60 protein-coding genes and 4 pseudogenes (2 of these 64 running past the window's edge) are annotated in these 56,409 nt (G+C 47.4%); 43 read left to right on the forward strand and 21 right to left on the reverse strand.

Annotated elements, in window-relative coordinates; translation table 11 throughout:
* Together J4617_RS09875 and J4617_RS09880 are read left to right on the forward strand one after the other, a co-directional pair.
* A protein-coding gene (locus tag J4617_RS09875) for an MFS transporter (RefSeq protein WP_017465870.1) crosses the window boundary here: on the forward strand, window positions 1-233 show its end. It extends 976 nt beyond the left edge of the window; 233 of the gene's 1,209 nt are visible here — the last part of the coding sequence; its start codon lies beyond the left edge, outside the window; the stop codon is at window positions 231-233.
* Window positions 230-610: a DUF4440 domain-containing protein gene (locus J4617_RS09880; RefSeq protein ID WP_017465871.1), complete on the forward strand. Its 381-nt coding sequence runs from the start codon at window positions 230-232 to the stop codon at window positions 608-610. The genes J4617_RS09875 and J4617_RS09880 overlap by 4 nt, the downstream gene beginning before the upstream one ends.
* 55 nt (window positions 611-665) lie before the next feature.
* On the opposite strand, the gene mutS is transcribed toward J4617_RS09880, so the two are convergent.
* On the reverse strand, window positions 666-3,233 hold the full coding sequence (gene mutS / locus J4617_RS09885; RefSeq protein WP_001005807.1) for a DNA mismatch repair protein MutS: 2,568 nt from the start codon (window positions 3,231-3,233) through the stop codon (window positions 666-668).
* 158 nt (window positions 3,234-3,391) lie between these two features.
* Here mutS and J4617_RS09890 point away from each other — a divergent pair.
* The 4 genes and pseudogenes from J4617_RS09890 to J4617_RS09905 all read left to right on the forward strand — a co-directional run.
* Window positions 3,392-3,790, forward strand: a pseudogene (locus tag J4617_RS09890) (cytoplasmic protein); the annotation flags it as partial.
* A gap of 190 nt (window positions 3,791-3,980) precedes the next feature.
* Window positions 3,981-4,220 (forward strand): annotated as a pseudogene (locus tag J4617_RS09895) (hypothetical protein); the annotation flags it as partial.
* A gap of 156 nt (window positions 4,221-4,376) precedes the next feature.
* On the forward strand, window positions 4,377-5,045 hold the full coding sequence (locus J4617_RS09900; RefSeq protein WP_000445914.1) for a hypothetical protein: 669 nt from the start codon (window positions 4,377-4,379) through the stop codon (window positions 5,043-5,045).
* 26 nt (window positions 5,046-5,071) lie between these two features.
* Window positions 5,072-5,566, forward strand: a complete 495-nt coding sequence (locus J4617_RS09905) for a hypothetical protein (protein ID WP_000424947.1) — start codon at window positions 5,072-5,074, stop codon at window positions 5,564-5,566.
* Between the two features lie 244 nt (window positions 5,567-5,810).
* Here the strand turns inward: J4617_RS09905 and pphB are convergent, their stop codons facing one another.
* Entirely contained in the window at window positions 5,811-6,467 is a 657-nt protein-coding gene (gene pphB / locus J4617_RS09910; protein WP_208290684.1) for a protein-serine/threonine phosphatase, read from the reverse strand.
* Between the two features lie 232 nt (window positions 6,468-6,699).
* Here pphB and J4617_RS09915 point away from each other — a divergent pair.
* Window positions 6,700-7,109 (forward strand): annotated as a pseudogene (locus J4617_RS09915) (transposase); the annotation flags it as partial.
* Window positions 7,110-7,181: 72 nt separating this feature from the next.
* Here the strand turns inward: J4617_RS09915 and J4617_RS09920 are convergent.
* The 3 genes and pseudogenes from J4617_RS09920 to J4617_RS09930 all read right to left on the reverse strand — a co-directional run.
* Entirely contained in the window at window positions 7,182-7,709 is a 528-nt protein-coding gene (locus J4617_RS09920; protein ID WP_000971655.1) for a GNAT family N-acetyltransferase, read from the reverse strand.
* Window positions 7,706-7,996, reverse strand: coding sequence for a DUF1778 domain-containing protein (locus tag J4617_RS09925; protein WP_000855694.1), 291 nt, complete (start codon window positions 7,994-7,996; stop codon window positions 7,706-7,708). Before J4617_RS09925 ends, J4617_RS09920 begins: the two co-directional genes overlap by 4 nt.
* 269 nt (window positions 7,997-8,265) lie before the next feature.
* Window positions 8,266-8,444: pseudogene (locus J4617_RS09930) on the reverse strand (IS3 family transposase); the annotation flags it as partial.
* A gap of 240 nt (window positions 8,445-8,684) precedes the next feature.
* On the opposite strand from J4617_RS09930, the gene J4617_RS09935 reads away from it, so the two are divergent.
* Window positions 8,685-9,011, forward strand: coding sequence for a hypothetical protein (locus J4617_RS09935; RefSeq protein ID WP_000393302.1), 327 nt, complete (start codon window positions 8,685-8,687; stop codon window positions 9,009-9,011).
* Window positions 9,012-9,283: 272 nt separating this feature from the next.
* Here the strand turns inward: J4617_RS09935 and J4617_RS09940 are convergent, their stop codons facing one another.
* From J4617_RS09940 to invH, 3 genes are all read right to left on the reverse strand, one after another.
* Complete coding sequence (locus J4617_RS09940) at window positions 9,284-9,631, reverse strand: DUF1493 family protein (protein ID WP_023198553.1); 348 nt, start codon at window positions 9,629-9,631, stop codon at window positions 9,284-9,286.
* Entirely contained in the window at window positions 9,616-10,065 is a 450-nt protein-coding gene (locus tag J4617_RS09945; protein ID WP_000381612.1) for an STM2901 family protein, read from the reverse strand. The genes J4617_RS09940 and J4617_RS09945 overlap by 16 nt, the downstream gene beginning before the upstream one ends.
* A gap of 430 nt (window positions 10,066-10,495) precedes the next feature.
* On the reverse strand, window positions 10,496-10,939 hold the full coding sequence (invH, locus tag J4617_RS09950) for an SPI-1 type III secretion system invasion lipoprotein InvH (RefSeq protein ID WP_000715096.1): 444 nt from the start codon (window positions 10,937-10,939) through the stop codon (window positions 10,496-10,498).
* Between the two features lie 455 nt (window positions 10,940-11,394).
* Between invH and invF the strand changes: the two genes are divergently transcribed.
* From invF to sptP, 22 genes are all read left to right on the forward strand, one after another.
* Window positions 11,395-12,045, forward strand: coding sequence for a type III secretion system transcriptional activator InvF (invF, locus tag J4617_RS09955; RefSeq protein WP_001674874.1), 651 nt, complete (start codon window positions 11,395-11,397; stop codon window positions 12,043-12,045).
* Window positions 12,042-13,730: a type III secretion system outer membrane ring protein InvG gene (gene invG, locus J4617_RS09960; RefSeq protein WP_000848102.1), complete on the forward strand. Its 1,689-nt coding sequence runs from the start codon at window positions 12,042-12,044 to the stop codon at window positions 13,728-13,730. The genes invF and invG overlap by 4 nt, the downstream gene beginning before the upstream one ends.
* Window positions 13,727-14,845: a type III secretion system gatekeeper InvE gene (invE, locus tag J4617_RS09965; RefSeq protein WP_000612171.1), complete on the forward strand. Its 1,119-nt coding sequence runs from the start codon at window positions 13,727-13,729 to the stop codon at window positions 14,843-14,845. Before invG ends, invE begins: the two co-directional genes overlap by 4 nt.
* A gap of 24 nt (window positions 14,846-14,869) precedes the next feature.
* Window positions 14,870-16,927, forward strand: a complete 2,058-nt coding sequence (gene invA, locus J4617_RS09970) for a type III secretion system export apparatus protein InvA (RefSeq protein ID WP_000927219.1) — start codon at window positions 14,870-14,872, stop codon at window positions 16,925-16,927.
* 23 nt (window positions 16,928-16,950) lie between these two features.
* Window positions 16,951-17,358, forward strand: a complete 408-nt coding sequence (gene spaK / locus J4617_RS09975) for an SPI-1 type III secretion system chaperone SpaK (protein ID WP_001164066.1) — start codon at window positions 16,951-16,953, stop codon at window positions 17,356-17,358.
* Window positions 17,355-18,650 carry a SctN family type III secretion system ATPase InvC gene (gene invC / locus J4617_RS09980; RefSeq protein WP_000856766.1) on the forward strand — a complete coding sequence of 432 codons (1,296 nt, stop codon included), beginning with the start codon at window positions 17,355-17,357 and terminating at the stop codon, window positions 18,648-18,650. Before spaK ends, invC begins: the two co-directional genes overlap by 4 nt.
* Entirely contained in the window at window positions 18,628-19,071 is a 444-nt protein-coding gene (spaM, locus tag J4617_RS09985; RefSeq protein ID WP_001520714.1) for an SPI-1 type III secretion system protein SpaM, read from the forward strand. Before invC ends, spaM begins: the two co-directional genes overlap by 23 nt.
* Entirely contained in the window at window positions 19,071-20,081 is a 1,011-nt protein-coding gene (spaN, locus tag J4617_RS09990; RefSeq protein WP_000503107.1) for an SPI-1 type III secretion system protein SpaN, read from the forward strand. The genes spaM and spaN overlap by 1 nt, the downstream gene beginning before the upstream one ends.
* Window positions 20,081-20,992, forward strand: a complete 912-nt coding sequence (gene spaO / locus J4617_RS09995; protein ID WP_000058739.1) for an SPI-1 type III secretion system protein SpaO — start codon at window positions 20,081-20,083, stop codon at window positions 20,990-20,992. The genes spaN and spaO overlap by 1 nt, the downstream gene beginning before the upstream one ends.
* Window positions 20,982-21,656 carry an SPI-1 type III secretion system export apparatus protein SpaP gene (gene spaP / locus J4617_RS10000; RefSeq protein WP_000526016.1) on the forward strand — a complete coding sequence of 225 codons (675 nt, stop codon included), beginning with the start codon at window positions 20,982-20,984 and terminating at the stop codon, window positions 21,654-21,656. The genes spaO and spaP overlap by 11 nt, the downstream gene beginning before the upstream one ends.
* Window positions 21,657-21,681: 25 nt before the next feature.
* A complete protein-coding gene (gene spaQ, locus J4617_RS10005; RefSeq protein WP_000342503.1) occupies window positions 21,682-21,942 on the forward strand; it encodes an SPI-1 type III secretion system export apparatus protein SpaQ in 261 nt (86 codons plus the stop codon).
* Window positions 21,943-21,945: 3 nt separating this feature from the next.
* Window positions 21,946-22,737 carry an SPI-1 type III secretion system export apparatus protein SpaR gene (gene spaR / locus J4617_RS10010; RefSeq protein ID WP_000964940.1) on the forward strand — a complete coding sequence of 264 codons (792 nt, stop codon included), beginning with the start codon at window positions 21,946-21,948 and terminating at the stop codon, window positions 22,735-22,737.
* Window positions 22,724-23,794, forward strand: coding sequence for an SPI-1 type III secretion system export apparatus protein SpaS (gene spaS / locus J4617_RS10015; protein ID WP_000097719.1), 1,071 nt, complete (start codon window positions 22,724-22,726; stop codon window positions 23,792-23,794). The genes spaR and spaS overlap by 14 nt, the downstream gene beginning before the upstream one ends.
* A gap of 137 nt (window positions 23,795-23,931) precedes the next feature.
* On the forward strand, window positions 23,932-24,429 hold the full coding sequence (sicA, locus tag J4617_RS10020; RefSeq protein WP_000386309.1) for a SycD/LcrH family type III secretion system chaperone SicA: 498 nt from the start codon (window positions 23,932-23,934) through the stop codon (window positions 24,427-24,429).
* A gap of 2 nt (window positions 24,430-24,431) precedes the next feature.
* On the forward strand, window positions 24,432-26,213 hold the full coding sequence (sipB, locus tag J4617_RS10025) for an SPI-1 type III secretion system needle tip complex protein SipB (RefSeq protein ID WP_000245788.1): 1,782 nt from the start codon (window positions 24,432-24,434) through the stop codon (window positions 26,211-26,213).
* 27 nt (window positions 26,214-26,240) lie between these two features.
* Window positions 26,241-27,470: an SPI-1 type III secretion system needle tip complex protein SipC gene (sipC, locus tag J4617_RS10030; protein WP_000909019.1), complete on the forward strand. Its 1,230-nt coding sequence runs from the start codon at window positions 26,241-26,243 to the stop codon at window positions 27,468-27,470.
* Window positions 27,471-27,540: 70 nt separating this feature from the next.
* Window positions 27,541-28,572: an SPI-1 type III secretion system needle tip complex protein SipD gene (gene sipD / locus J4617_RS10035; protein WP_000932249.1), complete on the forward strand. Its 1,032-nt coding sequence runs from the start codon at window positions 27,541-27,543 to the stop codon at window positions 28,570-28,572.
* An 18-nt stretch (window positions 28,573-28,590) separates the two neighbouring features.
* Window positions 28,591-30,648 carry an SPI-1 type III secretion system effector SipA gene (sipA, locus tag J4617_RS10040; RefSeq protein WP_000258819.1) on the forward strand — a complete coding sequence of 686 codons (2,058 nt, stop codon included), beginning with the start codon at window positions 28,591-28,593 and terminating at the stop codon, window positions 30,646-30,648.
* Between the two features lie 18 nt (window positions 30,649-30,666).
* Window positions 30,667-30,915, forward strand: coding sequence for an acyl carrier protein (locus J4617_RS10045; protein WP_001055579.1), 249 nt, complete (start codon window positions 30,667-30,669; stop codon window positions 30,913-30,915).
* Window positions 30,916-30,958: 43 nt separating this feature from the next.
* The gene (locus J4617_RS10050; protein ID WP_000692250.1) at window positions 30,959-31,219 is read left to right on the forward strand and encodes a hypothetical protein; all 261 of its coding nucleotides are present in this window, start codon (window positions 30,959-30,961) and stop codon (window positions 31,217-31,219) included.
* A gap of 26 nt (window positions 31,220-31,245) precedes the next feature.
* Window positions 31,246-31,638, forward strand: a complete 393-nt coding sequence (gene sicP / locus J4617_RS10055; protein WP_001147851.1) for a chaperone SicP — start codon at window positions 31,246-31,248, stop codon at window positions 31,636-31,638.
* Window positions 31,625-33,256 (forward strand): SPI-1 type III secretion system effector GTPase-activating protein SptP, encoded by a 1,632-nt coding sequence (sptP, locus tag J4617_RS10060; RefSeq protein WP_000922300.1) that lies wholly within the window; start codon window positions 31,625-31,627, stop codon window positions 33,254-33,256. Before sicP ends, sptP begins: the two co-directional genes overlap by 14 nt.
* Before the next feature lie 53 nt (window positions 33,257-33,309).
* Here the strand turns inward: sptP and iagB are convergent, their stop codons facing one another.
* The 3 genes from iagB to hilD all read right to left on the reverse strand — a co-directional run bounded on the left by iagB (window position 33,310) and on the right by hilD (window position 37,491).
* Window positions 33,310-33,792, reverse strand: a complete 483-nt coding sequence (iagB, locus tag J4617_RS10065) for an SPI-1 type III secretion system invasion protein IagB (protein WP_000558928.1) — start codon at window positions 33,790-33,792, stop codon at window positions 33,310-33,312.
* Between the two features lie 17 nt (window positions 33,793-33,809).
* Window positions 33,810-35,471 (reverse strand): transcriptional regulator HilA, encoded by a 1,662-nt coding sequence (hilA, locus tag J4617_RS10070; RefSeq protein WP_001120085.1) that lies wholly within the window; start codon window positions 35,469-35,471, stop codon window positions 33,810-33,812.
* A gap of 1,090 nt (window positions 35,472-36,561) precedes the next feature.
* Window positions 36,562-37,491 (reverse strand): transcriptional regulator HilD, encoded by a 930-nt coding sequence (hilD, locus tag J4617_RS10075; protein WP_000432699.1) that lies wholly within the window; start codon window positions 37,489-37,491, stop codon window positions 36,562-36,564.
* A gap of 315 nt (window positions 37,492-37,806) precedes the next feature.
* Between hilD and prgH the strand changes: the two genes are divergently transcribed.
* From prgH to avrA, 10 genes are all read left to right on the forward strand, one after another.
* The gene (gene prgH, locus J4617_RS10080; RefSeq protein ID WP_017465873.1) at window positions 37,807-38,985 is read left to right on the forward strand and encodes a type III secretion system inner membrane ring protein PrgH; all 1,179 of its coding nucleotides are present in this window, start codon (window positions 37,807-37,809) and stop codon (window positions 38,983-38,985) included.
* 24 nt (window positions 38,986-39,009) lie between these two features.
* Window positions 39,010-39,252 (forward strand): type III secretion system needle filament protein PrgI, encoded by a 243-nt coding sequence (gene prgI / locus J4617_RS10085; protein ID WP_000235228.1) that lies wholly within the window; start codon window positions 39,010-39,012, stop codon window positions 39,250-39,252.
* A gap of 18 nt (window positions 39,253-39,270) precedes the next feature.
* The gene (gene prgJ, locus J4617_RS10090) at window positions 39,271-39,576 is read left to right on the forward strand and encodes a type III secretion system inner rod protein PrgJ (protein WP_000020431.1); all 306 of its coding nucleotides are present in this window, start codon (window positions 39,271-39,273) and stop codon (window positions 39,574-39,576) included.
* Window positions 39,573-40,331, forward strand: coding sequence for a type III secretion system inner membrane ring lipoprotein PrgK (prgK, locus tag J4617_RS10095; protein ID WP_000621238.1), 759 nt, complete (start codon window positions 39,573-39,575; stop codon window positions 40,329-40,331). The genes prgJ and prgK overlap by 4 nt, the downstream gene beginning before the upstream one ends.
* Complete coding sequence (orgA, locus tag J4617_RS10100) at window positions 40,303-40,902, forward strand: oxygen-regulated invasion protein OrgA (RefSeq protein ID WP_001574876.1); 600 nt, start codon at window positions 40,303-40,305, stop codon at window positions 40,900-40,902. Before prgK ends, orgA begins: the two co-directional genes overlap by 29 nt.
* On the forward strand, window positions 40,859-41,539 hold the full coding sequence (gene orgB / locus J4617_RS10105; protein WP_000916654.1) for a type III secretion system linker protein OrgB: 681 nt from the start codon (window positions 40,859-40,861) through the stop codon (window positions 41,537-41,539). Before orgA ends, orgB begins: the two co-directional genes overlap by 44 nt.
* Window positions 41,536-41,988, forward strand: coding sequence for a type III secretion system effector protein OrgC (locus J4617_RS10110; RefSeq protein WP_000612179.1), 453 nt, complete (start codon window positions 41,536-41,538; stop codon window positions 41,986-41,988). The genes orgB and J4617_RS10110 overlap by 4 nt, the downstream gene beginning before the upstream one ends.
* A gap of 344 nt (window positions 41,989-42,332) precedes the next feature.
* Complete coding sequence (gene hilC, locus J4617_RS10115; protein WP_000243998.1) at window positions 42,333-43,220, forward strand: invasion transcriptional regulator HilC; 888 nt, start codon at window positions 42,333-42,335, stop codon at window positions 43,218-43,220.
* Between the two features lie 384 nt (window positions 43,221-43,604).
* Entirely contained in the window at window positions 43,605-44,360 is a 756-nt protein-coding gene (sprB, locus tag J4617_RS10120) for a transcriptional regulator SprB (protein ID WP_001246659.1), read from the forward strand.
* 160 nt (window positions 44,361-44,520) lie between these two features.
* Complete coding sequence (gene avrA, locus J4617_RS10125) at window positions 44,521-45,429, forward strand: type III secretion system YopJ family effector AvrA (protein WP_077905364.1); 909 nt, start codon at window positions 44,521-44,523, stop codon at window positions 45,427-45,429.
* Window positions 45,430-45,527: 98 nt separating this feature from the next.
* On the opposite strand, the gene sitD is transcribed toward avrA, so the two are convergent.
* Genes sitD through sitA form a run of 4 tightly spaced genes read right to left on the reverse strand, consistent with a single transcriptional unit; the run spans window position 45,528 to window position 48,959 of the window.
* Window positions 45,528-46,376 (reverse strand): iron/manganese ABC transporter permease subunit SitD, encoded by an 849-nt coding sequence (gene sitD / locus J4617_RS10130; RefSeq protein ID WP_000480209.1) that lies wholly within the window; start codon window positions 46,374-46,376, stop codon window positions 45,528-45,530.
* The gene (sitC, locus tag J4617_RS10135) at window positions 46,367-47,227 is read right to left on the reverse strand and encodes an iron/manganese ABC transporter permease subunit SitC (protein ID WP_001104336.1); all 861 of its coding nucleotides are present in this window, start codon (window positions 47,225-47,227) and stop codon (window positions 46,367-46,369) included. The genes sitD and sitC overlap by 10 nt, the downstream gene beginning before the upstream one ends.
* A complete protein-coding gene (sitB, locus tag J4617_RS10140; protein ID WP_000083164.1) occupies window positions 47,224-48,045 on the reverse strand; it encodes an iron/manganese ABC transporter ATP-binding protein SitB in 822 nt (273 codons plus the stop codon). Before sitB ends, sitC begins: the two co-directional genes overlap by 4 nt.
* Window positions 48,042-48,959 (reverse strand): iron/manganese ABC transporter substrate-binding protein SitA, encoded by a 918-nt coding sequence (sitA, locus tag J4617_RS10145; protein ID WP_000182930.1) that lies wholly within the window; start codon window positions 48,957-48,959, stop codon window positions 48,042-48,044. The genes sitB and sitA overlap by 4 nt, the downstream gene beginning before the upstream one ends.
* A 181-nt stretch (window positions 48,960-49,140) precedes the next feature.
* On the opposite strand from sitA, the gene J4617_RS10150 reads away from it, so the two are divergent.
* Window positions 49,141-49,485: a nitrous oxide-stimulated promoter family protein gene (locus tag J4617_RS10150; RefSeq protein ID WP_001117938.1), complete on the forward strand. Its 345-nt coding sequence runs from the start codon at window positions 49,141-49,143 to the stop codon at window positions 49,483-49,485.
* 61 nt (window positions 49,486-49,546) lie between these two features.
* Here the strand turns inward: J4617_RS10150 and flhA are convergent, their stop codons facing one another.
* From flhA to hypA, 6 genes are all read right to left on the reverse strand, one after another.
* Window positions 49,547-51,625: a formate hydrogenlyase transcriptional activator FlhA gene (gene flhA, locus J4617_RS10155; protein WP_000122692.1), complete on the reverse strand. Its 2,079-nt coding sequence runs from the start codon at window positions 51,623-51,625 to the stop codon at window positions 49,547-49,549.
* Between the two features lie 218 nt (window positions 51,626-51,843).
* Entirely contained in the window at window positions 51,844-52,854 is a 1,011-nt protein-coding gene (gene hypE / locus J4617_RS10160; protein WP_001059959.1) for a hydrogenase expression/formation protein HypE, read from the reverse strand.
* The gene (gene hypD, locus J4617_RS10165; RefSeq protein ID WP_001212958.1) at window positions 52,851-53,972 is read right to left on the reverse strand and encodes a hydrogenase formation protein HypD; all 1,122 of its coding nucleotides are present in this window, start codon (window positions 53,970-53,972) and stop codon (window positions 52,851-52,853) included. The genes hypE and hypD overlap by 4 nt, the downstream gene beginning before the upstream one ends.
* Window positions 53,972-54,244, reverse strand: a complete 273-nt coding sequence (gene hypC, locus J4617_RS10170; RefSeq protein ID WP_000334871.1) for a hydrogenase 3 maturation protein HypC — start codon at window positions 54,242-54,244, stop codon at window positions 53,972-53,974. Before hypC ends, hypD begins: the two co-directional genes overlap by 1 nt.
* Window positions 54,235-55,107 carry a hydrogenase nickel incorporation protein HypB gene (hypB, locus tag J4617_RS10175; protein ID WP_000337636.1) on the reverse strand — a complete coding sequence of 291 codons (873 nt, stop codon included), beginning with the start codon at window positions 55,105-55,107 and terminating at the stop codon, window positions 54,235-54,237. Before hypB ends, hypC begins: the two co-directional genes overlap by 10 nt.
* Window positions 55,108-55,175: 68 nt before the next feature.
* Window positions 55,176-55,532, reverse strand: coding sequence for a hydrogenase maturation nickel metallochaperone HypA (hypA, locus tag J4617_RS10180; protein ID WP_000544461.1), 357 nt, complete (start codon window positions 55,530-55,532; stop codon window positions 55,176-55,178).
* A 209-nt stretch (window positions 55,533-55,741) separates the two neighbouring features.
* On the opposite strand from hypA, the gene hycA reads away from it, so the two are divergent.
* A complete protein-coding gene (hycA, locus tag J4617_RS10185; protein WP_000158074.1) occupies window positions 55,742-56,203 on the forward strand; it encodes a formate hydrogenlyase regulator HycA in 462 nt (153 codons plus the stop codon).
* Window positions 56,204-56,348: 145 nt separating this feature from the next.
* On the forward strand, window positions 56,349-56,409 hold the 5' portion of the coding sequence (hycB, locus tag J4617_RS10190; protein WP_001079164.1) for a formate hydrogenlyase subunit HycB. Its footprint extends 548 nt past the window's final position; only the first 61 of its 609 coding nucleotides appear in the window; it begins with the start codon at window positions 56,349-56,351; its stop codon lies off the right edge, out of view.

The following is a 56,409-nucleotide window of genomic DNA, read 5'->3' on the forward strand; positions in this document are numbered from 1 at the left end:
GGGACATGCCTGAGGCCAGCGCGCTATGGAATCTTAATCGTCAGCTCAGCTTTTTCCTTGGCGCGACGCTGTTGACGCTGCTGTTAAACGCGCTCCAGCGCGTTATGTCGCTTGAGGTTGCTTATCGCTGGACCTTTATTGCCGCCGCCGGTATCACCCTGCTGCCCCTTATTTACGCTGTCTGTCTGAACAATAGACAGGCGCTTCTGTGCCTGAAAAAGGAAAGACCATGAATCCATATAAAGATGAAATTATTCACGCCCATGCGGCGATTGAGAGCTGGCTTAGTAAGGGGATGGGTAGCATAGATGCGTTGATAGCGCGTTTCGCTGCTGATTTTACGATGATAACGCCAGGCGGTGTTTGTCTGGATTATCCGGCGCTCGGCGCTTTTTTCCAGGCGCAGCGCGGGGGGCGCCCGGGGCTGGTTATCGTGGTTGAGCATATTGACCTTGTGGCGGAGTGGCCGGAAGGCGCCGCGCTGCGTTATCGTGAGCGCCAGCAACTGCCGGGCCAGGCTGAGACGGTACGCTGGTCGACGGTCATTTTAAAAAGGGAAAGAGGACGGATAGTCTGGCGTCATTTACACGAAACGACAGTCACAGCCTGAAAAGCCTGTTCCGGCGCGCAGACCCGATAGCGCGGCGCTATCGGGTCTGACACGTTTACACCAGACTTTTCAGCCGATAGATCCACTCCAGCGCCTGGCGTGGCGTCAGGGAGTCCGGATCGAGATTTTCCAGCGCTTCAACGGCAGGCGATGTCTCCTCCGGGGCGGCAAGCAACGACATTTGCGTGCCGTCCACCTGCGTTGCCGCCGCATTGGGCGAGATGCTTTCCAGCTCGCGGAGTTTTTGGCGCGCGCGTTTGATGACTTCTTTAGGGACGCCCGCAAGCGCCGCGACCGCCAGGCCATAGCTCTTACTTGCTGCGCCGTCCTGCACGCTGTGCATAAACGCGATAGTATCGCCGTGTTCCAGCGCATCCAGGTGGACGTTCGCCACGCCTTCCATTTTCTCCGGTAATTGGGTCAGCTCGAAGTAGTGGGTAGCGAACAGCGTTAACGCTTTAATCTTATTCGCGAGATTCTCCGCGCAGGCCCAGGCCAACGACAGCCCGTCATACGTGGAGGTACCGCGCCCGATTTCATCCATCAATACCAGACTGTTTTCCGTGGCATTATGCAGAATGTTCGCGGTTTCGGTCATCTCCACCATAAAGGTCGAACGCCCGGAAGCCAGGTCGTCCGCTGCGCCGACGCGGGTAAAAATACGGTCGATGGGGCCGATTTCCACGTTTTGCGCCGGAACGTAACTGCCGATATAGGCCAGTAGGGCGATCAATGCCGTTTGCCGCATATAGGTACTTTTACCGCCCATATTGGGGCCGGTAATGATCAACATCCGGCGCTGCGGCGACAGATTGAGCGGGTTAGCGATAAACGGCTCATTCAGTACCTGTTCAACCACCGGGTGGCGACCTTCGGTAATACGGATACCGGGTTTATCGGTAAATGTTGGGCAGGTGTAATTCAGCGTCCAGGCGCGTTCGGCCAGGTTAACCAGCACATCCAGCTCCGCCAGCGCGTTGGCGCTCTGCTGTAAATCGGCCAGATGCGGCAACAGCAGATCAAACAATTCGTCATATAGCTGTTTTTCCAGCGCCAGCGCTTTGCCTTTCGAGGTCAGAACTTTATCTTCGTACTCTTTAAGCTCAGGAATAATGTAGCGTTCGGCATTTTTCAGCGTCTGGCGACGCACATAATTGATGGGCGCCAGATGGCTTTGACCACGGCTAATCTGAATGTAATAACCATGTACCGCGTTATAGCCGACTTTCAGCGTATCCAGCCCGGTACGCTCGCGCTCGCGAATTTCCAGACGATCGAGATAATCGGTGGCGCCGTCCGCCAGCGCGCGCCATTCGTCCAGCTCTTCATGGTAGCCGGGCGCAATAACGCCGCCGTCGCGGACCAGTACCGGCGGCGCGTCAATAATGGCGCGTTCCAGGAGGTCGCGCAGCTCGGCGAAATCGCCCATTTTTTTACGCAACGCCTGTACCGGCGCGCTGTCAACGGTTTCAAGCTGAGCGTGCAATTCCGGCAGTTGCTGGAAGGCGTGACGCATTCTGGCGAGATCGCGCGGACGCGCGGTGCGCAGCGCCAGACGCGCAAGGATACGCTCCAAATCGCCGACCTGACGCAGCACCGGTTGCAGTTCGCTGACGGTGTCCTGCAAGGCGCCGATGGTCTGCTGGCGTTCACGTAATATGTCGGTATTTCGTACCGGCATATGCAGCCAGCGTTTAAGCATTCGGCTACCCATTGGCGTCACGGTACAGTCAAGCACCGCGGCGAGGGTATTTTCGACACCGCCGGCCAGGTTCTGGGTAATTTCCAGATTGCGGCGGGTCGCGGCATCCATAATGATGCTGTCCTGCTGGCGTTCCATCGTAATGGAACGAATATGCGGCAGGGAGGTGCGCTGGGTATCTTTTACGTACTGTAACAGGCAGCCTGCCGCACATAATCCACGCGAGGCATTTTCGACGCCGAAACCGACCAGATCCCGCGTACCGAATTGCAGATTTAACTGCTGGCGGGCGGTATCAATCTCAAACTCCCACAACGGGCGACGGCGCAGACCCCGGCGTCCCTCTATTAACGCCATTTCAGCAAAATCTTCGGCATACAACAGTTCGGCGGGATTGGTGCGCTGCAGCTCTGCGGCCATCGTTTCACGGTCGGCGGGTTCGCTCAGACGAAAGCGCCCGGAGCTGATATCCAGCGTGGCGTAACCGTAGCCTTTACCATCCTGCCAGATAGCCGCCAGCAGGTTATCCTGACGCTCCTGTAACAGGGCTTCATCGCTGATGGTGCCAGGCGTAACGATACGCACGACCTTACGTTCAACGGGACCTTTGCTGGTGGCCGGATCGCCAATCTGTTCGCAAATAGCGACGGATTCGCCCTGATTGACCAGTTTCGCGAGGTAGTTTTCTACGGCGTGGTGCGGGATACCCGCCATAGGGATAGGTTCGCCAGCCGATGCGCCGCGTTTGGTCAGCGAAATATCGAGCAACTGCGACGCACGCTTTGCGTCGTCATAAAACAGCTCGTAAAAGTCTCCCATACGATAAAAGAGCAGGATCTCCGGATGCTGGGCTTTCAGCTTGAGATACTGCTGCATCATCGGGGTGTGGTTGGAGAAGTCCTTATCAAATGACTCATTCATATTGATTTTACTCGTTTTTTTATTCTTTCAAGTGCTCATGTGGCCCCAGGTAAAACCCTTATAAACTCACATAAACCCATAAATTTGTAGCTCACCTGTAGCCTAAAATGTGACAGGTTACATTCTCATCATTCCTGGACTACAACAGGGGTGATACTTTGAAAACAACTCTCAGCCAGCCTTTCATTATCAACAAGTTAAGTATCAATGTTAAGCCTGCACTCAGTCGCTCTGGAAAAATCGTTTTCGAAGCTAACCCAGCTCAAAAACTCTACATTGTTTTCGATGACCACAGAGAAGCTCCTGCTGGTTTCGGGGTAAAAGCCAGTTTGACGAAAAAATCCTACGTAATCCAGCGAAGAGTAGCCTCGTCAGATCGTAATGTCAGTGAGGGTAGGAAGCCAAGTTCTGTCTTGAAAGTAAAAGTTGGAAATGTGTTCGATTTTCCAAATATTGACGAAACAAGGCAAGTAGCCAGGCAATTAGTTCAGACCAGGCTCGCAACAAAGAGAAATCCCAACAAAATTAAGAGGGAAACGGATGCTTCCGAACTCAAAATGAGACTGTAATTAAAATTGTGTAATTGCCTGATTTTGATATGTTCGATTCAACATCAAAAGCTGGTTGCTTTATGGACGAAAAACAGTTGCAGGCTCTGGCTAATGCACTGGCCAAAATCTCAAAATACCTGAAGATCTCAGCCCGTTCGATCGTCTGCTGAAGAAAAACCAGACCCGCATTTCCGGCATAGATAATCAACATGCTATTAAAAAGCGTACGGTGTTTCCGACGGACGAGTCAGTGAAAAAGGTCGTGTGACTGGCAATTCAGGCCGACATCCGAAAATGGACAATGTCGCTAAGGGACTGGCTCATGACAACGAGTCGCTTTATTATCACGCTCGGGTTCGGTAGCCGCCTGGACGTTCACTTCCGAGAAAGGCATTTACACCGAATGGTGTATAGGCTCGTGGTTGGTCTTCGGTGAGAGGCAGGATGTCTCTCATTAATCTCCGGGAGCGTACAATAGTTGCTCCGGCAGCCTGAAGGATGAAGTGTATATAACCTAAAACATAACGGATATAGCTTCCTTACTCAACCTGACGTAATACGCCGACAGTAAAATCAGGGATACCATACCATCATGGAAAGTCGTCAATACACCCGGCATCTTTCGCTTTCGGAGCTGAAATGGTTTGCTATCGGGATCGGTTTTTTTATTCTCAGCATAGCAACAGCCACCGTGAATTATCGGCTTTCCGGTATATCGCTACTGGTGGGCCTGTTGTTTATCATCTGGAAATTCAGCGTCACAGTTCTGTTTCTGTTTACGCCGCGCAGGATGACGTTAACCGAAACCGCGTTGCAGGCCGGGCATCGTGTTATCCATTACGATGCGCTTGAATCAATGCGTCTGCTCCACCAATCCGACAAACTCATCTTGCGCCACAGTGGCGGCAAGAAGTACGTCATCTACCTTGATTTCTGGAACGATGGCAACGGAATTTACGACCGACTGGCTGCTGAACTTGTCCGGCGACACGGTTCTGCGCTGGGGGCGCGCCTCGCCGCCGATGGACGTCTTAAATTCGGCAAAGTGACCGCGCTGGCGGATCGGCTTGAACACAAAAACCGGGCGGTGCCGTATGCGCAGATCGCCAGTATTCGCACCCAGCGCGAGGAGGGGGCTGGCAGTTCAATGAGCTATCTGATGATTAGCACCGCTACGGGCCGGATCTGCAAAATCGACCGCTCCACTATCGTCAATGAGCCGCTGCTGCTCAACTTTCTTTCCCAGCGTTTACCCGCCTGACGACATTTTTATACAAGGATGAATCAATGGAACTGTACGTATCAAAAACCAGCCAGCAAAACATGCCTGTGGAGTTCAATATCTATTATTCCAGATCTAAAACGTTGGTTGGTATTGTGTTCTGGATTTGTATGATGGGAGTTTTTATTGCGCTGGCGGTGAGTATGGCCACCGATCCCGAGGAGCCCAAAACTGGCGGTGCCGTCTTTATGGGGCTTATTTGTTGCGGCAGTCTGTTATTTATTGTGCGCCTGGCTCGCTCATTTTTAAGCGCGGCAAAGCCGGCAGTCACCATCAGTCGTGAAGGTATTCGCTTCTGTAATGGCAAATTCGCGGCCTGGACAAATATCGCCGAAAACACCTGGCATTCACAGAGCATTAACTTCATCCCGGCCGCCGCCGGTATTAAGATTGTGTTGCATGAAGGCAAGCCGATCCATTTCGCCACCACGGTTATTGCGCTTTCTTCCGATAGGTATCTTGAGATGTGCGATCTTTACTCGTCTCAGGCGATCGGGTAACTACCTGCGTCGGATTACGGCTTCGTTTTTTTGGCCTGCGATCTTAATGCTGAAATGGGCAGAAAAACGCGAAATTTAGACGCTATTACGAATGGGCAATGGTACTTATTGAAGGCTATATCATTGCCCATAATGCAGGGAGGGTTAATATGCTATGATAGAATTCTATGTTTGAATATATATCCTCAGAATACAAAATAAAGTAACGCTATCGTTGCGTATATTATATAATTCTATTTCCAGATTACTTTATTTTAAAAAAAGACAGATTGCCTGAACAGAAAGAATCGGTGTCAATGTAGATTTGATTGGCGAATGTTGTTGTGTAGTCAACAATCATATGGCCGAAGATAAAAGTATCCGCACCGCGTATTGGATGGATATTCCCCTGTAACGAACCAAGCAGACGATCGCGTGACCATAGAACGCTATCAATATCAACTTGCTTCCCATAATCGTAGCTGTCATCTGGATAATCGGCATGGGCAATCACGTACTTCTTTGAGGACGTTTCAACTTCTATGATGTGAGGACGCTGCTTAAAAGTTAGTAATAGCTCAGTGGCTTCTTGCCTGTCTTTTTCGGTGACCGAGTCGTACCAGTAACCACCGTTTACATACCAGAAATTGCCATCCTGTGTTTCAAAAGCGTCAAGCGCCATAGCTTCATGATTACCCACTACAGAAATAAACCATGGGGTATTTAACAGTCTCAGTATTTCAAGGTTTTCTTTTCCTCGATCAATGTTATCTCCAGTGGAGATCAAGAGATCGGTATCAGGAGAGAAATTTAATTGAGCCAGTCTGGTTAACAATAAGGAGTAACATCCATGAATATCACCAACGACCCAAATGTGGCGATAGAGATCGCTGTTGATGTCAGCATAACGGATTAATTCCATGATGTTCCTATAGCACAATTTTGGAGGCTGGTATTATAACAAAGAAGTAGGGTAATATTAATTTTTATTCTTTAAAATACACAGTTATTAAAATAGCCTACAAGCTAGAAATGAACAGAGAATATATATTTTATGAATCGGTTAATTAAAGTAGACGATGTGCTTGAAAGATGCACTATTTCTCGCGCAACACTTTCCTGATTAATTGCAAAGGCATACTTTCCCGCTCAGAGGCTCGACAGATGCGCAGGCACTGCCGGGGCTGATTAGCCAGACTCACCGTAAAATCAGGGAAGCCTCGGCTGACGGCGCTTATGACACGCGCTATTGCCATGATGTGTTATTAATCAGGCCGCTAATCCCGCCACGAAGCGGTGCGCGATACTGGCCGGGCAAGTACCATGAGCGTAACCACGCGGTGGCGAATCAACATCGGAGCGGCAGCAATGAGGTCTGGAAAAGAAAGTGGGCTGTCACCGTCATTCAGTAGTGGAAACAGCTATGTTCCGTATCAAAACCTTGCTGGGCGGCCATCTGAGCCAGCGGAACTATGGTGCGCAGGTGGGTGAAGCGATGGCGATGGTCAAAGCGCTGAACCGGATGACGTTGTTGGCAATGCCGACCAGCGTCAGGCTCGTATAACGAGTGCTCCGATGGGAGTCCTGTATCCTTATCGTTGGCCGATTCTGAATTATTCAACAAAGCCTCATTTTGTCATAACCTACCAGATGCAGATAAAGCAGCATAAAGCGTTTTAAACGACAGCAACAAGGAAAGGGGTTGATCGTTTAATGGTACTGCGCCAAATCCTTTGTACCAGTCGCAGACCTGTTTATTTTTGGCATCAATAAGCAGGGCTACGCCGCCGACCTGCAAAGCCGCCTGTATGCAACGCTTTCCGGCAGATAACAAAAGTTGTGCTCCCAGCCCTTGCCCCTGCATAGATTTGTCTACGGCTAAACGACCCAGACGAAACACTGGCACATCGTATCTCCCTAATCCTTTGCTGATTGCGCCGGGAACCTGTGCATATATCAGTGATGCAGGACTGACTGAGTAAAAGCCGTGGATACGTGTAACATCCGAATTATCAAGCGCAACATAGGTTTTCGTTGTCCCTTTCTCATGATTTTGTCGTGCATGGCGTTGCAGGAATTGGTTCAGATCGGCATCCCCACAATCAAAATTCATTCGATTGTGGGTTTTCCCTATCGCGGCCTCATGCCAGTCTGTAAACATCATTTCTTCATGTCCGGCAGGGCGAAAGCAGCGGCAAGAAGCTTTTCATTCGGCGCTGGCGGGTTATCTAAAATTTCCATGATCATTTGAGTATCACGCTCCGTCAGATATACCCGTTCGGCGGCATCAACAATCTTCTGTGCGACAGGTAGTACGTTACTGACCACAAAATCCGTCAGGTTGGTTTGCTGGATTGCCGCAGCGCGGACTATCAACTTTTTGGCATCCGTCGATACACGTAACGACAGTCTTTCGTTAGATTCTATAGCTATCTGAGGCATGGTTTTCATCCTCCTGTTTATGAACAATTTGTACAATTATAATACATATCTGTACGCTTTCAAGGCGTACATGTGAGGCTGATATAGTCCAGGCATGGCAAGAAGGTCGTTCACTGTCTTTAAACAGGGGATTAACTTCGGTTTATCGCGATTGTATTACTTTAATCTCACTGATTACGTATCATCAGGGAGTTTGCTAAATATATTCATGATTCTCTTTTTTGCCGTAACTGCTTGATTGATCCTACCCGCGTAATAGGGACACAACCCTAAGCGGCGGACATCTCCTGCTCACGTTCAGAAGAAGAGAGCTGAGTTTCGCCAGCTGTAGATCTGTGATTTATACAGGTTAAGCTCGCTGGTGGCAGCGGCCACCCCAATGCGTTCCGCCAGTTTCAGGGCTTTCAGGCGTGTGCTGCTTGCGTGGCTTATTGGTGGTTGATGCTGGTTTTGTCATGTGAGTCACCTCTTGCTTGAGCGTTTACTCACTTAGTTGCGTGTCCACTATTGCTGAGTAAGATCAGAAGGTTAAAAATCAACAAAGGCTCAACGGCGTGCATTAGGCCCTGGTGATGAAGGTGGCATATGGGAGGATGTATATCCTACACTTTCATCCGGATGATGTAACAAAAATACAGGTATCGGTAATGAAACAATCATCACCGTTTAATAGAGGCCCATATATTGAGGTTCCATAATGGAAGAAGTTAACTCTGAATTCACAATCGTTGTTGAGTCTGATCTGGATAAATATGAGTTAATTGATTTTTTATCCCAAGGGATTCCAGACATAATAAAAGTGAACTTATTATATTTAAGATACGAAAATACAATGATTACAATAGAAAGAAATTATGACTGTAATCCTAAGTTGATAAATGAGAATGATGGTTGGCTGTATTATAAATATGAATTAACGGTATTTTCCATGGAGAATACCTCGTATGAATATCAGTATGAATTAGCGAATAAAATTATGAATGCTCTACGTGAGGCGGGATATCTGGCAGAATCAATTTGGTAATATACCGGTACCTATGTAACAGCATCGTCGCCACCATACATGCAGGCTAAAAAAGAGTGAATAGTCAAGCACTTCAGAAATATCTACTCGCGATATACCACCAGAACCAAATGGTCAATTTAAAACGGATGGCGTCAGAGTTACTGGTGGTCGAAAGGTAGATACAACACATTATTTTAATTTGAAAAGTATATGAAATTTACTACTTTTAATTTTAATCGATTAACAAAATTCATAGTAATTAGCTCCTGATTAATTCGACATATTTTTCATTAATCATAAAGCCATTTCCCAGCTTTCGCTGATTCAGAAAACATTCTGATTGTTAAAGGCTTACGAGTTCGTTCTACATCTTCCTGTTTTAATTTAAACCATCGTGTAAGCAGTGGAGTATTCTCCCAAGGGAAATAACACGACCATTTAACTTGTGATAAATCTACATTAAATTTTTTTTCAAATTTATCCAAAGCTTCATGCAGGTCATCGCCTGGAGCTTCAAATAAATCAGAATCAAGTTCTAATGGGATTTCTTTCCAATTGCTGTCTAAATATCCGGGAATCTCTTCACGGAAGAGTGCTAACACCTCTTGCTGAATTGTGTCCATCAAAAGGATGTCCATTGTATACGATCTTTAGGGCGTGCTATTAGGTTGTATTTTGCCTGAGTTCTCCTTGATACCTGGTAAATTGAATTCACAAGACCAACCCAACCTAACCATGGAACATATCGTGCTATGACTGCGGCAAGATTATTTGTTTTTCGCATTCTTATACCAACGGGTGTAGGAACTCTAATACCAAAAGGAGTTCGTGCATTTCGTAAAAGCATTCTCCCATACCTGGAGATAACACTTGTCCCTTTGATTGCCTCTCCTGGTTTCGTTCTGGTTTTTAACCACGGTTGCCCGGCGAGGATAGCAGCACCTGACTCAATGCCAATCCCAAGTTCATCACAAAATTGCTCAAGGAAAATTACATCAAATAGTTCACCTGCTGACAGGTTCGATTGTCCGTGGTAGAAGTAGGTTCCGTTTAGTTCTTCTGTCGTATCCATTCAATCACCTTATAGACTGTTTGCCATTCATTCCAGGCATCGGGACGTTTCTGCCGCTATACTAGCCTGGTCGTCAATACGCTGTCACGGGTAAAAAGAACGTTATTCGCGAAAAGTGGATGGGGTATCGTAAGAATGCCAACATGTGGGGCAAGAGGGGGATGTCAGTTTATCGCGATATACGAGACGATAGTTTGTCAGTATAAGTTTCGGCTATTTCCCAAGTCTGGGAGGCCGTTCTTTATCACAAATAAAAAAAGCAGCAGCGAGGTGCTGCTGTATCAAAAAGCAGATTGATAAATGCAACGTAAGAGACAAATGGCCAACCGTAAAAGTGACCATAGCTATAATAATTATATTGATATTAAGTGGCAATGCAAAATATGGTCTTAATTATATCATGATGAGTTCAGCCAACGGTGATATGGCCTTATAAGGCTTGCAGTCTTTCATGGGCAGCAAGTAACGTCTGATATATGCTTAAATTCTTACTTCCGGGTTCAAGAAGAACTTTTTTAAATTCGGTCATGAGTTGCTCTTCATCTTCTTTCGAACGCATGTATTGTGGATGTTCCTGGAAGAAGGTGAGCGCCTGCTCTTTGGTTTGTTTATATTTTTCGCAAAAAATGCTTGAGCTGATTGCGCTATTTTTTGATGCGGAATTATCAGCGTTCTGGTTTGATAATGATTTATTCTTCGCAAGGTCTGACGGCACATACGGAAGAGACTGACACTCATCAATACTATTTGCGTTGGCCAGTTGCTCTTTCTGAGCGCCAGGTTGCTGTACCGGTTTGCTCACGGAGGAAGGGAGGGGCACCTGAGCACAGCCGATCAGTAAAAAGACAGGAAGACAGCTATAAAATTTTTTCATATTAACTCCAACTACAGAAGAATGAGGCGCCATGTTTTTACACAACCGTCAGAACGTTATCTGACAATAGTGATAAGGGGCGAATGCGTTTCAGGAATGCTAGCAAAAAAAACTCCTGATATAAATAATTAATTCTCCATCCCGATGACAATATCTGAATTTTTGCTGCTGTAGAACAATAAGCCAGAATTTATATACTATGAGCTGATTTTCTGTTTTAAATCAGCAAGCGCTGTGCAAGTTGGCTAATTTAATTAGCGGGTGGCATCAGTTTCATAATGTTTGCATCAGGATTTTGCCACCCGCTCCCGGTATTGTTTACATATTAAAATGATTTTTAACTGGTGCTGACAACTATGCTAAATACGCAGGAAGTACTTAAAGAAGGAGAGAAGCGGAAAATCCGCAGCCCGGAAGCATGGTTTATACAGACGTGTTCCGCGCAAAAGCTGCATATGTCATTTTCTGAAAGCCGACACAATGAAAACTGCCTGATTCAGGAAGGCGCGCTGCTTTTTTGCGAGCAGGCCGTTGTCGCACCAGTATCAGGAGACCTGGTTTTTCGACCGTTAAAAATTGAAGTACTCAGCAAATTACTGGCATTTATCGATGGCGCAGGATTAGTGGACACGACATATGCTGAATCCGATAAATGGGTTTTGCTGAGTCCTGAGTTTCGCGCTATTTGGCAAGATCGTAAACGCTGCGAGTACTGGTTTTTGCAGCAAATTATTACGCCTTCTCCGGCCTTCAATAAGGTACTGGCGCTGTTACGAAAAAGCGAGAGTTACTGGTTGGTTGGCTATTTACTCGCTCAGTCAACCAGCGGCAACACGATGAGAATGCTGGGAGAAGACTATGGCGTTTCTTATACCCATTTTCGTCGTTTGTGCAGCAGAGCGTTGGGCGGAAAAGCGAAGAGTGAATTACGAAACTGGCGTATGGCGCAATCGCTGCTGAATAGTGTAGAAGGCCACGAGAACATCACCCAATTAGCCGTTAATCATGGTTACTCATCGCCTTCACATTTTTCTAGTGAGATCAAAGAGCTGATCGGCGTTTCGCCGCGGAAATTATCAAATATTATTCAATTGGCAGACAAATGAAGACACATATTCTTTTGGCCAGAGTGCTGGCATGTGCCGCGCTTGTTCTGGTTGCACCTGGTTATTCTAGTGAAAAAATACCTGTAACGGGAAGTGGGTTTGTTGCGAAAGACGATAGCCTGCGGACATTTTTCGATGCCATGGCGCTACAGCTAAAGGAGCCTGTCATTGTTAGCAAAATGGCGGCACGAAAAAAAATTACGGGCAACTTTGAGTTTCACGATCCTAACGCATTACTGGAGAAGCTTTCCCTACAACTGGGGCTGATTTGGTATTTCGATGGACAGGCTATCTATATTTATGACGCCAGTGAAATGCGCAATGCCGTGGTTTCTTTACGCAACGTCTCACTCAATGAGTTCAACAATTTTCTAAAACGCTCAGGTTTATATAACAAAAATTACCCGCTACGTGGCGATAACCGTAAAGGAACATTCTATGTTTCAGGGCCACCCGTCTATGTTGATATGGTGGTCAACGCCGCCACCATGATGGACAAGCAAAACGATGGTATTGAGCTGGGACGTCAGAAAATAGGGGTGATGCGTCTGAACAATACCTTCGTGGGCGATCGTACCTACAATCTGCGCGATCAGAAAATGGTTATCCCCGGTATTGCCACGGCCATTGAAAGGTTATTGCAGGGAGAAGAGCAACCCTTAGGTAATATTGTCAGTAGCGAACCCCCGGCGATGCCAGCGTTTTCAGCGAATGGAGAGAAAGGTAAAGCAGCAAATTATGCCGGTGGCATGAGTCTGCAGGAAGCTTTAAAGCAAAATGCCGCGGCGGGCAATATTAAAATCGTGGCCTATCCGGATACCAACAGTTTGTTAGTAAAGGGAACGGCTGAGCAGGTGCATTTTATCGAAATGCTGGTTAAAGCGCTGGATGTCGCCAAACGTCACGTAGAATTATCCCTGTGGATTGTCGATCTTAATAAAAGCGATCTGGAGCGTTTGGGCACTTCATGGAGCGGCAGCATTACTATTGGGGACAAACTTGGCGTGTCATTAAACCAGTCTTCAATAAGTACCCTCGATGGCAGTCGATTCATCGCCGCGGTAAATGCGTTAGAAGAGAAGAAACAGGCGACGGTGGTTTCGCGCCCGGTATTACTGACTCAGGAAAATGTTCCCGCTATTTTTGATAACAACAGAACGTTTTACACCAAGCTGATTGGGGAACGTAATGTGGCGCTTGAGCATGTAACATACGGAACAATGATCCGAGTGCTGCCCCGTTTTTCCGCAGATGGTCAGATAGAAATGTCGCTGGACATTGAAGATGGCAACGATAAGACGCCGCAATCTGATACTACCACCTCCGTAGATGCGTTACCCGAAGTCGGGCGAACGTTAATTAGCACTATTGCGAGAGTGCCGCACGGAAAAAGTTTGCTGGTCGGGGGTTATACACGGGATGCAAATACCGATACTGTCCAAAGTATTCCGTTTTTAGGCAAATTACCGCTTATTGGTAGCCTGTTCCGTTATTCCAGTAAGAATAAAAGTAATGTTGTTCGTGTGTTCATGATTGAACCAAAAGAAATTGTCGACCCGTTAACGCCGGATGCCAGCGAATCGGTAAACAATATTCTGAAGCAAAGCGGTGCCTGGAGTGGGGACGATAAGTTACAGAAATGGGTTCGTGTTTATCTGGATAGAGGTCAGGAGGTAATTAAATGATTCCTGGCTCAACCTCCGGTATTTCATTTTCCAGAATATTGTCCCGGCAGACATCTCACCAGGATGCGACCCAGCATACTGATGCGCAACAGGCGGAAATACAACAGGCCGCGGAGGATTCGTCTCCAGGGGCGGAAGTACAAAAATTTGTCCAGTCGACGGACGAAATGTCAGCGGCGCTGGCGCAATTTCGTAACCGTCGCGATTATGAAAAAAAATCCAGTAATTTATCTAACAGTTTTGAACGCGTGCTGGAGGATGAGGCTTTACCGAAGGCGAAGCAAATATTAAAGCTAATTAGCGTACATGGCGGCGCGTTAGAAGATTTTTTACGTCAGGCGCGTAGCTTATTTCCTGACCCCAGTGATTTAGTCCTTGTGTTACGCGAATTGCTTCGTCGTAAAGATCTGGAAGAGATCGTGCGGAAAAAGCTGGAGTCGTTACTTAAGCACGTTGAAGAGCAAACCGATCCGAAGACCCTCAAGGCAGGGATTAATTGTGCGTTGAAGGCCCGGCTTTTTGGGAAAACATTATCGTTAAAACCAGGCTTATTGCGCGCCAGCTATCGGCAATTTATCCAGAGTGAATCACATGAAGTGGAGATTTACTCTGACTGGATAGCCAGTTATGGCTATCAACGTCGACTGGTGGTACTGGATTTTATCGAGGGTTCGCTATTAACCGATATTGACGCGAATGACGCCAGCTGTTCGCGCCTGGAGTTTGGCCAGCTTTTACGACGCCTGACGCAACTTAAAATGTTGCGCTCCGCTGACCTGCTGTTTGTGAGTACATTGTTGTCGTATTCGTTTACCAAAGCGTTTAATGCGGAGGAGTCGTCGTGGCTACTACTGATGCTTTCGCTATTGCAACAGCCACATGAAGTGGATTCGCTGTTAGCCGATATTATAGGCTTGAATGCGTTATTGCTTAGTCATAAAGAACATGCATCCTTTTTGCAGATATTTTATCAAGTATGTAAAGCCATACCCTCTTCACTATTTTATGAAGAATACTGGCAGGAAGAATTGTTAATGGCGTTACGTAGTATGACCGATATTGCCTACAAGCATGAAATGGCAGAACAGCGTCGTACTATTGAAAAGCTGTCTTAATTTAATATTAACAGGATACCTATAGTGCTGCTTTCTCTACTTAACAGTGCTCGTTTACGACCTGAATTACTGATTCTGGTACTAATGGTGATGATCATTTCTATGTTCGTCATTCCATTACCTACCTATCTGGTTGATTTCCTGATCGCACTGAATATCGTACTGGCGATATTGGTGTTTATGGGGTCGTTCTACATTGACAGAATCCTCAGTTTTTCAACGTTTCCTGCGGTACTGTTAATTACCACGCTCTTTCGTCTGGCATTATCAATCAGTACCAGCCGTCTTATCTTGATTGAAGCCGATGCCGGTGAAATTATCGCCACGTTCGGGCAATTCGTTATTGGCGATAGCCTGGCGGTGGGTTTTGTTGTCTTCTCTATTGTCACCGTGGTCCAGTTTATCGTTATTACCAAAGGTTCAGAACGCGTCGCGGAAGTTGCGGCCCGATTTTCTCTGGATGGTATGCCCGGTAAACAGATGAGTATTGATGCCGATTTGAAGGCCGGTATTATTGATGCGGATGCCGCGCGCGAACGGCGAAGCGTACTGGAAAGGGAAAGCCAGCTTTACGGTTCCTTTGACGGTGCGATGAAGTTTATCAAAGGTGACGCTATTGCCGGCATCATTATTATCTTTGTTAACTTTATTGGCGGTATTTCGGTGGGGATGACCCGCCATGGTATGGATTTGTCCTCCGCTCTGTCTACTTATACCATGCTGACCATTGGTGATGGTCTTGTCGCCCAGATCCCCGCATTGTTGATTGCGATTAGTGCCGGTTTTATCGTGACTCGCGTAAATGGCGATAGCGATAATATGGGGCGGAATATCATGACGCAGCTGTTGAACAACCCATTTGTATTGGTTGTTACGGCTATTTTGACCATTTCAATGGGAACTCTGCCGGGATTCCCGCTGCCGGTATTTGTTATTTTATCGGTGGTTTTAAGCGTACTCTTCTATTTTAAATTCCGTGAAGCAAAACGTAGCGCCGCCAAACCTAAAACCAGTAAAGGCGAGCAGCCGCTCAGTATTGAGGAAAAAGAAGGGTCGTCGTTAGGACTGATTGGCGATCTCGATAAAGTCTCTACAGAGACCGTACCGTTGATATTACTTGTGCCGAAGAGCCGGCGTGAAGATCTGGAAAAAGCTCAACTTGCGGAGCGTCTACGTAGTCAGTTCTTTATTGATTATGGCGTGCGCCTGCCGGAAGTATTGTTACGCGATGGCGAGGGCCTGGACGATAACAGCATCGTATTGTTGATTAATGAGATCCGTGTTGAACAATTTACGGTCTATTTTGATTTGATGCGAGTGGTAAATTATTCCGATGAAGTCGTGTCCTTTGGTATTAATCCAACAATCCATCAGCAAGGTAGCAGCCAGTATTTCTGGGTAACGCATGAAGAGGGGGAGAAACTCCGGGAGCTTGGCTATGTGTTGCGGAACGCGCTTGATGAGCTTTACCACTGTCTGGCGGTGACGCTGGCGCGCAACGTCAATGAATATTTCGGTATTCAGGAAACAAAACATATGCTGGACCAACTGGAAGCGAAATTTCCTGATTTACTTAAAGAAGTGCTCAGACATGCCACGGTACAACGTATATCTGAAGTTTTGCAGCGTTTGTTAAGTGAACGTGTTTCCGTGCGTAATATGAAATTAATTATGGAAGCGCTCGCATTGTGGGCGCCAAGAGAAAAAGATGTCATTAACCTTGTGGAGCATATTCGTGGGGCAATGGCGCGTTATATTTGCCATAAATTCGCCAATGGCGGCGAATTACGAGCAGTAATGGTATCTGCTGAAGTTGAGGATGTTATTCGCAAAGGGATCCGTCAGACCTCTGGCAGTACCTTCCTCAGCCTTGACCCGGAAGCCTCCGCTAATTTGATGGATCTCATTACACTTAAGTTGGATGATTTATTGATTGCACATAAAGATCTTGTCCTCCTTACGTCTGTCGATGTCCGTCGATTTATTAAGAAAATGATTGAAGGTCGTTTTCCGGATCTGGAGGTTTTATCTTTCGGTGAGATAGCAGATAGCAAGTCAGTGAATGTTATAAAAACAATATAAGGGCTTAATTAAGGAAAAGATCTATGCAACATTTGGATATCGCTGAATTAGTTCGTTCCGCACTGGAAGTAAGTGGTTGCGATCCTTCACTCATCGGAGGAATAGATAGCCATTCAACAATTGTTCTGGATTTATTTGCATTGCCAAGTATCTGTATCAGCGTCAAGGACGATGATGTATGGATCTGGGCGCAATTGGGTGCTGACAGCATGGTGGTATTACAACAGCGGGCTTATGAAATCTTAATGACCATCATGGAAGGATGCCATTTTGCCCGCGGCGGGCAATTACTACTGGGGGAGCAGAATGGGGAGCTAACGCTTAAAGCCTTAGTGCATCCGGATTTTTTATCTGACGGTGAAAAGTTCTCTACTGCCTTGAATGGGTTTTACAACTATCTGGAAGTTTTTAGTCGGTCGCTAATGAGATGAAAACACCTCGTTTACTGCAATATCTGGCCTACCCACAAAAAATAACCGGCCCAATTATTGAGGCGGAATTGCGCGATGTGGCCATTGGCGAACTGTGTGAAATACGCCGTGGCTGGCACCAAAAACAGGTTGTTGCACGTGCGCAGGTGGTTGGCTTACAGCGGGAACGCACCGTGCTGAGCCTTATCGGCAATGCCCAGGGGCTGAGCCGCGATGTCGTGCTTTATCCCACTGGACGTGCGTTATCGGCGTGGGTGGGATACTCGGTATTAGGCGCGGTGTTGGATCCGACAGGGAAAATCGTTGAGCGTTTTACCCCTGAAGTGGCGCCGATTAGCGAAGAACGCGTTATTGATGTCGCACCGCCGTCTTACGCTTCACGCGTTGGCGTCCGTGAACCGCTGATTACCGGTGTGCGCGCGATTGACGGGTTATTGACCTGTGGCGTAGGCCAGCGAATGGGCATTTTTGCCTCCGCAGGATGCGGTAAGACCATGCTGATGCATATGCTGATCGAGCAAACGGAGGCGGATGTCTTTGTTATCGGTCTTATCGGTGAACGAGGCCGCGAGGTCACTGAATTCGTGGATATGTTGCGCGCTTCGCATAAGAAAGAAAAATGCGTGCTGGTTTTTGCCACTTCCGATTTCCCCTCGGTCGATCGCTGCAATGCGGCGCAACTGGCGACAACCGTAGCGGAATATTTTCGCGACCAGGGAAAACGGGTCGTGCTTTTTATTGATTCCATGACCCGTTATGCGCGTGCTTTGCGAGATGTGGCACTGGCGTCGGGAGAGCGTCCGGCTCGTCGAGGTTATCCCGCCTCCGTATTCGATAATTTGCCCCGCTTGCTGGAACGCCCCGGGGCGACCAGCGAGGGAAGCATTACTGCCTTTTATACGGTACTGCTGGAAAGCGAGGAAGAGGCGGACCCGATGGCGGATGAAATTCGCTCTATCCTTGACGGTCACCTGTATCTGAGCAGAAAGCTGGCCGGGCAGGGACATTACCCGGCAATCGATGTACTGAAAAGCGTAAGCCGCGTTTTTGGACAAGTCACGACGCCGACACATGCTGAACAGGCATCTGCCGTGCGTAAATTAATGACGCGTCTGGAAGAGCTCCAGCTTTTCATTGACTTGGGAGAATATCGTCCTGGCGAAAATATCGATAACGATCGGGCGATGCAGATGCGGGATAGCCTGAAAGCCTGGTTATGCCAGCCGGTAGCGCAGTATTCATCCTTTGATGACACGTTGAGCGGTATGAATGCATTCGCTGACCAGAATTAAAGTATTGCAGCGGCGCTGTACGGTATTTCATTCACAGTGTGAGTCGATATTACTTCGCTATCAGGATGAGGACCGCGGGCTGCAGGCCGAGGAGGAGGCGATCCTTGAACAAATAGCGGGTCTGAAATTGTTATTAGATACGCTGCGTGCAGAAAACAGACAGCTCAGTCGTGAGGAAATTTATACGTTATTACGTAAGCAGTCTATTGTTCGCCGGCAGATAAAAGATTTAGAACTCCAGATTATACAAATTCAGGAAAAACGGAGCGAGCTGGAAAAGAAAAGGGAAGAGTTTCAGAAAAAAAGTAAATATTGGTTGCGCAAAGAAGGGAACTATCAACGCTGGATAATCCGTCAGAAAAGATTCTATATCCAGCGAGAGATACAGCAGGAAGAGGCCGAGTCAGAGGAGATAATTTAATGGGCGATGTGTCAGCTGTCAGTTCATCCGGGAACATTTTACTGCCGCAGCAGGATGAGGTTGGCGGTTTATCAGAAGCATTAAAAAAAGCGGTGGAAAAGCATAAGACAGAATATTCCGGTGATAAAAAAGATCGCGACTATGGCGATGCTTTCGTAATGCATAAAGAAACGGCTTTACCGGTATTACTGGCGGCATGGCGACATGGCGCGCCAGCGAAATCAGAACATCACAATGGCAACGTTTCTGGTCTGCATCATAACGGAAAAGGCGAACTCAGGATTGCTGAAAAATTGTTGAAAGTCACTGCTGAAAAATCTGTCGGTTTGATTTCTGCGGAGGCCAAAGTAGATAAATCCGCAGCGTTGCTATCGTCTAAAAATAGGCCGTTAGAAAGCGTAAGCGGTAAAAAATTATCTGCTGATTTAAAAGCCGTGGAATCCGTTAGTGAAGTAACCGATAACGCCACGGGAATCTCTGACGATAATATCAAGGCATTGCCTGGGGATAATAAAGCCATCGCGGGCGAAGGCGTTCGTAAAGAGGGCGCGCCGCTGGCGCGGGATGTCGCACCTGCCCGAATGGCCGCAGCCAATACCGGTAAGCCTGACGATAAAGATCATAAAAAGGTTAAAGATGTTTCTCAGCTTCCGCTGCAACCAACCACTATCGCCGATCTTAGCCAATTAACCGGCGGCGATGAAAAAATGCCTTTAGCGGCGCAATCAAAGCCGATGATGACTATTTTTCCCACTGCCGATGGCGTGAAAGGAGAGGATAGCTCGCTGACTTACCGTTTTCAGCGCTGGGGAAATGACTATTCCGTCAATATTCAGGCGCGGCAAGCAGGGGAGTTTTCGTTAATACCGTCAAATACGCAGGTTGAACATCGTTTGCATGATCAATGGCAAAACGGTAATCCCCAGCGCTGGCACCTGACGCGAGACGATCAACAAAATCCGCAGCAGCAACAGCACAGACAGCAATCTGGCGAGGAGGATGACGCCTGATGTCATTGCGTGTGAGACAGATTGATCGTCGCGAATGGCTATTGGCGCAAACCGCGACAGAATGCCAGCGCCATGGCCGGGAAGCGACGCTGGAATATCCGACGCGACAGGGAATGTGGGTTCGGTTGAGCGATGCAGAAAAACGGTGGTCGGCGTGGATTCAACCTGGGGACTGGCTTGAGCATGTCTCTCCCGCTCTGGCGGGGGCGGCGGTTTCTGCTGGCGCTGAGCACCTGGTCGTTCCCTGGCTTGCTGCAACAGAGCGACCGTTTGAGTTGCCCGTGCCGCATTTGTCCTGTCGGCGTTTATGCGTAGAGAACCCCGTACCGGGAAGCGCGCTGCCGGAAGGGAAATTGTTGCACATTATGAGCGATCGGGGCGGCCTGTGGTTTGAGCATCTTCCTGAACTGCCTGCAGTCGGGGGCGGCAGGCCGAAAATGCTGCGTTGGCCGTTGCGCTTTGTAATCGGTAGCAGTGATACGCAGCGTTCGTTGCTGGGCCGAATCGGGATCGGAGATGTACTCCTGATTCGTACTTCCCGTGCGGAAGTTTATTGCTACGCGAAAAAGTTAGGTCATTTCAACCGTGTTGAAGGGGGAATTATTGTGGAAACGTTAGATATTCAACATATCGAAGAAGAAAATAATACAACTGAAACTGCAGAAACTCTGCCTGGCTTGAATCAATTGCCCGTCAAACTGGAATTTGTTTTGTATCGTAAGAACGTTACCCTCGCCGAACTCGAAGCCATGGGGCAGCAACAGCTATTATCACTGCCGACCAATGCTGAACTTAACGTTGAAATTATGGCGAATGGTGTTTTGCTGGGTAATGGCGAACTGGTACAGATGAATGACACCTTAGGCGTTGAGATCCATGAATGGCTGAGCGAGTCTGGTAATGGGGAATGATATCTCATTAATTGCCTTACTGGCATTTTCCACCCTGTTGCCATTTATTATTGCGTCAGGAACCTGTTTCGTTAAATTTTCTATTGTATTTGTCATGGTGCGTAACGCCCTGGGATTGCAGCAGATACCTTCAAATATGACGCTTAACGGCGTCGCATTGCTGCTTTCTATGTTTGTTATGTGGCCAATAATGCATGATGCCTACGTCTATTTTGAGGACGAAGATGTCACCTTTAATGATATTTCGTCATTAAGTAAACACGTTGATGAAGGTCTGGATGGTTATCGCGATTATCTGATCAAATATTCAGATCGCGAGTTAGTTCAGTTTTTTGAAAACGCGCAACTGAAGCGTCAGTATGGAGAAGAGACCGAGACGGTAAAGCGTGACAAAGATGAAATTGAAAAACCATCAATATTTGCGTTATTACCTGCTTATGCGCTGAGCGAAATAAAAAGCGCGTTTAAAATTGGTTTTTATCTCTATTTGCCCTTTGTTGTCGTCGACCTGGTGGTATCCAGCGTGCTACTGGCGCTGGGGATGATGATGATGAGTCCGGTGACGATATCTACACCTATTAAGTTGGTGCTTTTTGTCGCGCTTGATGGCTGGACCTTACTGTCTAAGGGATTGATATTACAGTATATGGACATTGCAACATGACATCATTACGAGACGGGATAGTTAAATGGATGATTTAGTGTTTGCAGGTAATAAGGCGCTCTATCTTGTTTTGATCCTGTCAGGGTGGCCGACGATTGTCGCAACGATTATCGGCCTCCTGGTAGGGTTATTCCAGACGGTAACGCAATTACAGGAACAGACGCTGCCTTTTGGCATTAAATTACTTGGCGTGTGTTTATGCTTGTTTTTACTGTCTGGCTGGTATGGCGAAGTTTTACTCTCTTACGGGCGTCAGGTGATATTCCTGGCGTTGGCTAAGGGGTAAAAAATGCTTTACGCGTTGTACTTTGAAATTCATCACCTGGTTGCGTCTGCGGCACTAGGGTTTGCTCGCGTAGCGCCGATTTTTTTCTTCCTGCCGTTTTTGAATAGCGGGGTATTAAGCGGCGCGCCGAGAAACGCCATTATCATCCTGGTGGCATTGGGAGTATGGCCGCATGCATTGAACGAGGCGCCGCCGTTTTTATCGGTGGCGATGATCCCGTTAGTTCTGCAAGAAGCGGCGGTAGGCGTCATGCTGGGCTGTCTGCTGTCATGGCCTTTTTGGGTTATGCATGCGCTGGGTTGTATTATCGATAACCAGCGAGGGGCAACGCTAAGTAGCAGTATCGATCCGGCAAACGGTATTGATACCTCGGAAATGGCTAATTTCCTGAATATGTTTGCCGCTGTCGTTTATTTACAAAACGGCGGTCTGGTCACGATGGTTGACGTGTTAAATAAAAGCTATCAGCTATGCGATCCGATGAACGAGTGCACGCCTTCATTACCGCCGCTATTAACGTTTATTAATCAGGTGGCTCAAAACGCCTTGGTTCTGGCCAGTCCGGTGGTATTAGTGCTGTTGCTGTCAGAAGTATTCCTGGGTTTATTGTCGCGCTTTGCTCCGCAAATGAACGCTTTTGCGATTTCACTGACGGTAAAAAGCGGTATTGCCGTTTTAATTATGCTGCTTTATTTCTCTCCGGTACTACCGGACAATGTACTGCGACTCTCTTTCCAGGCCACAGGGTTAAGCAGTTGGTTTTACGAGCGAGGGGCGACGCATGTCCTCGAATAAAACAGAAAAACCGACTAAAAAACGGCTGGAAGACTCCGCTAAAAAAGGCCAGTCATTTAAAAGTAAAGATCTCATTATCGCCTGCCTGACGCTGGGAGGAATTGCCTATCTGGTGTCGTATGGCTCATTTAATGAGTTTATGGGGATAATTAAGATCATTATTGCGGATAATTTTGATCAGAGCATGGCTGACTACAGTTTGGCCGTTTTTGGGATAGGGTTAAAATATCTGATTCCATTTATGCTGCTCTGCTTAGTGTGTTCCGCATTACCGGCGTTATTACAGGCCGGTTTTGTGCTGGCGACAGAAGCATTAAAGCCTAATTTATCGGCGTTAAACCCGGTAGAAGGGGCAAAAAAACTTTTTAGTATGCGCACGGTTAAAGATACGGTCAAAACCCTACTGTATCTCTCATCCTTTGTGGTGGCCGCCATCATTTGCTGGAAGAAATATAAGGTTGAAATCTTTTCTCAGCTAAATGGCAATATTGTAGGTATTGCCGTCATTTGGCGTGAACTTCTCCTCGCATTGGTATTAACTTGCCTTGCTTGCGCATTGATTGTCTTATTATTGGATGCTATTGCGGAATATTTCCTGACCATGAAAGATATGAAAATGGATAAGGAAGAAGTGAAGCGTGAAATGAAGGAGCAGGAAGGGAACCCAGAGGTTAAATCTAAAAGACGTGAAGTTCATATGGAAATTCTGTCTGAACAGGTGAAATCTGATATTGAAAACTCACGCCTGATTGTTGCCAACCCCACGCATATTACGATCGGGATTTATTTTAAACCCGAATTGATGCCGATTCCGATGATCTCGGTGTATGAAACGAATCAGCGCGCACTGGCCGTCCGCGCCTATGCGGAGAAGGTTGGCGTACCTGTGATCGTCGATATCAAACTGGCGCGCAGTCTTTTCAAAACCCATCGCCGTTATGATCTGGTGAGTCTGGAAGAAATTGATGAAGTTTTACGTCTTCTGGTTTGGCTGGAAGAGGTAGAAAACGCGGGCAAAGACGTTATTCAGCCACAAGAAAACGAGGTACGGCATTGAGCCGCGTAAAGCAGTAGCGATGTATTCATTGGGCGTTTTTTGAATGTTCACTAACCACCGTCGGGGTTTAATAACTGCATCAGATAAACGCAGTCGTTAAGTTCTACAAAGTCGGTGACAGATAACAGGAGTAAGTAATGGATTATCAAAATAATGTCAGCGAAGAACGTGTTGCGGAAATGATTTGGGATGCCGTTAGTGAAGGCGCCACGCTAAAAGACGTTCATGGGATCCCTCAAGATATGATGGACGGTTTATATGCTCATGCTTATGAGTTTTATAACCAGGGACGACTGGATGAAGCTGAGACATTCTTTCGTTTCTTATGCATTTATGATTTTTACAATCCCGATTACACCATGGGACTGGCGGCGGTATGCCAACTGAAAAAACAATTTCAGAAAGCATGTGACCTTTATGCAGTAGCGTTTACGTTACTTAAAAATGATTATCGCCCCGTTTTTTTTACCGGGCAGTGTCAATTATTAATGCGTAAGGCAGCAAAAGCCAGACAGTGTTTTGAACTTGTCAATGAACGTACTGAAGATGAGTCTCTGCGGGCAAAAGCGTTGGTCTATCTGGAGGCGCTAAAAACGGCGGAGACAGAGCAGCACAGTGAACAAGAAAAGGAATAATTATGGTAAATGACGCAAGTAGCATTAGCCGTAGCGGATATACCCAAAATCCGCGCCTCGCTGAGGCGGCTTTTGAAGGCGTTCGTAAGAACACGGACTTTTTAAAAGCGGCGGATAAAGCTTTTAAAGATGTGGTGGCAACGAAAGCGGGCGACCTTAAAGCCGGAACAAAGTCCGGCGAGAGCGCTATTAATACGGTGGGTCTGAAGCCGCCTACGGACGCCGCCCGGGAAAAACTCTCCAGCGAAGGGCAATTGACATTACTGCTTGGCAAGTTAATGACGCTACTGGGTGATGTTTCGCTGTCTCAACTGGAGTCTCGTCTGGCGGTATGGCAGGCGATGATTGAGTCACAAAAAGAGATGGGGATTCAGGTATCGAAAGAATTCCAGACGGCTCTGGGAGAGGCTCAGGAGGCGACGGATCTCTATGAAGCCAGTATCAAAAAGACGGATACCGCCAAGAGTGTTTATGACGCTGCGACCAAAAAACTGACGCAGGCGCAAAATAAATTGCAATCGCTGGACCCGGCTGACCCCGGCTATGCACAAGCTGAAGCCGCGGTAGAACAGGCCGGAAAAGAAGCGACAGAGGCGAAAGAGGCCTTAGATAAGGCCACGGATGCGACGGTTAAAGCAGGCACAGACGCCAAAGCGAAAGCCGAGAAAGCGGATAACATTCTGACCAAATTCCAGGGAACGGCTAATGCCGCCTCTCAGAATCAGGTTTCCCAGGGTGAGCAGGATAATCTGTCAAATGTCGCCCGCCTCACTATGCTCATGGCCATGTTTATTGAGATTGTGGGCAAAAATACGGAAGAAAGCCTGCAAAACGATCTTGCGCTTTTCAACGCCTTGCAGGAAGGGCGTCAGGCGGAGATGGAAAAGAAATCGGCTGAATTCCAGGAAGAGACGCGCAAAGCCGAGGAAACGAACCGCATTATGGGATGTATCGGGAAAGTCCTCGGCGCGCTGCTAACCATTGTCAGCGTTGTGGCAGCTGTTTTTACCGGTGGGGCGAGTCTGGCGCTGGCTGCGGTGGGACTTGCGGTAATGGTGGCCGATGAAATTGTGAAGGCGGCGACGGGGGTGTCGTTTATTCAGCAGGCGCTAAACCCGATTATGGAGCATGTGCTGAAGCCGTTAATGGAGCTGATTGGCAAGGCGATTACCAAAGCGCTGGAAGGATTAGGCGTCGATAAGAAAACGGCAGAGATGGCAGGCAGCATTGTTGGTGCGATTGTTGCCGCTATTGCGATGGTAGCGGTCATTGTGGTGGTCGCAGTTGTCGGGAAAGGCGCGGCGGCGAAACTGGGTAACGCGCTGAGCAAAATGATGGGCGAAACGATTAAGAAGTTGGTGCCTAACGTGCTGAAACAGTTGGCGCAAAACGGCAGCAAACTCTTTACCCAGGGGATGCAACGTATTACTAGCGGCCTGGGTAATGTGGGTAGCAAGATGGGCCTGCAAACGAATGCCTTAAGTAAAGAGCTGGTAGGTAATACCCTAAATAAAGTGGCGTTGGGCATGGAAGTCACGAATACCGCAGCCCAGTCAGCCGGTGGTGTTGCCGAGGGCGTATTTATTAAAAATGCCAGCGAGGCGCTTGCTGATTTTATGCTCGCCCGTTTTGCCATGGATCAGATTCAGCAGTGGCTTAAACAATCCGTAGAAATATTTGGTGAAAACCAGAAGGTAACGGCGGAACTGCAAAAAGCCATGTCTTCTGCGGTACAGCAAAATGCGGATGCTTCGCGTTTTATTCTGCGCCAGAGTCGCGCATAAAAACTGCCAAAATAAAGGGAGAAAAATATGTTAATTAGTAATGTGGGAATAAATCCCGCCGCTTATTTAAATAATCATTCTGTTGAGAATAGTTCACAGACAGCTTCGCAATCCGTTAGCGCTAAAGATATTCTGAATAGTATTGGTATTAGCAGCAGTAAAGTCAGTGACCTGGGGTTGAGTCCTACACTGAGCGCGCCTGCGCCAGGGGTATTAACGCAAACCCCCGGAACGATCACGTCCTTTTTAAAAGCCAGTATTCAAAATACCGACATGAATCAGGATTTGAATGCTCTGGCAAATAATGTCACGACTAAAGCGAATGAGGTTGTGCAAACCCAGTTACGCGAGCAGCAGGCAGAAGTCGGAAAGTTTTTTGATATTAGCGGAATGTCTTCCAGTGCCGTTGCGCTGTTGGCTGCCGCGAATACGTTAATGCTGACGTTGAACCAGGCTGATAGCAAACTGTCTGGTAAGTTGTCATTAGTCAGTTTTGATGCAGCTAAAACGACAGCAAGCTCCATGATGCGCGAAGGGATGAATGCGTTGTCCGGTAGTATTTCCCAGAGCGCGCTTCAGTTGGGGATCACTGGCGTGGGCGCCAAACTGGAATATAAGGGGCTGCAGAATGAAAGAGGCGCGCTTAAACATAATGCCGCGAAGATCGATAAACTGACCACTGAAAGCCACAGTATTAAAAACGTGCTGAACGGGCAGAATAGCGTCAAACTCGGTGCTGAAGGCGTCGATTCTCTGAAATCGTTAAATATGAAGAAAACCGGTACCGATGCGACGAAAAATCTTAATGATGCGACGCTTAAATCTAATGCCGGAACCAGCGCCACGGAAAGTCTGGGTATTAAAGACAGTAATAAACAAATCTCCCCTGAACATCAGGCTATTCTGTCGAAACGTCTTGAGTCTGTCGAATCCGATATTCGTCTTGAGCAGAATACCATGGATATGACCCGAATTGATGCGCGCAAGATGCAGATGACGGGCGATCTGATTATGAAGAACTCGGTCACGGTCGGTGGTATTGCAGGGGCGTCCGGGCAGTACGCCGCTACTCAGGAACGTTCCGAGCAGCAAATTAGCCAGGTGAATAACCGTGTTGCCAGCACCGCATCGGACGAAGCCCGTGAAAGTTCACGTAAATCGACCAGCCTGATTCAGGAAATGCTGAAAACAATGGAGAGCATTAACCAGTCGAAAGCATCCGCACTTGCTGCTATCGCAGGCAATATTCGCGCTTAATCTGAAAGGTCATCTATACGCCATCATGGGTGTGATTTAATCGCGCTCCTGATGGCGAACTGGGGATATTATGCTTAATATTCAAAATTATTCCGCTTCTCCTCATCCGGGGATCGTTGCCGAACGGCCGCAGACTCCCTCGGCGAGCGAGCACGTCGAGACTGCCGTGGTACCGTCTACCACAGAACATCGCGGTACAGATATCATTTCATTATCGCAGGCGGCTACTAAAATCCAGCAGGCACAGCAGACGCTGCAGTCAACGCCACCGATCTCTGAAGAGAATAATGACGAGCGCACGCTGGCGCGCCAACAGTTGACCAGCAGCCTGAATGCGCTGGCGAAGTCTGGCGTGTCATTATCCGCAGAACAAAATGAGAACCTGCGGAGCGCGTTTTCTGCGCCGACGTCGGCCTTATTTAGCGCTTCGCCTATGGCGCAGCCGAGAACAACCATTTCTGATGCTGAGATTTGGGATATGGTTTCCCAAAATATATCGGCGATAGGTGACAGCTATCTGGGCGTTTATGAAAACGTTGTCGCAGTCTATACCGATTTTTATCAGGCCTTCAGTGATATTCTTTCCAAAATGGGAGGCTGGTTATTACCAGGTAAGGACGGTAATACCGTTAAGCTAGATGTTACCTCACTCAAAAATGATTTAAACAGTTTAGTCAATAAATATAATCAAATAAACAGTAATACCGTTTTATTTCCAGCGCAGTCAGGCAGCGGCGTTAAAGTAGCCACTGAAGCGGAAGCGAGACAGTGGCTCAGTGAATTGAATTTACCGAATAGCTGCCTGAAATCTTATGGATCCGGTTATGTCGTCACCGTTGATCTGACGCCATTACAAAAAATGGTTCAGGATATTGATGGTTTAGGCGCGCCGGGAAAAGACTCAAAACTCGAAATGGATAACGCCAAATATCAAGCCTGGCAGTCGGGTTTTAAAGCGCAGGAAGAAAATATGAAAACCACATTACAGACGCTGACGCAAAAATATAGCAATGCCAATTCATTGTACGACAACCTGGTAAAAGTGCTGAGCAGTACGATAAGTAGCAGCCTGGAAACCGCCAAAAGCTTCCTGCAAGGATAACAGAAGAGGATATTAATAATGGTTACAAGTGTAAGGACTCAGCCCCCCGTCATAATGCCAGGTATGCAGACCGAGATCAAAACGCAGGCCACGAATCTTGCGGCGAATCTTTCCGCAGTCAGAGAAAGTGCCACAACGACGCTGTCAGGGGAAATTAAAGGCCCGCAACTGGAAGATTTTCCCGCGCTGATCAAACAGGCGAGTCTGGATGCATTGTTTAAATGCGGGAAAGACGCTGAGGCGTTAAAAGAAGTTTTTACCAATTCAAATAATGTCGCCGGTAAGAAAGCGATAATGGAGTTTGCCGGGCTCTTTCGTTCAGCGCTCAACGCCACCAGTGATTCTCCTGAGGCGAAGACGCTACTGATGAAGGTGGGGGCAGAGTATACCGCGCAAATCATAAAAGATGGCCTGAAAGAAAAGTCAGCTTTTGGGCCATGGCTGCCAGAAACAAAGAAAGCGGAAGCGAAGCTGGAAAACCTGGAAAAGCAGCTGTTAGATATTATCAAAAATAACACTGGTGGTGAATTAAGTAAATTATCGACGAATCTTGTTATGCAGGAGGTGATGCCCTATATTGCCAGCTGCATTGAACATAACTTTGGCTGTACGTTAGATCCGTTAACCCGCAGCAATCTTACGCACCTTGTTGACAAAGCGGCAGCGAAGGCGGTTGAGGCGCTTGATATGTGCCACCAAAAATTAACGCAAGAGCAGGGTACCAGCGTAGGACGGGAAGCCCGGCACCTTGAAATGCAAACGTTGATACCCCTGCTGCTACGTAATGTTTTTGCACAAATTCCTGCAGATAAACTGCCTGACCCTAAAATTCCGGAGCCTGCGGCTGGACCAGTACCTGATGGTGGGAAAAAAGCAGAACCTACGGGTATTAATATCAATATTAATATTGATAGCAGTAACCATAGCGTGGATAACAGTAAGCATATTAACAATAGCCGAAGCCATGTCGATAATAGCCAGCGCCATATCGATAATAGCAACCATGATAATAGCCGGAAGACGATTGATAATAGCCGAACATTTATTGATAACAGCCAACGCAATGGCGAGTCACACCATTCGACTAACAGCAGCAACGTAAGTCATAGTCATTCGCGTGTGGATTCGACTACGCATCAAACGGAGACGGCACACAGCGCCAGCACAGGGGCAATTGACCATGGCATCGCGGGTAAAATTGACGTCACGGCTCATGCGACGGCAGAGGCTGTGACCAACGCTTCATCCGAAAGTAAAGATGGAAAGGTGGTCACGTCAGAAAAGGGCACTACGGGTGAAACAACCTCTTTTGATGAAGTCGATGGCGTAACCAGCAAGAGCATTATCGGCAAGCCGGTACAGGCCACGGTGCACGGCGTTGATGATAATAAACAGCAAAGCCAGACGGCAGAGATTGTGAATGTGAAGCCGCTTGCCAGTCAACTGGCTGGCGTCGAGAATGTTAAAACCGATACCTTACAATCAGACACGACGGTAATTACAGGTAATAAAGCCGGTACGACCGATAATGATAATAGTCAGACAGATAAGACTGGCCCATTTTCTGGTTTGAAGTTTAAGCAAAATAGTTTCCTCTCAACAGTACCGAGCGTTACGAATATGCATTCAATGCATTTCGACGCCCGTGAGACGTTTTTGGGTGTGATACGTAAAGCCCTGGAGCCAGATACCTCCACACCGTTCCCTGTACGCAGAGCGTTTGACGGCTTGCGTGCGGAAATATTACCCAATGACACGATAAAGAGTGCAGCGTTGAAAGCGCAATGTAGCGATATTGACAAGCACCCAGAATTGAAAGCGAAAATGGAGACTCTCAAAGAGGTCATTACTCATCATCCACAAAAAGAAAAACTGGCTGAGATTGCACTGCAGTTTGCCAGAGAGGCGGGGCTGACCAGGCTAAAAGGGGAAACTGACTATGTGTTAAGTAATGTGCTGGACGGCCTTATCGGAGACGGTAGCTGGCGAGCTGGCCCGGCTTACGAGTCATACCTGAATAAACCTGGCGTGGATCGGGTTATTACTACCGTTGATGGCTTGCACATGCAGCGTTAATTAACCGGGAAAGATGCGATGAATATGGATATTGAAGCAAGAGTCAAAAAAGTGATCACCTCCTGTATTGCCGTTGATGTTGATAGTATCAATGGTCAGACCCATCTGGTTGAGGATCTTTACGCTGACTCATTGGATTTAATTGATATTGTATTTGGTCTTAGTGAGGAGTTTGACATTAGTTGCAATGAAAACGATCTTCCTGATATGACGACCTTTGCGGATATATGCCGTGTTGTTAAAAAAAGTCTTGAGTCCAGGGTGTAGTATTTTTCTCTCGCTTGACAACAATTGAATAAGATTAATTGTTATGAAAATCATCACACATGTAGTACCCGGTTCAGGTATGGCTGCAATATATGATGATATTGCTGACAGTCCGCGTTTTGTTATTAAAGGCAAGTTACGTCATGTTGAAAATGATCCGAAGGAGTTGCTGATATGTGTTCCGATGCGTAGTGAATGGCTATTCTACTGGATTAAAGGAGAGAAATATTGCGCCCGGCGATGGGCGCGAAAAAATATCAAGACATTGTGTAACCAGATTAAATTTGAAGAAGCAATCTTATAAAAGATATAATTTAAGAGGAAAGTAAATTGCAAGCACACCAGGATATTATCGCTAATATTGGTGAGAAATTGGGTTTACCGCTCACTTTTGACGACAACAATCAGTGCTTATTACTACTCGATAGCGATATTTTTACGTCTATTGAAGCTAAAGATGATATCTGGTTATTGAACGGTATGATTATACCGTTATCGCCTGTTTGTGGCGATTCTATCTGGCGGCAGATTATGGTGATTAATGGTGAACTGGCTGCGAATAATGAAGGTACGTTAGCGTATATTGATGCTGCAGAGACGTTGTTGTTTATACATGCAATTACCGATCTGACAAATACTTACCATATTATATCGCAGCTTGAGTCATTTGTGAATCAGCAGGAAGCGCTCAAAAACATACTGCAGGAATATGCTAAAGTATGAGGAGAGAAAATTGAATAATTTAACGTTGTCTTCGTTTTCAAAAGTTGGTGTGTCGAATGATGCCCGACTTTATATTGCTAAGGAAAATACTGATAAGGCATATGTTGCGCCTGAAAAATTTTCGTCAAAAGTATTAACCTGGCTTGGAAAAATGCCGTTATTTAAAAACACTGAAGTGGTGCAAAAACATACGGAAAATATCAGAGTACAGGACCAAAAGATTTTACAGACATTTCTCCATGCACTAACGGAAAAATATGGGGAAACAGCGGTTAATGACGCACTGTTAATGTCCCGTATAAATATGAACAAACCCCTTACCCAACGTTTAGCAGTGCAGATCACGGAGTGTGTAAAAGCTGCTGACGAAGGGTTTATAAACCTTATTAAGAGCAAGGATAATGTTGGTGTCAGGAATGCCGCTTTAGTCATAAAAGGCGGCGATACAAAAGTGGCAGAAAAAAATAACGATGTTGGAGCAGAAAGTAAGCAACCTTTACTCGATATCGCGCTAAAGGGACTTAAAAGAACATTACCGCAACTGGAACAAATGGATGGAAATAGCCTGCGAGAAAACTTCCAGGAGATGGCTTCAGGTAACGGCCCGCTGCGTTCATTAATGACGAATTTACAGAATTTAAATAAAATTCCAGAGGCTAAACAACTTAATGATTATGTTACAACGTTAACAAATATTCAGGTCGGTGTAGCCCGGTTCTCACAATGGGGAACCTGTGGAGGAGAGGTTGAGAGGTGGGTTGATAAAGCCTCTACTCATGAATTAACCCAGGCTGTAAAAAAAATTCACGTTATTGCTAAAGAACTGAAAAATGTTACAGCTGAACTTGAGAAAATAGAAGCCGGCGCGCCAATGCCACAGACGATGAGCGGACCGACACTGGGCCTGGCACGATTTGCGGTCAGCAGCATTCCAATTAATCAGCAAACCCAGGTGAAACTGAGCGATGGAATGCCTGTGCCAGTGAATACGTTAACTTTTGACGGTAAGCCTGTGGCATTAGCCGGTTCGTACCCAAAAAATACGCCGGATGCGCTGGAAGCGCATATGAAAATGCTTCTTGAAAAAGAATGCTCGTGCCTGGTGGTGTTAACGTCGGAAGATCAGATGCAGGCAAAACAATTACCACCCTATTTCAGAGGGAGCTACACCTTTGGCGAGGTGCATACCAACAGCCAAAAAGTGAGCTCAGCCAGTCAGGGAGAAGCGATAGACCAATACAATATGCAACTGTCCTGCGGGGAAAAGCGGTATACAATCCCGGTATTGCATGTGAAAAATTGGCCAGATCACCAGCCGTTACCGTCTACGGATCAGTTAGAATACCTGGCGGATAGGGTGAAAAATAGTAACCAAAATGGCGCGCCGGGGCGTAGTTCATCAGATAAGCATTTACCGATGATTCATTGTCTGGGCGGAGTGGGGAGAACCGGAACGATGGCGGCGGCCCTTGTACTTAAGGATAATCCTCATAGTAATCTGGAGCAGGTACGTGCAGATTTCCGGGATTCACGGAACAATAGAATGCTGGAAGACGCCTCACAGTTTGTACAACTAAAAGCAATGCAAGCCCAGTTGCTTATGACGACGGCAAGCTGATAAAAACATAGCTTACTTTTAGAACTATCTGAAAGTAAGCTATTTCTGTATAATTATTTGTTTGCCGCGATAGAAAGTCTTTTGTTTTTCTCTTCTGCTGACATTCCTTTTAATTTTCTGTAATTCTCCCAAATTTTTTTAGCATAACGTTTCCTTATATCCGATCGTTTCGGCGACGTCCCGGCATTATAAGCGCCAACGGCCTCCCAGCTATAACCGTAGATTTTCATCATATCTGATAAAATGGAGGCGCCCACAATGACAGAAATGCAGGGGTCCTGTAACAACTGTTTTTCACTAATCCCCATTTTTTTCAGCCTTTTCATATGGAAGCTGTTAATTTGCATCAGGCCAAGATCGGTTGAACCATCTCGGTTATGACCAATGGCGCCAGGTTTCATCGCCGATTCCTGCTGGGCGATAGCGTAAAGTAGTTCGGATTCAATATTGAACATTTTTTCAGCCTGAAGCCAGCAATCAGCCCATGCCGTATTTATGCTAAGCAACCAGATTACGATGATAAAAAAATAATGCATATCTCCTCTCTCAGATTTTACCGTAATTTAATCAAGCGGGGATCCTGTTTCCATCTTTTGAACCAAATATTGTCTTCGTTTTTAAATTTATTCCACATTTTCTCGGCAATAGCTTCGCCGTGGGCAACCAGCACTAACGGTAATAATCCCGGATTATTATCTATACGCTGTTCACTTTCCAGAAATTCTCTTATCGTCGGTAAGGCACGCTCACTATTCTGACAATATTCAGCGTAAAGAAGATTAACAGCAATAAGTCCTGTTATTTCCTGCGTGGATATTTCTTTAGTTAATTTTCGTGCCAGTTCATGTTTACCTTTAAGCGAAAGAAACATAACCTGCATACTTAATAATATTGGATTATCCTGCAGGTGTTGTGAGCGTAATTCATCGCCTAAACGTATAGCATCATCAATACCGGTATGATAATAGGTAATCCACAGCTTAGTGATCCCTGCGGCTGCGCGCGTTGGGTCCAATTTTAAACACTCGTTAATCGTTTGTAAGGCCTCCTCCAACTGACCAGCCATGAAAAGATTCCAGCCATAATAATATTTAATATCTGCAGAAATGGGCGAAAGTAAGTTAGCTTGTTTGAATAGCAAACTCCCGACGATGTATTCTGAGTGAATCGTATTAATTAGCCCCAGTAATCCTAAAGCTTGTGGATTATTGTGGTCCAGCTCTGTCGCCTTAATCGCATGTTCTTTAGCTTTGATCATAGCGTTTTGTTTATCAAAAATCCCCATTTGCGCCATGCTGAGGTAGCATTCTGCCAGCGCACAGTAAGGCGCAATGCTGTTTGGCGACATGTTAACGCATTGAGTCAGCAATTTAAGCGCTTGCTGTAAGCTATAGGGGGTGTATTGATTTAACTCATGCTTACCGCGTAAGTAAACCATAGTACTGTCAATCGAATTTAGCTCGCTAATCTGCTTTGTGTCCCAGCGAAGTCCGGGAATACATCTGAGCAAAAGATTCGCAATTTTGTTTTGCAAGAGAGAAGCGGGTTGGTGTTCTATCAACTTAATGCTTTCCTGGTGCAGCAGGTGATAACCTTTAACCCGAACTATCTCAATCTGTACAATATTATCATTACCATCGGGTATCATCTGCCCGGAGATATAATAATCGGGGCGTAATTGATCCATGAGCTCAAGAATATCCTTAACACTGCGGCAGTTCTTCGTAATGGTCACCGGCAGCACGCTCAGGCCAAAGGGCGCATACTGCGATAATCCCTTCACGATAGAGTAATGCAGACTCTCGGATTGAACCTGATCCTGCATCTGAAAAGGAAGTATCGCCAATGTATGAGTCGTAGGTTGCGGCGCTGGCGGAGACACCACTACGACCGGACGATTAAACCGATAGCCCTGTCCGTACAGTGTTTCAATGTAACGATGCTCTTTATCTTCCGACAGAATACGTCGTAAGGCATAAATACAGCGGGTAAGAGATTCTTCGTTAACTTCCGCGTCGCCCCATACCTGGTCCAGTAAGGTGTTTTTACTCACAATCTCGCCGGCGGCTTCGAGCAGGATGACCAGAACGGCATATTCTTTTGGCGGAATATTGACTTTCTTTTCTGAGCGTAGCAGGGAGCCGTCCATGTTGAGTATGAAATCATCAAAGACGAATTTTTTATTCGATACAGGAACAGGATTAAAATGTGGCATGATAATAGTGTATTCTCTTACAGGGTGAAAAGTTATAATAACTAATACAAGTCGTTAGGATAGAATCTACTGTTTCAGTAATTCTGCTGTTAGTACTAACGGTCAGGTTGAGCTTTTATTATGAGCTTAATGTCATATTCTACGGGCTCGGGTTTATATGTTTTTAACATTTGATTATTTAGCTTATGCCTGTGCTTTAAATAACTGACATGTTGGTAATAATATTGTTATAACTAACTGTGATTATCGAATGGACGCTGCCGTATATCCTGGTGCAGAGAGAGTCAGCGCCGGGCATCTAAATATTTACATATTTAACTTGGCCTCATTGCAATAGAGATTAGTTTTGTAGCTATCTTACTGCATTTTTTTTGGGTGTAAATGCTGCTTATTATATCTTCATGGTTAATGGTCTGATAATTACACCATCAGAACCATTTTTCTCGAAGATTTCCACTAAATGACCATTCGTTGAAAGTTTAAGAGTGTAATTTGTCTTAGGTTCCAAAATATAAATGAAAGACTGTTTTTAATGGTGCGCTTATTTTTATATTTTTTTGCAAAATAATGATATCGTCTTTTCTTTACTCCCTTCAGTTATAGCGTCAAAAAGGCAGGAGGGTTATGAGCAGTATCATCCTCAGGCTGGCCCCAGGCATTATATCGATATCAGGAGGAAGAGAGGAGGTATGCCTGGCAGAAAGCTAACAAGCGTGACTGTTTCGGTATAAACCGTTCAGGCAAATAGTTCTCAGAGGGAACGGATGATGTATAAATATGAATAAAATGCCGGCCTTAATCCACAGGGTTAAAGCCGGAAGGAGATAGTGTCATCTGGACGAATTCTTACGCTGTGAATAAGGCAATATCGTTTTACCAGTCATCATAGCGATGACAAGTTCACAAAAATCGTGTTATATAATCAGCCTTACTTTAAATTACCAGAGATATCAGTATAAGCTGTCTTCCGGACAGAACAATGATATTGAATAGCCTCCCATCCTGATAGAGCGTGTTAATGCGCAGTCTGAATTTTAAATTATTACAATTTTAATAAAAATCTTTACTTAAGTGACAGATACAAAAAATGTTAATGGTTCGCCATTTTTATGAATGTCGATGGCGTAGTTTTAAAATATTTTTTGAAACATTGAATGAAGTAGGACGTGCTATCATAACCACATTTTAATGCTACAGCATTAACATTATGGTTGCCTATGCGTAAAAGTTTTGCTGCCTGATTCATTCTTGCCGATAAGTAGATGTCGCTAAAGCTGGTACCTTCTTCTGCAAGTTTCCGTTTGAGCGTTGACGTACTCATAAATATATGATCGGCAACATCCGTAAGCTTCCACTGTCTACTGGGTGACGAAGATATAATGTTGTAAACGCGCTCCTTTAACGTTATCTGAGCCGAGCTAAGGATGATCTCATAACTCTCCGGGAGTCGGAGAAAAGCAGTAAGCAGGAACAGCAGAAAATAAGGAATTAACTCTTCATTTTCAATACAACTTTTGTTGTTACAGTTACTGCAACCTTTGCTTGTATCCTTCGTACAGGAGAACGCCGTTTTCAGATGTTCAAATACCTCTCTTCTGGCAGGAAAGTCAGGCGTATAGAAGATTTTCTGCGCTTTCTCTGTGGGTACCGCCATTTTGGTTTGCTGCTCGTTTGGGATAAGTGCATAGAGAGCGCCAAGTCGTTGCGTCGGTATCTCGAGTATATCGAAATCCATGTGGCCATTGACCTCTTCAAGCGTCACGTTAACTACCTGCTCTTTTTTGAGCACCAACATCCCAGGTTCGTCACAGTAAATCGTATCGTGATTATTGCTAATCGTCAGTTTACCGCTCCGAAAGCAAACTAAAGTGAAACTGCTTACATAAAGATTTTTGATGGTAACCTGCTGAGTCTGACTTTTAATTTGCTGCCGGGTATTTGTCAAAAGTGATTTTAATTTCTGTAAGTTATCTGCGGCAGGACGCTGATGACTATTACTTACAAAGGTTACATTTTCCATATTATCCCTTTGTTGATGTTATTTTAATGTTCCTTACTGGTATCCTACTGAAAAAATCTGAGTTGTAAATGCTCTTTATTAGCGTGTGTTGGCAATGGTCTGATTGTTACACCAAAAGAACCCAAATTTGGGTAATTTATCTACAGTAGTTTAAGCCCCAATGGGGATGATGGTTCTTTTAATATGTGTTGAGACGCATTATACAGAATAAATTGATTTTATTTCTCACTTTTCATTCTATTTTCATCAGGAATCCCTGTGTCCTGTGCGGTAATCTGCTGCTATCGAGAACGACAGACATCGCTAACAGTATATATGGAAACATCAAAAGAGAAGACGATAACAAGCCCAGGGCCATACATAGTTCGATTACTTAACAGCTCACTGAACGGCTGTGAGTTTCCATTGCTGACAGGCCGAACACTCTTTGTGGTAGGTCAGAGTGATGCGCTCACTGCTTCAGGTCAACTCCCTGATATACCTGCCGATAGCTTTTTTATCCCGCTGGACCATGGCGGAGTAAATTTTGAAATCCAGGTGGATACGGATGCGACCGAAATTATACTCCATGAGCTGAAAGAAGGAAATTCTGAATCTCGTTCGGTGCAATTAAATACGCCAATACAGGTCGGTGAATTGCTTATCCTGATTCGCCCGGAAAGCGAGCCGTGGGTGCCCGAGCAGCCTGAGAAGTTAGAAACGTCTGCAAAAAAGAACGAGCCGCGTTTTAAAAACGGAATTGTAGCAGCACTGGCCGGGTTTCTTATATTGGGAATTGGGACGGTGGGGACGTTATGGATACTTAACTCGCCGCAGCGGCAGGCCGCAGAGCTCGATTCGTTATTGGGGCAGGAGAAGGAGCGCTTTCAGGTGTTGCCAGGACGGGACAAAATGCTCTATGTCGCTGCGCAAAATGAAAGAGATACGCTGTGGGCTCGTCAGGTTTTAGCGAGGGGCGATTATGATAAAAATGCGCGAGTGATTAACGAAAACGAAGAAAATAAGCGTATCTCTACCTGGCTGGATACCTATTATCCGCAGCTGGCTTATTATCGGCTTCATTTCGATGAGCCGCGTAAACCCGTTTTCTGGCTAAGCCGCCAGCGAAACACGATGAGCAAGAAAGAGCTCGAGGTGTTAAGTCAAAAGCTGAGAGCGCTAATGCCTTACGCGGATTCGGTTAACATCACGTTGATGGACGATGTTACCGCAGCAGGCCAGGCGGAAGCGGGGCTAAAACAGCAGGCGTTACCTTATTCCCGCAGGAATCATAAGGGGGGCGTAACGTTTGTTATTCAGGGGGCGCTCGATGATGTAGAAATACTCAGAGCCCGTCAATTTGTCGATAGCTATTACCGCACATGGGGAGGACGCTATGTGCAGTTTGCGATCGAATTAAAAGATGACTGGCTCAAGGGGCGCTCATTTCAGTACGGGGCGGAAGGTTATATCAAAATGAGCCCAGGCCATTGGTATTTCCCAAGCCCACTTTAATTTAACGTAAATAAGGAAGTCATTATGGCAACACCTTGGTCAGGCTATCTGGATGACGTCTCAGCAAAATTTGATACGGGCGTTGATAATCTACAAACGCAGGTAACAGAGGCGCTGGATAAATTAGCAGCAAAACCCTCCGATCCGGCGCTACTGGCGGCGTATCAGAGTAAGCTCTCGGAATATAACTTGTACCGTAACGCGCAATCGAACACGGTAAAAGTCTTTAAGGATATTGATGCTGCCATTATTCAGAACTTCCGTTAATCAGTTATAAGGTGGATTATGTCGATTGCAACTATTGTCCCTGAGAATGCCGTTATAGGGCAGGCGGTCAATATCAGGTCTATGGAAACGGACATTGTCTCGCTGGATGACCGGCTACTCCAGGCTTTTTCTGGTTCGGCGATTGCCACGGCTGTGGATAAACAGACGATTACCAACAGGATTGAGGACCCTAATCTGGTGACGGATCCTAAAGAGCTGGCTATTTCGCAAGAGATGATTTCAGATTATAACCTGTATGTTTCTATGGTCAGTACCCTTACTCGTAAAGGAGTCGGGGCTGTTGAAACGCTATTACGCTCATGATTCGTCGATATCTATATACTTTTCTGCTGGTAATGACCCTTGCCGGCTGTAAGGATAAGGATCTTTTAAAAGGACTGGACCAGGAACAGGCTAATGAGGTCATTGCCGTTCTGCAAATGCACAATATAGAGGCGAATAAAATTGATAGCGGAAAATTGGGCTATAGCATTACCGTTGCTGAGCCTGATTTTACCGCTGCGGTGTACTGGATTAAAACTTATCAGCTTCCTCCCCGGCCACGGGTGGAAATAGCGCAGATGTTCCCGGCGGATTCGCTGGTATCGTCTCCGCGAGCTGAAAAGGCCAGGTTATATTCGGCTATTGAACAGCGACTGGAACAGTCATTACAGACGATGGAGGGCGTGCTCTCCGCCAGGGTCCATATTAGTTATGATATTGATGCTGGTGAAAATGGCCGCCCGCCAAAACCTGTTCATCTGTCGGCATTAGCCGTATATGAACGAGGTTCGCCGCTTGCGCATCAGATCAGCGATATCAAGCGTTTCTTAAAGAATAGTTTTGCCGATGTGGATTATGACAACATTTCTGTTGTGTTGTCAGAACGTTCTGATGCCCAATTACAGGCTCCCGGCACACCAGTAAAACGTAATTCTTTTGCAACCAGTTGGATTGTGTTGATTATTTTGTTATCCGTGATGTCAGCAGGCTTTGGCGTCTGGTATTACAAAAACCATTATGCCCGCAATAAGAAAGGCATAACGGCTGATGATAAGGCGAAATCGTCAAATGAATAGGCAGCCATTACCCATTATCTGGCAAAGAATCATTTTTGATCCGTTATCGTATATCCATCCTCAGCGGTTGCAGATAGCGCCGGAAATGATTGTCAGACCCGCCGCCAGGGCGGCGGCAAATGAGTTAATACTGGCGGCATGGCGGCTTAAGAACGGAGAAAAGGAGTGTATTCAAAACTCACTGACGCAGCTGTGGCTGCGTCAGTGGCGCCGACTGCCGCAAGTAGCGTATTTACTCGGTTGCCATAAACTGAGAGCCGATCTGGCAAGGCAGGGAGCCTTGCTTGGCCTGCCGGATTGGGCGCAAGCATTTTTGGCAATGCATCAGGGAACAAGTTTATCTGTCTGCAATAAGGCGCCGAATCACCGGTTTTTACTTAGCGTCGGGTATGCACAGTTAAATGCCCTAAATGAATTTTTACCTGAATCTTTAGCACAGCGTTTTCCTTTGCTTTTTCCTCCATTTATTGAGGAGGCATTGAAGCAGGATGCTGTAGAAATGTCAATTTTGCTACTGGCCTTACAATATGCTCAAAAATATCCCAATACCGTCCCCGCTTTCGCCTGTTGAGGGGATACTGATAAAGCGTAAAACGCTGGAACGTTATTTCTCTATTGAAAGATTAGAACAGCAGGCGCATCAACGGGCTAAGCGTATTTTGCGAGAGGCGGAAGAAGAGGCAAAGACCTTGCGGATGTACGCCTATCAGGAAGGTTACGAGCAGGGAATGATAGACGCGTTACAGCAGGTCGCCGCTTATCTTACTGATAATCAGACAATGGCCTGGAAGTGGATGGAAAAAATACAGATTTATGCCCGCGAGTTATTTTCAGCTGCGGTCGACCATCCCGAAACGCTTTTAACCGTCCTGGATGAGTGGCTAAGGGATTTCGATAAGCCTGAGGGGCAACTTTTTTTAACACTGCCAGTTAATGCGAAAAAAGATCACCAAAAACTGATGGTGTTGCTTATGGAGAACTGGCCAGGCACTTTTAATCTTAAATATCATCAGGAACAGCGCTTTATCATGAGTTGCGGCGATCAGATCGCAGAATTTTCACCTGAACAATTTGTTGAAACGGCAGTAGGCGTCATTAAGCATCATCTTGATGAACTTCCACAAGACTGCCGGACAATTTCTGATAACGCCATTAACGCACTTATTGATGAATGGAAGACAAAAACGCAAGCGGAGGTTATAAGGTGATACCGGGTACGATTCCGACTTCTTATTTGGTCCCGACAGCAGATACTGAAGCGACGGGTGTGGTTTCGTTGAGTGCCAGGGCCGCTATGCTGAATAATGTGGATAGCGCGCCTTTAAGCAATGGCGGCGACGTTGATCTTTATGATGCATTCTACCAACGACTTTTGGCGCTTCCTGAGTCAGCCTCTTCTGAAACGCTTAAAGATAGCATTTATCAAGAGATGAATGCCTTCAAAGATCCTAACAGTGGTGATTCGGCTTTTGTTTCTTTTGAGCAGCAAACGGCTATGCTACAAAACATGTTAGCAAAAGTTGAACCGGGCACCCATTTATATGAGGCTTTAAACGGGGTATTAGTTGGTACAATGAACGCACAGTCACAAATGACCTCCTGGATGCAGGAGATTATTTTATCGGGCGGGGAAAACAAAGAGGCAATTGACTGGTGAACCCCCATTGCTGGCGATTTGTGATAAGGTATGGTGTATATATCAGCAAATAATGCAGAAAATGCACCATGCCAGTGTGTCTATCTTATTGATGTATATGGATTATTAAGATGTCTGCCAGCCGTTTTATTCTGAAATGATTATATTAATATTGTAAGCTTTCATTACAAAATTGTGCATAAAGTTTGTAAGGGTATCTTTTTGTGACGAAATGAACGCGCGTTGGAATGTAATTATTGGCTATAATAATAAAAAAATCGGATTTAAATCATCTCTGTGAGTTTTAATTATTTGTTTATAAGAATATAACGATTTTGAGTTCCTTATAGCACACAGGATAAAATATGGTATTGCCTTCAATGAATAAATCAGTTGAGGCCATTAGCAATAATCACCTTCAACAGCCGAACAAATTTCCATTAATAAATGGATTAGCTGACGTAAGAGACTATTATGTCGCAAACTGCTTATTGTTTAAACTTAATAAAGGCAGTTTGCGAATTGAAAACGAATTTGGGGAGTTCATCGAACAATCTGCGCCGTGTTTATTTTTATTGGAAAAAGATCAAACAATCACGCTTAGTATGAGCGAAATAGAAGGGCATATTGATTTTTCTTCACTGGAAGTTTCCTATGACTTAATGCAAAAATTCTACAAAGTTTTTTACAGTACAAGAAACTATAATGATCGAGAGCTATCATTAAAAACGAAACCAAAGTATTTTTTTCATGCGGACTTGTTGCCAGGGATGAGTGATACTTTTGACTCTATTTTGCATGGTGTGGCATGTCCACGGGTTTGTAGTAATGTGAGTATTGATGATCATGATTATTCATATTTCTCATTGATGTATCTTATATCGGCATTTGTACGTAAGCCCGGTGGGTTTGATTTCCTTGAGCGAGCAATAAAAATTACGACAAAAGAGAAAGTTTATAACATTATTATCAGCGATCTCACCCGCAAATGGTCACAGGCTGAGGTGGCAGGAAAGCTGTTTATGAGCGTATCAAGTCTGAAGCGAAAACTGGCCGCTGAAGAGGTGAGTTTTAGCAAAATATACCTGGATGCTCGTATGAATCAGGCTATAAAATTATTACGTATGGGGGCTGGAAATATTTCACAAGTCGCGACGATGTGTGGCTATGATACGCCTTCTTATTTTATCGCTATTTTTAAACGGCATTTTAAGATTACACCGCTTAGCTTTATGCGTACAATGAACCATTGATTTGTGAAATTATTTTAAACGTTACTATCTGTTTGCGTTACAGATACCAAATATTTTTTTTATCGTAGTGTATATTTCAGTATCGCTACACCAGTGATATGTAGTTAATGAAAGGGAATCGAAAGCGTTCATTGCCAGACATACATGACCACCAGGCGCCGGGCAATCGTTGTACTCTAAGAGATTACAGTAAAGTAAAACAGCAAATTTAATCATTATCAGATTTGTAAAAGGAATTCATTTCGGTAACGACATTGCGCATGTAATAACGTATCTGGTCTTATTACCTTTGTAGTAAGAAGGCGTTATCTACTTGCGCAGTAGTCGCCCAGGAAGAAAAATCATTACCGAAGCTGTGGTCAGTTTTCAAAAAAGGATAAATAAATGAGAAATGTAATTATATACGGTATTAACTGGACTAATTGTTATGCCCTACAGTCTATTTTTAAGCAAAAATATCCGGAAAAGTGCGTTAAAACGTGTAACTCATTAACTGCACTTTTGCATTCCCTATCCGATATGCCGGACGCCGGGCTGATTTTAGCTTTGAACCCGCATGAGCATGTTTATCTTTTTCATGCGTTGCTGACGCGGTTGCAGAACCGTAAAGTTTTGGTAGTGGCAGATCGCTTATATTATATCGATCGCTGTGTGCTGCAATATTTTGGCGTTATGGATTATGTTTTAAAAGACGAACTATCCTGCGCTATCCGCTCGGAGCGAGAGAAGCTCCGTCTTCCGGAAGCCTGGCTGCGTTTCTGCCACAGGCCACAAAAGAAAACCGTGGCTGCTACGTATGCTTTTAATGCCGGCGAGACGCCGGAAGAGGTATTGTTTAATATCAATCAATACGCCTGGTGGAATCTACCTCCCGGTGTCACGCAGGCGAAATATGCGCTGCTGATATTATTATCCTCCGGACATCCGGCAATTGAACTGGCGAAAAAATTTGGTCTGGGAACAAAAACCGTCAGTATTTATCGTAAGAAGGTTATGTATCGTTTGGGGATGGACTCTTCACCGCTATCGCTGTTCCGGGGACTGAAACTAGACGCGCATTTACAGCGCACTGCTTTTGCACATAACCCTGCTGTACCTGACGATAATTGCGCGTTACCGATTGCAGTAGGAATGAATTAAAATATTTTTTATCATTTATGACCATGTGTTGAGCTTTTATTATAAAAAAGATTTTTTGAGTAGTAATTCTTATATATAATCATCCGGAGGTGGTTGGTAGCCTGGCTCAATCATTGAGGCATATTTTTGCAGGCAATATATTGAATCTGAAAAGTTAAAGATGATATTTTCGGTGCAGGAGCTATCATGTGGAGGGAAAAGTATGCTAAGTCCTACGACTCGTAATATGGGGGCGAGTTTATCGCCTCAGCCTGACGTCAGCGGGGAGCTAAACACCGAAGCATTGACCTGTATTGTTGAGCGTCTGGAAAGTGAAATTATAGATGGCAGCTGGATTCATATCAGTTACGAGGAAACCGATCTCGAAATGATGCCTTTTCTTGTTGCACAGGCCAATAAGAAGTATCCAGAGTTAAATCTTAAATTTGTTATGTCAGTCCATGAGCTTGTTTCCTCTATAAAGGAGACCAGAATGGAAGGCGTTGAATCTGCCCGATTTCTCGTAAATATGGGAAGTTCAGGTATCCATATTTCAGTCGTCGATTTTAGAGTTATGGACGGAAAGACATCGGTGATTTTGTTCGAACCAGCAGCGTGTAGCGCTTTTGGACCTGCTTTACTGGCGTTGAGGACCAAAGCAGCTCTTGAACGTGAACAACTGCCTGATTGTTATTTTGCTATGGTCGAGCTGGACATTCAACGAAGCTCTTCTGAATGCGGTATTTTTAGCCTGGCGCTCGCCAAAAAACTTCAGCTTGAATTTATGAACTTAGTAAAAATTCATGAAGATAATATTTGTGAACGTCTGTGTGGTGAAGAACCTTTTCTCCCGTCCGATAAAGCAGACCGCTATCTGCCGGTGAGTTTTTACAAACATACTCAAGGCGTACAACGATTAAATGAATATGTGGAGGCCAATCCGGCGGCGGGAAGCAGTATAGTAAACAAAAAGAATGAAACGCTTTATGAGCGATTCGATAACAATGCCGTTATGCTAAACGATAAAAAACTCTCTATATCCGCTCATAAAAAAAGGATAGCTGAATATAAGTCTTTACTTAAACCGTAATGAAATTATAAGGTTGCCTGCCAGAGGAAATCCTTCCAGCGCCATAAGACTACTCTATATTATGACCGTATGTTTCCTGAATAGCAGGCAAAAAAGTGTTAACCTTGCGCCTCTGGTACGATTTCATTACGCCTGTCGCGCCATGTTGCGTAAATAAATACCGCAATAAATACGATGGCAAATAATACCACGATGGTCGGCGCTGGCGCGCTATCAAGATAAAAAGACAGATAGACGCCCGCAAAAGCGGTAATAACTGACAGACTCACCGCTAATCCCAGCGCGCGCGCAAAGCGTCGCGTCAGCAAAATGGCAATTGCGCCGGGGGCGATAAGCAGTGAGATCGACAGAATAATGCCCACCGATTTCAGCGTGGCGACGATAGTCAGCGCAATCATACATAGCAGGCCATAATGCAGTAGCGTGGTATTCAGCCCGCTGGCTTTCGCCTGGTGCGGGTCAAAAGCGTGTAGTAGGAGATCTTTCCATTTCAGCCCAATGATTAACGCAATACCCAGTGCAATAACTGACGTTTGTACGATATCCCCCAGCGATACGCCCAGCATATCCCCAAACAGGATGTGATCCAGATGCACTTCCGATTGAATAGAAACATAGAGCACCAGACCTGCGCCAAACATCCCGGAAAAGACGATGCCCATCACCGTATCACGTTTGATGCGGCTGTTATCGTCCAGATAGCCGGTGGCGATAGCGCAAAATAATCCGGCAATGAAAGCGCCAATTGCCAGGGGGATCCCCACAATATATGCCAGCACGACCCCGGGGAATACCGCATGACTCATTGCGTCGCCCATTAACGCCCAGCCTTTTAACACTAAAAACACGGACAGCAAGGCGCAGGGAATCGCCACAATGACCGAAACCATAAGGGCGTTCACCATAAAATCAAACTGAAAGGGTTCCAGTAACGTTGTTAAGAACATGTCGGCTCCTTCTGCAGGCGGGCGCGTCGACGGTTGGCTAACAGACCGTGTTTCGGGGCGAAAATAAAGGCCGTGATGAACAGTAAGGTTTGCATGACGACAATAATTCCGCCAGTGGCGCCATCCAGCCAGTAGCTAAGCCATGCGCCCAGAAAACTGGTCAGGCTGCCAATCACGACGGCAATCATGAGCAGACGTGGAAAACGGTCGGTGAGTAACCAGGCCGTCGCGCCCGGCGTGACGACGAGACAGATCACCAGGAACGCCCCAACGGTTTGCAGGGCCGCCACGGTAGAGACGGACAATAGAGTGAAAAACAACAATTTTAGTCGACCCGGATTAAGCCCGATAGAACGCGCATGGGTCTCATCGAAAAAGACGACCATCAGATCTTTCCACTTTAACAGCAGAATCGTCAGCGAGACTGCGCCGATAATCGCCAGTTGCGCAATATCCGCTGGCGCGATCGCCAGCACGTTGCCGAGAATAATCGTCTGGATATTCACCGACATCGGATTGAGCGACACCATAAAAAGGCCGACGCCAAAAAAAGAGGAGAAGATAAGCCCGATAATCGCGTCTTCTTTCAGGCGTGAGCGTTGGTTAAGAAAGAGCATACTGCCTGCCGCCAGTCCGCCGGAAAGAAACGCGCCGAGCGAGAAGGGCAGCCCTAACATCCAGGCGCCAGCGACGCCAGGCACAATAGAGTGAGATAGCGCATCGCCAATGAGCGACCAGCCTTTGAGCATCAAATAGCAGGAGAGAAACGCGCACAGACCGCCCACCATCGCGGAGACCCACATCGCGTTGAGCATATACTGGTAGCCAAATGGCTCAACAAGCCAGTTCATGACGATTTTCCTCCGCTGGCCACGCGCCGGGAAATAAAGGGGCGCTCGTCATCGGTGATGATGTGCTCTTCACCTCCGCTTAACGCGATATGACGTAGAACGCCGCTAAACGCCTGTTCCAGATTCGCGGCGGTAAACGTGGTTTCGGTAGGGCCGCTGGCCAGTACGGTTCCTTTAATCATTACCGTATAGTCGCAAAACTCGGTGACGGAGCCGAGATTATGCGTTGAGACCAGCATCGTGCGGCCTTCATCGCGCAGTTCCCGCAGTAGATCGATGATTCGCGCTTCGGTTTTTACATCCACGCCGGTAAAAGGTTCATCCAGCAGGATTACCTGTCCATCCTGAGCGATGGCCCTGGCAAGAAACACACGTTTTTTCTGCCCGCCGGACAGCTCGCCAATCTGCCTGTGACGATATTCCTGCATATCCACCCGCGCCAGCGCGGCGTCAACACAGGCGTGATCATGCGCAGTGGGACGGCGTAGCCAGCCCATATGGCCGTAGCGTCCCATCATCACCACATCTTCTACCAACACCGGAAATGACCAGTCCACTTCTTCCGATTGCGGAACATAAGCAATGAGGTTTTTTTTCAGCGCCTGGTTGACTGACTGTTGCAGGATAGTGATATCGCCCCGCGCAAGATGCACAAAGCCCATTAACGCTTTAAATAACGTAGACTTACCGGAACCATTTACGCCTACCAGCGCGGCGATTGAACCGCCAGGCACCTGAAAAGTGGCGTCCCGTAGGGCGGTATGACCGTTGCGATACGTCACCGTGACTTGATCAACGGTAATCGCAGATTGACTCATTGTTGACTCCTCAGTCCGTCGTTAATGCCGTTGACGATGGTTTCGGTCGTGACGCGCAGCAGATCCAGATAGGTTGGCACAGGGCCGTCAGCGGCGCTCAGAGAATCGACATACAGTACGCCGCCATAATGCGCGCCGGATTCACGCGCGACCTGGCGGGCGGGTTTATCGGAAACCGTACTCTCGCTAAAGATGGCGGGAATATGGTGCTTTTTAATGGTATCAATCACTTTACGCACCTGTTTTGGCGTCCCCTGTTGATCGGCGTTAATTGGCCAGAGATAAAGCTCTTTCATGTCATTATCGCGCGCCAGGTAAGAGAACGCGCCTTCACTGGTGACCAGCCAGCGCTGATCGGCGGGAATTTTTTCCAGTTCGGCACGCAACGGATCGGCCATCTGGCGAATTTTCGCTTTATAGCGTTCGGCATTTTGCTTATAGATCTGCGCATTATCCGGATCGTACTTCACCAGGGCGTCGCGAATGTTATCGACATAAATCAGCGCGTTTTCTGCCGACATCCAGGCGTGCGGGTTCGGTTTACCGTTATACGGGCCTTCGGTAATGCCCATCGGTTTGACGCCGGTAGAGACGACGACTTCCGGTACGCCGGAAAGGTGCTGATAAAAGCGGGCAAACCATCGCTCCAGGTTCAGACCATTCGCGAGGATAAGCTGTGCCCCCTGCGCTCGTTTAATATCGCCGGGCGTTGGCTGATACTCATGGATTTCAGCGCCGGGTTTGGTAATCGAGCTGACTTCCGCTGCGTCGCCCGCCACGTTTTTCGCCATGTCGGCAATAACGGTAAACGTGGTGATGACTTTAAATTTCTCTTTTGCATAGGCTGGCGATAGCGCGAGTATCGCGACAATACCGGCAATCAGGAGTGTTTTCAGACGATGTAGATTCGTCATAGTATCCCTCGCAACAATGTGGTTAATTAATCATCGAATATAGCCTTTGCTATGTTATATAGCACAAGGCATGAATAAATGAAAATAATTCTTATTTGCGTAATGGCGACGATATGCAGTGATAGTGCTAAAGAGGGATAAGATGTAAAATAAATGCACCTTAATGTTCGGAGAGAGCACGATGCCTGGTAAACGTATCGCTCGTGAAAAACTGACGATCAAAAAAATGATCGCGCTGTATGAAAGCCAGTGCCCACAGGCGTCAGCGGTGCAGGGGCATTACGACGCGCTGTTCGCCTACGCGCAAAAACGTCTTGATAAATGCGTATTTGGCGAGGAAAAACCCGCCTGTAAGCAGTGCCCGGTGCACTGCTATCAGCCGGCTAAACGCGAGGAGATGAAGCAGATTATGCGTTGGGCAGGTCCGCGAATGCTTTGGCGACACCCTGTCCTGACCGTGCGGCACCTTATCGACGATAAGCGCCCCGTTCCGGAATTGCCGGAAAAATATCAGCGCAAGAAGTGAAGGGGAAGCGCCAGGCCTACGGCGCGCATCATCTCCAGGCCGGATCAGATCCGGCAACCCGTTACGCTAACGCGTCTTTATCAATACCCAATCGCTTCATACGCGACAGCAGGGTGGTTCGTTTAAGCCCCAGACGCTGCGCCGCGCCTTTTGGTCCAGCCACTACGCCATTGGTCTCTTTCAGCACGCGTATAATAAGCTGATATTCATCTTCGCCTTCTTTGGCGCTTTCAGTCGCAACAGGCGAGGTATCGGGTGTTACGGCGGTAATATCCGGCAGCGACAGTTGTAGCACATTGCCGCGCGTCAGCAGCACGGCGCGCTCGACGACATTCTCCAGCTCGCGAACGTTCCCCGGCCATTCCATGCTGCTGAGCGTGCGCAGCGTTTCAGCGGGAATGCTGTCGATATTACGCCCCATTCGGCGGGCGATTTTGAAGGTGAACGCTTTGACCAGTAGTGGAATATCTTCCGGACGTTCGCGCAACGGAGGAAGCTGGATCGGAAAAACATTCAGCCGATAGTAGAGATCGTTACGGAATTCGCGATCGGCGACCATTTTTTTCAGATCGCGGTTAGTCGCGGCGATCAGCCGCACGTCGGTCTGGATCAGTTTATTGCTGCCGAGACGTTCAAACTCTTGCTCCTGAAGGACGCGCAGCAGCTTAGGCTGTAGCTCCAGCGGCATGTCGCCCACTTCATCCAGAAACAGCGAGCTTTTATCCGCCAGCTCGAAACGGCCAATCCGCTGCGCGCTGGCGCCGGTAAACGCGCCGCGCTCATGACCAAACAGATCGCTTTCCAGCAGCCCCGCCGGCATCGCGGCGCAGTTCATCTTTACCATCCTGCGCCCGCTACGTCCGCTCAGGTTGTGAATGGCGCGGGCAATCAACTCTTTACCGGTTCCCGTTTCGCCCAGAATCAGTACGGTACTGTCGCTTTGCGCCACCATCTCAACCTGCTTTAGCACGTTGTACATCGCTTCGCTGCGCCCGATGATCTCGCCAAACTCGCTGTCGACGTTATTAAGCTGCTCCGTGAGCGCCAGGTTTTCGTCGACCAGGCGTTCCTTCAGTCGGTGGATTTCCTGATAGGCCAGCGCATTATCCACGGCAATGGCTACCCGTTCGGCAATCTGACGCAGCAGCTTGAGGTTGGCGGTGGTAAACACTTTTTCTTCGCACTGGGCCAGTTTGAGCACGCCAAGCATCGTCTTGCCGGACATCAACGGCAGCAGGCAAAGCGTCTGGATCTGATTGCCCCAGGTATCGAACAGCATGCGTTCGTAGGGGGCAAGCGGATCGCGTTCGTTGAGGTTGATAAGCAGCATCTCTTTACTTTTAAAGACGCGCTCCGTGAGCGTGCCGGCTTCGTCGACTTCGCTCTGTTCGTGCGCCGGATGATGCTCATCAAGGTAGTGGGTGGAGTAGATATTCAGCTTATTTTTGCGATGGCTGCGTAACACGATGCTGATTGCGTCGATATTGAAATAGTGGTGGATCTCTTTTGCGACTTCGCTTACCAGCTCATCAATATCCAGACGCGACAGGACGGCGTTGGTGATCGCAACCAGAATACGGAAGTTATCACGTTCGCGGCACAATAGATCATAATCGACATTATTGTTTACCCGGTTTTGAATTTGCTCGGCGACCACGCCGACAATTTGGGTAAACGTATGCAGACGGTCATATTCCTTTTCACTCCAGGGACGATCTTCCTGACGGATGAATTCGCAGCCGCCGAAAATACGGCCCTCCGCGGCTAAAGGAAGCAGACAGTAATGACCAAATTCAGGGTAGAGGCCGCTCGCGGCAAGCTGCGGCCAGGTTTCGGTAAACTCATGGAAATTACAGTGCAATGCATCGGGGCGAGAAAGGATGCGACGTACCGGGCCGTGCGCCAGTACGGTTTCATCTTCATATTCAACAGGACGGCCATTTTCTCGCGTCGCATAATATTGTGCGCGTTGCGACTGCGCCTGCCATAGCACAATGCCGGCGCTGTCGGCGAGCGCTGAACGCTTTACCAGTTGCGAAAGCGCTTCACTGAGCGACGCCAAATCGGGCTGCTGCAATAAGGTACGAGTGATATCGAACAAGCCTTGCTGTCCAAGATCGCTCATGGGTGTATACGACATGTTGCTTTTCCAGGAAAATACCGCAAAACGGTGCGAAAACGGTAAATGAATTATAGGTATAAGTCGTAAGTTATTGCCGGATGGCTGACCGCAAACTCGCTGGTCACACACTCCGTAGGCCTGATAAGCAAAGCGCCATCAGGCGTTCATGCAGCGTTAATGCCGGATGTCGACGCAAATGCGTCTTATCTGGCTTACAGTATGCTGTCAACAGGCTGCTAGCATATACGAGGTAATGGTTCGGCGTGTGGCAAATCAAGGGTTCGCTTCACGCCATAGAGTCCGGCTAAGCGAACGCCTTTGCGTTCCACGACTTCGCCAATCAGCGCTGCATCACGTCCCAGCGGATGCGCGCGTAATGCCGCCAACGCCCGATCTGCGGCCTGCCGTTCAACGGCAATCACCAGTTTTCCTTCGTTGGCAAAGTTCAGGGCATCCAGCCCCAACAGCTCGCAGACGCCGCGCACGGCAGGTTTGAGCGGCAGTGCGGATTCGGACAATTCAATACCGTAACCGCAGGACGCCGCAAACTCATGGGCGACCGCATTCACGCCGCCGCGCGTGGCGTCACGCAATGCCTTCACTCCGTCAATATGACGCAGCGTCTGAATAAGCGGCGTTAATACTGCGCAGTCGCTCGCCAGCTCGCCATCCAGTCCCAGTTGCTCACGCAGGTTGAGAATAGTGGCACCGTGATCGCCAAGCGTACCGCTGACTAACAGCACATCGCCAACGCTCAGCGTTTGCGCGCCCCAGTGAATATCGGCGGGAATCGCCCCCATGCCGGCAGTGTTGATAAATAATTTGTCCGCCGCGCCGCGCTGCACAACTTTGGTGTCGCCGGTTACTATGGCGATACCCGCTTCCCGCGCGGTCGCCGCCATGCTATTGACCACGCTTTTTAACGTCTCCATCGGCAGCCCTTCTTCAAGGATAAAGCCGCAGGAGAGATAGCGGGGGATCGCGCCGCTCACCGCAACGTCGTTCGCTGTACCGCAAATCGCCAGTTTGCCGATATTGCCGCCGGGGAAAAAGAGCGGATCGATCACATAGCTATCGGTAGAAAACGCCAGACGGTCGCCCTCCGCCGTCAGCTGCGCCAGCTCCAGACGCGCCTGATCTTCTTGTTCCGCCAGCCACGGGTTGGCAAAGGCCTCCATAAACAGGCTATTAATCAACTGTTGCATAGCCTGGCCGCCGCTGCCGTGGGCGAGTTGTATATTGTTCAAACTTCACACTCCTGCTGACGATACTGATACCAGGCGGCGCATGCGCCTTCGGAAGAGACCATCAGCGCGCCGAACGCGGTCTCTGGATTACATGTTTTACCAAATAGCGGGCACTGATGCGGCTTGCATCTGCCGGTCAGCACTTCGCCGCAGCGGGCGCGCGGATCGTCATAGACCTGCTGCGGCGCTGGGCGGAAATGCGCTTCGGCGTCAAAGCGCTGATACTCCGGCGTCAGGTGGACGCCGGAGGATTCAATTACGCCCAGACCGCGCCACTCGCTGTCGCCATTAACGCAGAACACATCGGCGATGGCCTGCTGCGCCAGCATGTTTCCGGCATCCGGCACCACGCGACGGTATTGGTTTTCAACCTGGCTTAGGGCCGCTATTTTCTGCTCAACCAGCATGACCACGCCTTGCAGTAGATCAAGCGGTTCGAATCCAGCCACCACCAGCGGGCGATGAAAATCGGCGGCGATAAACTGGTACGCCTCGGTGCCGATGACCATGCTGACGTGGCCTGGCGCAAGAAAGGCGTCAATGCCGTTGTCCGGCTGCTCCAGTAGGCTACGCAGCGTCGGGATCAGCGTAATGTGCTGGCAGAAAAAGTAGAAGTTTCGCACGTCACGCTGTTTTGCCTGCTGCAGCGTGATGGCGGTGGTCGGCATGGTGGTTTCAAAGCCCAGCCCGAAAAATACCACTTTGCGGGTCGGGTTATCCTGCGCCAGCTTCAGCGCGTCCATCGGAGAATAAACAATACGCACATCCGCGCCGCGCGCTTTAGCCTGCAACAGAGAACCCTGTTTCCCCGGCACGCGCATGGCATCGCCAAAGGTGCAGAAAATCACCTCCGGATGACTGGCGATTTCCACGCAACTGTCGATACGTCCCATCGGCAGCACGCAGACCGGACAACCGGGGCCGTGAATAAACTCCACGTTTTCGGGCAGTAACTGATCGAGACCAAATTTAAAAATCGCGTGGGTATGACCCCCGCAGACTTCCATAATGCGCAACGGACGTTCGGCAGTGTAAGGAAGAAGGGCGGCGCGTTCACGCAGGTGTTCAATGAGCTGCATTACCTGTTCCGGCGCACGGTACTCGTCAACAAAACGCATTATCTCTCCTCACCATACAGCAGTGCGCCGACGTCCGGCTCAACATCAAACATATTTTGTAGCGCGTCGAGCGTGTCGCGCGCTTCCGCTTCGTTAATGACGCTCATGGCGAATCCGACATGAACCAGCACCCACTGACCCAGACGCGGCTGACCGTTTTCATCACAACTGCCGACTAATGTGAGATCGACGTCGCGCTGAATGCCGCAGACGTCAACTTTTGCCTGATTGCCGTCAATGGCGCGGATTTGACCCGGAACGCCTATGCACATCGCTGCGCCTCCAGCCAGGCCAGCCACTGATCCATGCCTTCGCCGCTGGTGGCGGAAATCAGGATAATTTCAATCTCCGGGTTCACTTCACGCGCGCTGGCGATGCACTTCTCAACGTCAAAATTGAGGTAGGGTAGCAGATCGACTTTATTGAGCAGCATGAGCGACGCAGCGGCAAACATATGGGGATATTTCAGCGGCTTATCTTCACCTTCGGTCACGGAAAGCACTGCGACTTTATGCTTTTCGCCCAGATCGAAGCTGGCCGGGCAGACAAGGTTACCGACGTTTTCGATAAACAGAATACCATGGTCATCCAGCGGCAGGCGCGGCGCGGCGTCGGCGATCATTTGCGCGTCAAGATGGCAGCCTTTACCGGTGTTGACCTGAATGGCGGGCGTGCCGGTAGCGCGGATGCGGGCGGCGTCGTTCACTGTCTGCTGGTCGCCTTCAATCACCGCGCACGGTACACGGTCTTTCAATTTCATTAGCGTTTCAGTCAGCAGGGTGGTTTTACCGGACCCGGGGCTGGACACCAGGTTGAGCACCAGTTGCTGGCGGGCGGCGAAACGGGCGCGGTTGCGCTCAGCCAGACGATTATTTTTGTCCAGCACGTCGATTTCAACCTCCAGCATCCGCCGCTGACTCATACCAGGCGCGTGGGTTCCGGCTTCGCCGTGGCCGTAATGCAGATCGCCTTCTGCGGTCTGACTTGGGGCAAAGTCAGGCGTTTTAATGCCGGTAATATTCAGCGCCGGGCGAGCCGCTGGGGCAAAGGGCGCGCTACGAAACGCTGAGTGCGGATTATGTTCATCGCCTTCTATATAAAGGTTGCCTTCAGCGCAACCGCAAGTCGTACACATCGCTTACTCCTGATCTTTTTCTTGTTACAGGCTTTCTGCCGGATGGCGACGCGAGCGTCTATCCGGCATTAATCTTCAGTTTCATCAATCTCTATGCGCCGAATTTGTAAGCCGTCATCGGCCACAATTCGCAGCGTATCGCTATGACATTGCGGACAACGACGTACACGGTGGGTTAACAACGTGACATATTGTTGACAATGCTCACACCAGCATTCGGCTTCCTGTTCTTCGAGGTGCAGTTTACAACCTTCTGCTATCGTGCCGCGGCATACCAGATCAAAACAAAAGGAAAGAGCGCTGGTTTCCACGCAAGAAAATGCGCCAATTTTGATCCAGACGGCTGTCACACGTTTTGCACCGTATGCTGAAGCCTGTTGTTCAATCAATTCCAGTGCCCGTTGGCAGAGGGTGATTTCGTGCATATCGCCTCCCGTAGTGGTTGCCCCTGTAAAGCAATATTTATGCCAATATTTTTATCCCCTGGCAGGTTAATGTCGACGATGACGAAATGACATGTCGTCACCGCGTCGAAACGGCAGTGACTGTGCTCGTCTGCCATTAAAAACAATAAGTTAAAAATTGGCATGGAAAATGCTTAACGCAGGCATCTCTGTTAAACGGGTAACCTGACATGACTATTTGGGAAATAAGCGAAAAGGCCGATTACATCGCGCAACGGCATCGTCGCCTACAGGACCAGTGGCATATTTACTGCAACTCGCTGGTTCAGGGGATCACCCTCTCGAAAGCGCGCCTGCATCACGCAATGAGCTGCGCGCCGGAAAGGGATCTTTGCTTTGTCCTGTTTGAGCACTTTCGTATTTACGTCGCGTTGGCGGATGGTTTTAACAGCCACACCATTGAGTACTACGTTGAAACCAAAGATGGCGAAGATAAACAATTGATTGCACAGGCGCAGCTCGATATCGACGGCAAGGTTGATGAACGGGTTAACAACCGCGATCGCGAGCAGGTGCTGGAGCACTATCTGGAAAAAATCGCCAGCGTTTACGACAGCCTCTATACCGCTGTAGAAACCAACTCGCCGGTTAATTTGCGTCAATTGGTAAAGGGACACAGCCCGGCGGTATAAGCCTGAGGCGTTGCCCGCTTTGATTCGCGATGTGGCGTTGCGCCATGTCATGAATGTTTTGGGGATGGGCGTGTCGATAAGTGTCGAAAATGACATTTCAACGGCATGTTTTCGTCAAAAATGACAATCACCTGAGGAATGCCTGGTGAATCGTTTTGTAATTGCTGACTCCACTCTCTGTATCGGCTGCCACACCTGTGAGGCCG

This window comes from Salmonella sp. 32010601201800023SM (genome assembly GCF_017572235.1).
In the GTDB taxonomy this organism is placed as follows: domain Bacteria; phylum Pseudomonadota; class Gammaproteobacteria; order Enterobacterales; family Enterobacteriaceae; genus Salmonella; species Salmonella enterica.

What these genes read in the sequence shown, in the direction of transcription:
- J4617_RS09880 (WP_017465871.1), top strand. Translation starts at nt 230, where the DNA reads ATGAATCCATATAAAGATGAAATTATTCACGCCCATGCGGCGATTGAG.
- mutS (WP_001005807.1), bottom strand. Translation starts at nt 3,233, where the DNA reads ATGAATGAGTCATTTGATAAGGACTTCTCCAACCACACCCCGATGATG.
- J4617_RS09900 (WP_000445914.1), top strand. Translation starts at nt 4,377, where the DNA reads ATGGAAAGTCGTCAATACACCCGGCATCTTTCGCTTTCGGAGCTGAAA.
- J4617_RS09905 (WP_000424947.1), top strand. Translation starts at nt 5,072, where the DNA reads ATGGAACTGTACGTATCAAAAACCAGCCAGCAAAACATGCCTGTGGAG.
- pphB (WP_208290684.1), bottom strand. Translation starts at nt 6,467, where the DNA reads ATGGAATTAATCCGTTATGCTGACATCAACAGCGATCTCTATCGCCAC.
- J4617_RS09920 (WP_000971655.1), bottom strand. Translation starts at nt 7,709, where the DNA reads ATGATGTTTACAGACTGGCATGAGGCCGCGATAGGGAAAACCCACAAT.
- J4617_RS09925 (WP_000855694.1), bottom strand. Translation starts at nt 7,996, where the DNA reads ATGAAAACCATGCCTCAGATAGCTATAGAATCTAACGAAAGACTGTCG.
- J4617_RS09935 (WP_000393302.1), top strand. Translation starts at nt 8,685, where the DNA reads ATGGAAGAAGTTAACTCTGAATTCACAATCGTTGTTGAGTCTGATCTG.
- J4617_RS09940 (WP_023198553.1), bottom strand. Translation starts at nt 9,631, where the DNA reads ATGGACATCCTTTTGATGGACACAATTCAGCAAGAGGTGTTAGCACTC.
- J4617_RS09945 (WP_000381612.1), bottom strand. Translation starts at nt 10,065, where the DNA reads ATGGATACGACAGAAGAACTAAACGGAACCTACTTCTACCACGGACAA.
- invH (WP_000715096.1), bottom strand. Translation starts at nt 10,939, where the DNA reads ATGAAAAAATTTTATAGCTGTCTTCCTGTCTTTTTACTGATCGGCTGT.
- invF (WP_001674874.1), top strand. Translation starts at nt 11,395, where the DNA reads ATGTCATTTTCTGAAAGCCGACACAATGAAAACTGCCTGATTCAGGAA.
- invG (WP_000848102.1), top strand. Translation starts at nt 12,042, where the DNA reads ATGAAGACACATATTCTTTTGGCCAGAGTGCTGGCATGTGCCGCGCTT.
- invE (WP_000612171.1), top strand. Translation starts at nt 13,727, where the DNA reads ATGATTCCTGGCTCAACCTCCGGTATTTCATTTTCCAGAATATTGTCC.
- spaK (WP_001164066.1), top strand. Translation starts at nt 16,951, where the DNA reads ATGCAACATTTGGATATCGCTGAATTAGTTCGTTCCGCACTGGAAGTA.
- invC (WP_000856766.1), top strand. Translation starts at nt 17,355, where the DNA reads ATGAAAACACCTCGTTTACTGCAATATCTGGCCTACCCACAAAAAATA.
- spaM (WP_001520714.1), top strand. Translation starts at nt 18,628, where the DNA reads ATGCATTCGCTGACCAGAATTAAAGTATTGCAGCGGCGCTGTACGGTA.
- spaN (WP_000503107.1), top strand. Translation starts at nt 19,071, where the DNA reads ATGGGCGATGTGTCAGCTGTCAGTTCATCCGGGAACATTTTACTGCCG.
- spaO (WP_000058739.1), top strand. Translation starts at nt 20,081, where the DNA reads ATGTCATTGCGTGTGAGACAGATTGATCGTCGCGAATGGCTATTGGCG.
- spaP (WP_000526016.1), top strand. Translation starts at nt 20,982, where the DNA reads ATGGGGAATGATATCTCATTAATTGCCTTACTGGCATTTTCCACCCTG.
- spaQ (WP_000342503.1), top strand. Translation starts at nt 21,682, where the DNA reads ATGGATGATTTAGTGTTTGCAGGTAATAAGGCGCTCTATCTTGTTTTG.
- spaR (WP_000964940.1), top strand. Translation starts at nt 21,946, where the DNA reads ATGCTTTACGCGTTGTACTTTGAAATTCATCACCTGGTTGCGTCTGCG.
- spaS (WP_000097719.1), top strand. Translation starts at nt 22,724, where the DNA reads ATGTCCTCGAATAAAACAGAAAAACCGACTAAAAAACGGCTGGAAGAC.
- sicA (WP_000386309.1), top strand. Translation starts at nt 23,932, where the DNA reads ATGGATTATCAAAATAATGTCAGCGAAGAACGTGTTGCGGAAATGATT.
- sipB (WP_000245788.1), top strand. Translation starts at nt 24,432, where the DNA reads ATGGTAAATGACGCAAGTAGCATTAGCCGTAGCGGATATACCCAAAAT.
- sipC (WP_000909019.1), top strand. Translation starts at nt 26,241, where the DNA reads ATGTTAATTAGTAATGTGGGAATAAATCCCGCCGCTTATTTAAATAAT.
- sipD (WP_000932249.1), top strand. Translation starts at nt 27,541, where the DNA reads ATGCTTAATATTCAAAATTATTCCGCTTCTCCTCATCCGGGGATCGTT.
- sipA (WP_000258819.1), top strand. Translation starts at nt 28,591, where the DNA reads ATGGTTACAAGTGTAAGGACTCAGCCCCCCGTCATAATGCCAGGTATG.
- J4617_RS10045 (WP_001055579.1), top strand. Translation starts at nt 30,667, where the DNA reads ATGAATATGGATATTGAAGCAAGAGTCAAAAAAGTGATCACCTCCTGT.
- J4617_RS10050 (WP_000692250.1), top strand. Translation starts at nt 30,959, where the DNA reads ATGAAAATCATCACACATGTAGTACCCGGTTCAGGTATGGCTGCAATA.
- sptP (WP_000922300.1), top strand. Translation starts at nt 31,625, where the DNA reads ATGCTAAAGTATGAGGAGAGAAAATTGAATAATTTAACGTTGTCTTCG.
- iagB (WP_000558928.1), bottom strand. Translation starts at nt 33,792, where the DNA reads ATGCATTATTTTTTTATCATCGTAATCTGGTTGCTTAGCATAAATACG.
- hilA (WP_001120085.1), bottom strand. Translation starts at nt 35,471, where the DNA reads ATGCCACATTTTAATCCTGTTCCTGTATCGAATAAAAAATTCGTCTTT.
- hilD (WP_000432699.1), bottom strand. Translation starts at nt 37,491, where the DNA reads ATGGAAAATGTAACCTTTGTAAGTAATAGTCATCAGCGTCCTGCCGCA.
- prgH (WP_017465873.1), top strand. Translation starts at nt 37,807, where the DNA reads ATGGAAACATCAAAAGAGAAGACGATAACAAGCCCAGGGCCATACATA.
- prgI (WP_000235228.1), top strand. Translation starts at nt 39,010, where the DNA reads ATGGCAACACCTTGGTCAGGCTATCTGGATGACGTCTCAGCAAAATTT.
- prgJ (WP_000020431.1), top strand. Translation starts at nt 39,271, where the DNA reads ATGTCGATTGCAACTATTGTCCCTGAGAATGCCGTTATAGGGCAGGCG.
- prgK (WP_000621238.1), top strand. Translation starts at nt 39,573, where the DNA reads ATGATTCGTCGATATCTATATACTTTTCTGCTGGTAATGACCCTTGCC.
- orgA (WP_001574876.1), top strand. Translation starts at nt 40,303, where the DNA reads ATGATAAGGCGAAATCGTCAAATGAATAGGCAGCCATTACCCATTATC.
- orgB (WP_000916654.1), top strand. Translation starts at nt 40,859, where the DNA reads ATGCTCAAAAATATCCCAATACCGTCCCCGCTTTCGCCTGTTGAGGGG.
- hilC (WP_000243998.1), top strand. Translation starts at nt 42,333, where the DNA reads ATGGTATTGCCTTCAATGAATAAATCAGTTGAGGCCATTAGCAATAAT.
- sprB (WP_001246659.1), top strand. Translation starts at nt 43,605, where the DNA reads ATGAGAAATGTAATTATATACGGTATTAACTGGACTAATTGTTATGCC.
- avrA (WP_077905364.1), top strand. Translation starts at nt 44,521, where the DNA reads ATGATATTTTCGGTGCAGGAGCTATCATGTGGAGGGAAAAGTATGCTA.
- sitD (WP_000480209.1), bottom strand. Translation starts at nt 46,376, where the DNA reads ATGTTCTTAACAACGTTACTGGAACCCTTTCAGTTTGATTTTATGGTG.
- sitC (WP_001104336.1), bottom strand. Translation starts at nt 47,227, where the DNA reads ATGAACTGGCTTGTTGAGCCATTTGGCTACCAGTATATGCTCAACGCG.
- sitB (WP_000083164.1), bottom strand. Translation starts at nt 48,045, where the DNA reads ATGAGTCAATCTGCGATTACCGTTGATCAAGTCACGGTGACGTATCGC.
- sitA (WP_000182930.1), bottom strand. Translation starts at nt 48,959, where the DNA reads ATGACGAATCTACATCGTCTGAAAACACTCCTGATTGCCGGTATTGTC.
- J4617_RS10150 (WP_001117938.1), top strand. Translation starts at nt 49,141, where the DNA reads ATGCCTGGTAAACGTATCGCTCGTGAAAAACTGACGATCAAAAAAATG.
- flhA (WP_000122692.1), bottom strand. Translation starts at nt 51,625, where the DNA reads ATGTCGTATACACCCATGAGCGATCTTGGACAGCAAGGCTTGTTCGAT.
- hypD (WP_001212958.1), bottom strand. Translation starts at nt 53,972, where the DNA reads ATGCGTTTTGTTGACGAGTACCGTGCGCCGGAACAGGTAATGCAGCTC.
- hypC (WP_000334871.1), bottom strand. Translation starts at nt 54,244, where the DNA reads ATGTGCATAGGCGTTCCGGGTCAAATCCGCGCCATTGACGGCAATCAG.
- hypB (WP_000337636.1), bottom strand. Translation starts at nt 55,107, where the DNA reads ATGTGTACGACTTGCGGTTGCGCTGAAGGCAACCTTTATATAGAAGGC.
- hypA (WP_000544461.1), bottom strand. Translation starts at nt 55,532, where the DNA reads ATGCACGAAATCACCCTCTGCCAACGGGCACTGGAATTGATTGAACAA.
- hycA (WP_000158074.1), top strand. Translation starts at nt 55,742, where the DNA reads ATGACTATTTGGGAAATAAGCGAAAAGGCCGATTACATCGCGCAACGG.